Annotated in this window: 56 protein-coding genes and 1 riboswitch (1 of these 57 cut by a window edge); of the genes, 19 read left to right on the plus strand and 37 right to left on the minus strand. The window is 55.4% G+C overall.

The features are described 5' to 3' along the window. On the plus strand, positions 1–186 hold a 186-nt coding region (locus RB620_RS23100; RefSeq protein WP_308098496.1), incomplete at its 5' end, for a hypothetical protein. 472 nt (positions 187–658) lie between these two features. Here the strand turns inward: RB620_RS23100 and RB620_RS23105 are convergent. The 8 genes from RB620_RS23105 to citZ all read right to left on the minus strand — a co-directional run bounded on the left by RB620_RS23105 (position 659) and on the right by citZ (position 9211). Next, a complete protein-coding gene (locus tag RB620_RS23105; protein ID WP_308098498.1) occupies positions 659–832 on the minus strand; it encodes a hypothetical protein in 174 nt (57 codons plus the stop codon). Between the two features lie 209 nt (positions 833–1041). Then, positions 1042–1830, minus strand: coding sequence for a DeoR/GlpR family DNA-binding transcription regulator (locus RB620_RS23110; RefSeq protein ID WP_308098628.1), 789 nt, complete (start codon positions 1828–1830; stop codon positions 1042–1044). Continuing rightward, positions 1830–2786, minus strand: coding sequence for a sugar kinase (locus RB620_RS23115; RefSeq protein ID WP_308098500.1), 957 nt, complete (start codon positions 2784–2786; stop codon positions 1830–1832). The genes RB620_RS23110 and RB620_RS23115 overlap by 1 nt, the downstream gene beginning before the upstream one ends. Positions 2787–2814: 28 nt before the next feature. Then, a complete protein-coding gene (locus RB620_RS23120; protein WP_308098503.1) occupies positions 2815–3246 on the minus strand; it encodes a hypothetical protein in 432 nt (143 codons plus the stop codon). A 175-nt stretch (positions 3247–3421) separates the two neighbouring features. Continuing rightward, positions 3422–5578: a DNA helicase RecQ gene (gene recQ, locus RB620_RS23125; RefSeq protein WP_308098505.1), complete on the minus strand. Its 2157-nt coding sequence runs from the start codon at positions 5576–5578 to the stop codon at positions 3422–3424. Between the two features lie 112 nt (positions 5579–5690). Continuing rightward, positions 5691–6635 carry a malate dehydrogenase gene (gene mdh / locus RB620_RS23130; protein WP_308098506.1) on the minus strand — a complete coding sequence of 315 codons (945 nt, stop codon included), beginning with the start codon at positions 6633–6635 and terminating at the stop codon, positions 5691–5693. Between the two features lie 69 nt (positions 6636–6704). Next, a complete protein-coding gene (icd, locus tag RB620_RS23135) occupies positions 6705–8000 on the minus strand; it encodes an NADP-dependent isocitrate dehydrogenase (RefSeq protein WP_308098508.1) in 1296 nt (431 codons plus the stop codon). A gap of 98 nt (positions 8001–8098) precedes the next feature. Next, the gene (citZ, locus tag RB620_RS23140; protein WP_308098510.1) at positions 8099–9211 is read right to left on the minus strand and encodes a citrate synthase; all 1113 of its coding nucleotides are present in this window, start codon (positions 9209–9211) and stop codon (positions 8099–8101) included. Between the two features lie 410 nt (positions 9212–9621). Here citZ and RB620_RS23145 point away from each other — a divergent pair, with 410 nt between their 5' ends. Further along, complete coding sequence (locus RB620_RS23145) at positions 9622–11151, plus strand: Ppx/GppA phosphatase family protein (RefSeq protein WP_308098512.1); 1530 nt, start codon at positions 9622–9624, stop codon at positions 11149–11151. On the opposite strand, the gene ppk1 is transcribed toward RB620_RS23145, so the two are convergent. The 9 genes from ppk1 to RB620_RS23190 form a co-directional block, all read right to left on the minus strand. Next, positions 11148–13220, minus strand: a complete 2073-nt coding sequence (ppk1, locus tag RB620_RS23150) for a polyphosphate kinase 1 (protein ID WP_308098514.1) — start codon at positions 13218–13220, stop codon at positions 11148–11150. The genes RB620_RS23145 and ppk1 overlap by 4 nt on opposite strands. A 120-nt stretch (positions 13221–13340) precedes the next feature. Further along, positions 13341–13733: an FxsA family protein gene (locus RB620_RS23155; RefSeq protein ID WP_308098516.1), complete on the minus strand. Its 393-nt coding sequence runs from the start codon at positions 13731–13733 to the stop codon at positions 13341–13343. Positions 13734–13775: 42 nt separating this feature from the next. Beyond that, complete coding sequence (locus tag RB620_RS23160) at positions 13776–14246, minus strand: acyl-CoA thioesterase (RefSeq protein ID WP_308098517.1); 471 nt, start codon at positions 14244–14246, stop codon at positions 13776–13778. 99 nt (positions 14247–14345) lie between these two features. Then, positions 14346–16100 (minus strand): pyruvate kinase, encoded by a 1755-nt coding sequence (gene pyk, locus RB620_RS23165; RefSeq protein ID WP_308098518.1) that lies wholly within the window; start codon positions 16098–16100, stop codon positions 14346–14348. A 126-nt stretch (positions 16101–16226) separates the two neighbouring features. Beyond that, positions 16227–17288, minus strand: a complete 1062-nt coding sequence (locus RB620_RS23170; protein WP_308098520.1) for an acetyl-CoA carboxylase carboxyltransferase subunit alpha — start codon at positions 17286–17288, stop codon at positions 16227–16229. Next, positions 17278–18156, minus strand: coding sequence for an acetyl-CoA carboxylase, carboxyltransferase subunit beta (accD, locus tag RB620_RS23175; protein WP_308098522.1), 879 nt, complete (start codon positions 18154–18156; stop codon positions 17278–17280). Before accD ends, RB620_RS23170 begins: the two co-directional genes overlap by 11 nt. A 42-nt stretch (positions 18157–18198) precedes the next feature. Continuing rightward, positions 18199–18387, minus strand: coding sequence for a glutamate decarboxylase (locus RB620_RS23180; RefSeq protein WP_308098630.1), 189 nt, complete (start codon positions 18385–18387; stop codon positions 18199–18201). Between the two features lie 344 nt (positions 18388–18731). Continuing rightward, positions 18732–19223, minus strand: a complete 492-nt coding sequence (locus RB620_RS23185; protein WP_308098524.1) for a phosphatidylglycerophosphatase A family protein — start codon at positions 19221–19223, stop codon at positions 18732–18734. A gap of 98 nt (positions 19224–19321) precedes the next feature. Beyond that, positions 19322–23062 carry a DNA polymerase III subunit alpha gene (locus RB620_RS23190; RefSeq protein ID WP_308098526.1) on the minus strand — a complete coding sequence of 1247 codons (3741 nt, stop codon included), beginning with the start codon at positions 23060–23062 and terminating at the stop codon, positions 19322–19324. 120 nt (positions 23063–23182) lie between these two features. Here RB620_RS23190 and RB620_RS23195 point away from each other — a divergent pair, with 120 nt between their 5' ends. From RB620_RS23195 to RB620_RS23205, 3 genes are all read left to right on the plus strand, one after another. Next, entirely contained in the window at positions 23183–23509 is a 327-nt protein-coding gene (locus RB620_RS23195; RefSeq protein ID WP_308098528.1) for a YtrH family sporulation protein, read from the plus strand. 3 nt (positions 23510–23512) lie between these two features. Beyond that, on the plus strand, positions 23513–24028 hold the full coding sequence (locus RB620_RS23200; RefSeq protein WP_308098530.1) for a sporulation membrane protein YtrI: 516 nt from the start codon (positions 23513–23515) through the stop codon (positions 24026–24028). 90 nt (positions 24029–24118) lie between these two features. Further along, positions 24119–24424, plus strand: coding sequence for a YtpI family protein (locus tag RB620_RS23205; RefSeq protein WP_308098532.1), 306 nt, complete (start codon positions 24119–24121; stop codon positions 24422–24424). Between the two features lie 372 nt (positions 24425–24796). Here RB620_RS23205 and RB620_RS23210 read toward each other — a convergent pair whose 3' ends face one another. Beyond that, on the minus strand, positions 24797–26152 hold the full coding sequence (locus RB620_RS23210; RefSeq protein WP_308098534.1) for a DRTGG domain-containing protein: 1356 nt from the start codon (positions 26150–26152) through the stop codon (positions 24797–24799). 55 nt (positions 26153–26207) lie between these two features. Then, entirely contained in the window at positions 26208–26678 is a 471-nt protein-coding gene (locus RB620_RS23215; RefSeq protein ID WP_308098536.1) for a hypothetical protein, read from the minus strand. 180 nt (positions 26679–26858) lie between these two features. Between RB620_RS23215 and RB620_RS23220 the strand changes: the two genes are divergently transcribed. Then, the gene (locus tag RB620_RS23220; protein ID WP_308098538.1) at positions 26859–27209 is read left to right on the plus strand and encodes a helix-turn-helix domain-containing protein; all 351 of its coding nucleotides are present in this window, start codon (positions 26859–26861) and stop codon (positions 27207–27209) included. A 567-nt stretch (positions 27210–27776) separates the two neighbouring features. Here RB620_RS23220 and RB620_RS23225 read toward each other — a convergent pair. Then, a complete protein-coding gene (locus RB620_RS23225) occupies positions 27777–28088 on the minus strand; it encodes a hypothetical protein (RefSeq protein ID WP_308098540.1) in 312 nt (103 codons plus the stop codon). 630 nt (positions 28089–28718) lie between these two features. Between RB620_RS23225 and RB620_RS23230 the strand changes: the two genes are divergently transcribed. Genes RB620_RS23230 through RB620_RS23255 form a run of 6 tightly spaced genes read left to right on the plus strand, consistent with a single transcriptional unit; the run spans position 28719 to position 35549 of the window. Further along, positions 28719–30089, plus strand: a complete 1371-nt coding sequence (locus RB620_RS23230) for a YheC/YheD family endospore coat-associated protein (RefSeq protein WP_308098542.1) — start codon at positions 28719–28721, stop codon at positions 30087–30089. Between the two features lie 13 nt (positions 30090–30102). Then, positions 30103–31302 carry a YheC/YheD family endospore coat-associated protein gene (locus RB620_RS23235; RefSeq protein WP_308098544.1) on the plus strand — a complete coding sequence of 400 codons (1200 nt, stop codon included), beginning with the start codon at positions 30103–30105 and terminating at the stop codon, positions 31300–31302. Between the two features lie 34 nt (positions 31303–31336). Further along, positions 31337–32710: a YheC/YheD family endospore coat-associated protein gene (locus RB620_RS23240; RefSeq protein ID WP_308098546.1), complete on the plus strand. Its 1374-nt coding sequence runs from the start codon at positions 31337–31339 to the stop codon at positions 32708–32710. Next, positions 32710–33870 carry a YheC/YheD family endospore coat-associated protein gene (locus RB620_RS23245; RefSeq protein ID WP_374121451.1) on the plus strand — a complete coding sequence of 387 codons (1161 nt, stop codon included), beginning with the start codon at positions 32710–32712 and terminating at the stop codon, positions 33868–33870. Before RB620_RS23240 ends, RB620_RS23245 begins: the two co-directional genes overlap by 1 nt. A 1-nt stretch (position 33871) precedes the next feature. Then, positions 33872–34369 (plus strand): GNAT family N-acetyltransferase, encoded by a 498-nt coding sequence (locus RB620_RS23250; RefSeq protein ID WP_308098548.1) that lies wholly within the window; start codon positions 33872–33874, stop codon positions 34367–34369. Further along, positions 34326–35549, plus strand: a complete 1224-nt coding sequence (locus RB620_RS23255; protein ID WP_308098550.1) for a YheC/YheD family endospore coat-associated protein — start codon at positions 34326–34328, stop codon at positions 35547–35549. The genes RB620_RS23250 and RB620_RS23255 overlap by 44 nt, the downstream gene beginning before the upstream one ends. A gap of 83 nt (positions 35550–35632) precedes the next feature. Here RB620_RS23255 and RB620_RS23260 read toward each other — a convergent pair whose 3' ends face one another. Next, positions 35633–36313 carry an HAD family hydrolase gene (locus tag RB620_RS23260; RefSeq protein ID WP_308098633.1) on the minus strand — a complete coding sequence of 227 codons (681 nt, stop codon included), beginning with the start codon at positions 36311–36313 and terminating at the stop codon, positions 35633–35635. 193 nt (positions 36314–36506) lie between these two features. On the opposite strand from RB620_RS23260, the gene asd reads away from it, so the two are divergent. Then, entirely contained in the window at positions 36507–37289 is a 783-nt protein-coding gene (gene asd, locus RB620_RS23265) for an archaetidylserine decarboxylase (RefSeq protein ID WP_308098634.1), read from the plus strand. A gap of 1 nt (position 37290) precedes the next feature. On the opposite strand, the gene RB620_RS23270 is transcribed toward asd, so the two are convergent. The 5 genes from RB620_RS23270 to RB620_RS23290 form a co-directional block, all read right to left on the minus strand. Beyond that, on the minus strand, positions 37291–39096 hold the full coding sequence (locus tag RB620_RS23270) for an ABC transporter ATP-binding protein (RefSeq protein WP_308098552.1): 1806 nt from the start codon (positions 39094–39096) through the stop codon (positions 37291–37293). Further along, positions 39093–40037 (minus strand): phosphoenolpyruvate carboxykinase (ATP), encoded by a 945-nt coding sequence (locus RB620_RS23275; RefSeq protein ID WP_308098554.1) that lies wholly within the window; start codon positions 40035–40037, stop codon positions 39093–39095. The genes RB620_RS23270 and RB620_RS23275 overlap by 4 nt, the downstream gene beginning before the upstream one ends. A 109-nt stretch (positions 40038–40146) precedes the next feature. After that, positions 40147–40275 carry a paeninodin family lasso peptide gene (locus RB620_RS23280; protein WP_308098556.1) on the minus strand — a complete coding sequence of 43 codons (129 nt, stop codon included), beginning with the start codon at positions 40273–40275 and terminating at the stop codon, positions 40147–40149. A gap of 14 nt (positions 40276–40289) precedes the next feature. After that, complete coding sequence (locus tag RB620_RS23285) at positions 40290–42230, minus strand: asparagine synthase-related protein (protein ID WP_308098558.1); 1941 nt, start codon at positions 42228–42230, stop codon at positions 40290–40292. Positions 42231–42451: 221 nt separating this feature from the next. Next, positions 42452–43237, minus strand: coding sequence for a helix-turn-helix domain-containing protein (locus RB620_RS23290; protein ID WP_308098560.1), 786 nt, complete (start codon positions 43235–43237; stop codon positions 42452–42454). A 178-nt stretch (positions 43238–43415) separates the two neighbouring features. Between RB620_RS23290 and RB620_RS23295 the strand changes: the two genes are divergently transcribed. Then, the gene (locus tag RB620_RS23295) at positions 43416–44726 is read left to right on the plus strand and encodes an aminotransferase class I/II-fold pyridoxal phosphate-dependent enzyme (RefSeq protein WP_308098562.1); all 1311 of its coding nucleotides are present in this window, start codon (positions 43416–43418) and stop codon (positions 44724–44726) included. 49 nt (positions 44727–44775) lie between these two features. Here RB620_RS23295 and RB620_RS23300 read toward each other — a convergent pair whose 3' ends face one another. From RB620_RS23300 to RB620_RS23330, 7 genes are all read right to left on the minus strand, one after another. Then, on the minus strand, positions 44776–46032 hold the full coding sequence (locus RB620_RS23300; protein ID WP_308098564.1) for an ABC transporter permease: 1257 nt from the start codon (positions 46030–46032) through the stop codon (positions 44776–44778). Next, positions 46032–46787 carry an ABC transporter ATP-binding protein gene (locus tag RB620_RS23305; protein WP_308098566.1) on the minus strand — a complete coding sequence of 252 codons (756 nt, stop codon included), beginning with the start codon at positions 46785–46787 and terminating at the stop codon, positions 46032–46034. The genes RB620_RS23300 and RB620_RS23305 overlap by 1 nt, the downstream gene beginning before the upstream one ends. A 170-nt stretch (positions 46788–46957) precedes the next feature. After that, positions 46958–48277 carry an S-layer homology domain-containing protein gene (locus RB620_RS23310; RefSeq protein ID WP_308098568.1) on the minus strand — a complete coding sequence of 440 codons (1320 nt, stop codon included), beginning with the start codon at positions 48275–48277 and terminating at the stop codon, positions 46958–46960. A 111-nt stretch (positions 48278–48388) separates the two neighbouring features. Beyond that, positions 48389–49909 carry a DEAD/DEAH box helicase gene (locus RB620_RS23315; protein ID WP_308098570.1) on the minus strand — a complete coding sequence of 507 codons (1521 nt, stop codon included), beginning with the start codon at positions 49907–49909 and terminating at the stop codon, positions 48389–48391. Positions 49910–49934: 25 nt separating this feature from the next. Continuing rightward, positions 49935–50708 (minus strand): SDR family NAD(P)-dependent oxidoreductase, encoded by a 774-nt coding sequence (locus tag RB620_RS23320; RefSeq protein WP_308098572.1) that lies wholly within the window; start codon positions 50706–50708, stop codon positions 49935–49937. 92 nt (positions 50709–50800) lie between these two features. Next, positions 50801–51262 (minus strand): chemotaxis protein CheX, encoded by a 462-nt coding sequence (locus RB620_RS23325; protein ID WP_308098574.1) that lies wholly within the window; start codon positions 51260–51262, stop codon positions 50801–50803. A 131-nt stretch (positions 51263–51393) separates the two neighbouring features. After that, positions 51394–52392: an HRDC domain-containing protein gene (locus tag RB620_RS23330; protein ID WP_308098576.1), complete on the minus strand. Its 999-nt coding sequence runs from the start codon at positions 52390–52392 to the stop codon at positions 51394–51396. Positions 52393–52630: 238 nt separating this feature from the next. On the opposite strand from RB620_RS23330, the gene RB620_RS23335 reads away from it, so the two are divergent. Both RB620_RS23335 and RB620_RS23340 read left to right on the plus strand, forming a co-directional pair. Continuing rightward, complete coding sequence (locus tag RB620_RS23335) at positions 52631–52927, plus strand: DUF3055 domain-containing protein (RefSeq protein ID WP_308098578.1); 297 nt, start codon at positions 52631–52633, stop codon at positions 52925–52927. Positions 52928–52977: 50 nt separating this feature from the next. Then, the gene (locus RB620_RS23340; protein WP_308098580.1) at positions 52978–53256 is read left to right on the plus strand and encodes a hypothetical protein; all 279 of its coding nucleotides are present in this window, start codon (positions 52978–52980) and stop codon (positions 53254–53256) included. An 84-nt stretch (positions 53257–53340) separates the two neighbouring features. On the opposite strand, the gene RB620_RS23345 is transcribed toward RB620_RS23340, so the two are convergent. Together RB620_RS23345 and RB620_RS23350 are read right to left on the minus strand one after the other, a co-directional pair. Beyond that, the gene (locus tag RB620_RS23345) at positions 53341–54099 is read right to left on the minus strand and encodes a metallophosphoesterase (RefSeq protein WP_308098582.1); all 759 of its coding nucleotides are present in this window, start codon (positions 54097–54099) and stop codon (positions 53341–53343) included. 40 nt (positions 54100–54139) lie between these two features. After that, complete coding sequence (locus tag RB620_RS23350) at positions 54140–54517, minus strand: PqqD family peptide modification chaperone (RefSeq protein ID WP_308098584.1); 378 nt, start codon at positions 54515–54517, stop codon at positions 54140–54142. 265 nt (positions 54518–54782) lie between these two features. On the opposite strand from RB620_RS23350, the gene RB620_RS23355 reads away from it, so the two are divergent. From RB620_RS23355 to RB620_RS23365, 3 genes are all read left to right on the plus strand, one after another. Continuing rightward, positions 54783–55100, plus strand: a complete 318-nt coding sequence (locus RB620_RS23355; protein ID WP_308098586.1) for a lasso peptide biosynthesis PqqD family chaperone — start codon at positions 54783–54785, stop codon at positions 55098–55100. Then, positions 55063–55512, plus strand: coding sequence for a lasso peptide biosynthesis B2 protein (locus RB620_RS23360; RefSeq protein ID WP_308098588.1), 450 nt, complete (start codon positions 55063–55065; stop codon positions 55510–55512). Before RB620_RS23355 ends, RB620_RS23360 begins: the two co-directional genes overlap by 38 nt. 280 nt (positions 55513–55792) lie before the next feature. Beyond that, positions 55793–56122, plus strand: a complete 330-nt coding sequence (locus RB620_RS23365) for a helix-turn-helix domain-containing protein (protein ID WP_308098590.1) — start codon at positions 55793–55795, stop codon at positions 56120–56122. A gap of 10 nt (positions 56123–56132) precedes the next feature. Here the strand turns inward: RB620_RS23365 and RB620_RS23370 are convergent, their stop codons facing one another. Then, complete coding sequence (locus RB620_RS23370) at positions 56133–56294, minus strand: hypothetical protein (protein ID WP_308098592.1); 162 nt, start codon at positions 56292–56294, stop codon at positions 56133–56135. 13 nt (positions 56295–56307) lie between these two features. After that, positions 56308–56391: riboswitch (cyclic di-GMP riboswitch) on the minus strand. A 31-nt stretch (positions 56392–56422) separates the two neighbouring features. Next, positions 56423–56506: the 3' portion of a glycosyltransferase family 2 protein gene (locus RB620_RS23375; protein WP_308098594.1), read on the minus strand. The gene runs 1050 nt beyond the window's last position; 84 of the gene's 1134 nt are visible here — the last part of the coding sequence; its start codon lies off the right edge, out of view; it ends in the stop codon at positions 56423–56425.

Here is a 56506-nt window from a genome sequence, read left to right on the forward strand (position 1 = left end):
GCGCTCCTGCGCATTCGCCTTGTGAAAGCTTACGAAATCGTGGATTTTCAAGGGTTTGTTTCACCAAAATCACCTATTATCTCGAAAGATATACCCGTTAGAAAAGGTATTCTTCGCGATTATTGGGGTGATTTCCAAAAGTCAAGGGGTTTTCCGTTTTTTAGCTTACATTTCTATGACTATTAATCGGTTTCCATCACTTGGAATGAACTGCATAAGTCATGCTAGATAATAATGTACCTTCAAATAATCAACTTATCATTATAAAAATGTTGGGAATGGGTTAAATAGGGATGCCCACACCATAAACGCTTCCCTGGCAAGGATAAGCGTTTATGTTTTTTTGCGTAATCTTCAGTATACTTGTGATGCCGCGAATTTGGCGGCTCCAGACGAGGGCGGACCGGCTTCGGAGCAATAGCCGGAAGGGCAGGTCGCCCTCCCCCTAGCCATTGACGTAAACAATCCGACACGATTAATAGTGTTATTCAATACGTTTGCGCGTCAGCTGCGCTGGTATTTCTCCAATCATAGCGAAATTCCAAGCTCTCAAATTCAACATATTTATCCATCTACTTTGCCCCTGGTGACAGCGACGCTGGTACTACCCCTTCCTCAAAGGCAGGGGCTGTTTGACGTTGCTTCCTTTCATGTTTGTTTAAGTGTGCTGGATTTGACGCTTACGTTTAATCAGCAGCCAGCGCGACTTTACGACGATAAAAGTCGGCACGCTCACGAAATCGGGATCCACGACGGCGACGTTCACGATTCCATGGAACACGGAGCTGAAGGCTTTCGGCCCCATATATAATGCCGAGCCGCTCACATTCAAAGCCGACGCTCCCATTCATGTATGGGGCATGCATGCAACCAGCACGAACCGGATCCAAACCGCGGATTTTGCGCCAGAATCGTTAAGCGGCCTGGAATGGGCGGTTTTGTTTTCCTTGCGGTTCGACGAGGAAGACAAGACAAAAAGCCGCTCCTCCCGGATCCGAGCGGATCGGGAAGGAACAGCTCCATTCGTTCATTAGTATTACATTAGTCCGTCACGTAGACTTTGACTTGATGGCGCTCCAGCTCCAGCGCTAGTTCGCCTTCGAGGGGCAGATCGGTAATGACCGCCTTCAGCTCACCTACGCTAGCCACTGTAAACAAGGAGTTCCGGTTGCTCTTCGTATGGTCAAAGACGGCATACGTCTCTTGCGAACGCTTGATCAGCGCTTTGGCGCTTTGCGCTTCCTGTTCGGAATAGCTGGAGATGCCGCCTGCGGCGGAGATGCCGTCGATGCCGATAAACATCTTGCCGATATGCAGCTGCGAGATCATGCCTTCGCCGAGCGGCCCACACAGCTCGAAGCTGTTATGCCGCATAATGCCGCCCGTGACGACCACCTGAATCTGGCTGCCTGCCAGCTCCATCGCGATGTTGACGGCATTCGTCACGACGGTAATGCCTTTGCGCAGCTTCAGCAGCTTGGCGAGCAGGAAATTGGTCGTCCCGCCGGACAATCCGATAACGTCGCCTTCGTGAATAAGCGTCGCGGCAAGCGCGGCGATCTTCTCTTTCTCGAGAATCGAAAGTCCTTCCTTCTCCGAGAAAGGCAGCTCGCGCATCGTGCCCATGCCGTCGTACATCGCTCCACCGATCGTCCGAATGACGGGATATACGCCTTCCATCTGCTCCAAATCCCTGCGTGCGGTCGCCTCCGAGCAGCCGAAACGTTCCACCATCTCCGTAATCGTAACGCGCCCTTGCTGCTTCAGCAGCTGCAGGATCGCTTCCCTACGACGCTGCCCTTTGGATCCCCCCGTAAGCTCCGTCGTCATTAGCGTTCCACCCACGCCTTCGCCGACATCCGTTGTTCCACGACGTCCCATTCCGGCAGCGCTTCCCAATCTCCGCGCATTTGGACGACCAGGGAGCCGTTAATGCTGGCCAGACGCACCGCTTCCACCGGCGACATGCCTTTCATCAGCCCTGCAAGGAAACCCGCGCAGAAGCCGTCTCCGGCGCCCACGGTATCGACGACCTGCTCTGCCGGATAGAACGGCACCGAAGTTTCTTCGCCCTTCTCGAGCACGATCGTCGCGTCGCCCATCCCTTTGACCACGCTGATCGCTTTGAGCTCCGAAAGCTTGGCTTTCACTTCTTTATAATCGTTACTTTCGTACAGCAGGCGAAGCTCGTCCCAGCCCGGAAGGAAATAATCCGCGTCCTCGGCCAGCGGCAGCAGCGTCTCGCGCGCATCTTCGATCGACCACAGCTTCAGCCGAAGATTCGGGTCGAAGCTGACGAGCACGCCCGCCTCCTTCGCGATGTCGACGGCGCGACGCACCGTCTTCCGGCAATCTTCGCTGAGCGCGCACGTAATGCCCGTCACGTGGAGCAGCTTCGCCCCCCGGATGTAATTCTCGTCGAGATCCTCCGGGCGCATCCGGCTTGCAGCCGAATGTTTGCGGAAGTAATGGACAGCCAGCCGTCCGGCGACATGCTCGCGGAACATCATGCCGGTCGGCGCTTCTCCGCTCAGCTTCGCGCGCGATATATCGACGCCCTCGCCGCGCAGCGTCTTCAAGATCAGCTTGCCGAACGGATCGTCGCCAAGCGCCCCGAACCAACCCACGGACGAGCCGAGCCTGGCGAGGCCGATCGCCACGTTGCTTTCGGCGCCGCCGAATCCTTGCTCCAGCTTGGAGGCGCGTTCGATAGACTTATGCTCCTCCGGCATGAACAAAGCCATGGATTCGCCGAACGTTACGATTTGAGGTGAAACATCAGACACAACAGACTCCCCCTTGTACCCCTACCGGTTAGGCGATCTCGTAAATCGGGTATTTCATGAAATAAATAACAACGATGTACAATACTAGAACGATAAGGCTCAGCGCTCTAGCTTTTTTGATATGAGCGTCCGTGCTTTGCCCGTTCTGGATCGCTTCCACGATTTTCTTAAGCGGTTTCGTCACGATGCCTCCAAGGGCTGCGATGCCAAGGAACAACAATGTAACAATGATCATCCAGATGACTGCGTAATCGTTTTGGGACATCAAGTAACCGCCCGTGAGCAGTTGCAGGACCAAAAAATATTGTGCGATCCGGTTCGCCGGCAGAAGCCCTTCCGCTAATCCGGATTGTCCCATTCCGGCAAGCTTGGACGCTCTTCCGAGCATGATGGGCAATACGATATAGAAGCCCATTCCGACCGCCCCGATGACATGTAGCAACAACATCACTTTCAGCATATATATTCCTCCTGATTCTGGGTAACTATCATCACTAGTTTATCAGAAACCAACGATTTTTCAAATTGCAAAGAAACGCCCGACCGCTCTGCCCGCCCATCGGTCGGTCAAGCGGAGCGGTCAAACCGTCCACTCGATTTAAGTCGCTTCAGCTCGGTTCGCAGCTCGCTCTGACTCAATAACCGTGCTTGCACAACACGCCATGAATCGCGAAATACGTAACCTCCGGCGGAGCGGCATCCTTGATCGGCCTCAGCTTCTCTGTGCCCGCCTCCCGCACGGCTGCTAGAATCGCTTCCTCCAGATGGGGCGGGATAATGCGATCCCAGTCCACTTCCTCCCCTTCCTGGGCGCAGCGGATAATGTGGCCTTCCACCGTGACCTGGCTCATGCCCCGCTCGCGCGCGATCTCGGCCGGCTCCAGCCCTTCACGGAACAGCTGGAGCGATTGAAGATGGCTTGGAGTCTCTTCGCCGCTGCCCGCCTGCGCGGAAACCGAGCGATGCGCGCGGCTTGCGGTTTGAAGTCTCGGCGTCGGCGGCGTATCGCCGGATTCCGCGGACATCGTTTGTACGATGTCCAGCAGCGCCGCGCCGTACTTGGCTCCTTTGGCTCCGCCGATTCCTTTGATCGACAACAGCTCGTCCATGTCCATCGGACGCGCATCCGCGATTTCCTTCAGAGTCGCGTCGAAAAAAATCATAAACGGCGGAACGCCCTCTAGCGACGCCGTTTCTCTCCGCCACTGCTTCAAGGCATCGAATAGCGGCGAGACATGTCCGCTTGCGTTCCCGGCGGCCTGGCGAACCGACGCGCGTACACGCTGCGTGATTGCCTCTTTGCCTTCGAGCACGGGCAGCGCGTTCGCCGTCAGCGAAACCGTCGGATATTGCCCTTCGCTCAGGCGCATGTAACCTTCGGCGACGAGCCAATAAAGCCAATCCGCGATCTCCTTCTCCGGAAGCCTGCTCATAAGCCCGTAGGTCGTCAGGCGATCCAAGCCGAACTCCAGCAGCCGTTTGTCGCGCGAGCCTTTGAGTACCTTGGCGGCCATCGTGACGCCGAACCTGCCTTTCATCCGCCCGACGCAGGATAACGCCATCTTCGCTTCCTCCGTCCGGTCGACAGGCTCGCTCTTATCCAGGCAGCTGCTGCATTTGCCGCATGCCTCGACATCCGTCTCGCCGAAATAATCGACGATGAATTGCTGCAGGCAGCGCTGCGTCCTGCTGTAGTTCATCATCTGATGCAGCTTGGCCAGCTGAATCGACTTCCGCTCCGTATCACCGGATCCTTGCTCGATTAAGAAACGCTGCACCTGCATATCGGCGGGCTCGAACAGGAGAATGCAGTCGCTCTCTTCCCCGTCGCGCCCGGCTCTTCCCGCTTCCTGATAATACGATTCCAGATCGCCGGGCATTTGCCAATGCAGAACGAACCGCACGTTCGGTTTGTCGATGCCCATGCCGAACGCGTTCGTGGCGACCATCACCCGGCTTCGGTCGAAGCGGAACGCTTCCTGCGCTTCCGCTCGTTCCGCATCGCCCATTCCGCCATGGTATTTGCCCGCCTCGATGCCGCTCGCTTGCAGCATGCCGCACACCTCTTCCGTTTCCTTGCGGGTGGCGGTATAAATAATGCCGGACTGCTCCGCGCGCTCCTTCAGGAATTGCGCCAAAAACCGTTTCTTGTCCACGCCCGTCACGACGGACAGCGCAAGGTTCGGCCTGGCGAAGCCGGTGACGTATCGGCGCGGCCGGTTCAACCGAAGCATCGCTTCGATGTCGTCCGCCACCTCGGGCGTCGCCGTCGCGGTGAACGCCGCGACGAGCGGCCGGTTCGGCATTCGTCCGATCCAGCCCGCGAGCTGCCTGTAGCTCGGACGGAAGTCATGTCCCCATTGCGAGACGCAATGCGCTTCGTCGATCGCGATAAGCGGAATCTGAAGCTGCTCCGAGAGCGATCCGAACATCGCGGAGTCCAGCCGCTCGGGCGCGATGTAGAGCAGCTTATATTCGCCTTGCATCGCGCTGCGCAGCACTTCCCTGTATTCCGCGGCGCCCAGCGAGCTGTTCAGGAAAGCGGCCGACACGCCGAGTCTGCGGAGACTGTCCACTTGATCCTTCATTAAGGAGATGAGCGGCGAGATGACAAGCGTCGTGCCGGGCAATAACAAAGCAGGCAGCTGATAACAGACGGACTTGCCACCCCCCGTCGGCAGAATGGCTAGCGTGTCGCTGCCTTCCACGATGCCGGATATGATCTCCTCCTGCCCCTTGCGGAAGCTGTCGAAGCCGTAGATTTGTTTCAATAACGTTTTGGCCTGTTCCATTCCCTTCCCTCCTACTCGATTGTTTCGAAAAGAAAGAAGACCCTGGCATCAGCTGTCAGGGTCCTCCCGTACCGGCCGTACAAGCGGCCGCTATATCAAACGCCGGGCATGATTAGCCGGCTTGTACGATTCCAATCACGTTGCGAACGGATTGCGCGGATTTGTCCAGCGCGGCTTGCTCTTCATCCGTCAGCTCAAGCTCGATGACCTTCTCGATGCCGTCGCCGCCGATAACGGCAGGCACGCCCATGAACAAGTTTTCGTATCCGTATTCGCCCTCCAGGTAAGCGATAACCGGGATGATCCGTTTCTTGTCCTTCAGCACCGCTTCCGTCATTTGGACGAGGGATGCCGCGGGAGCGTAATACGCGCTGCCGTTGCCGAGCAGGCCCACGATCTCACCGCCGCCCACTCGGGCGCGCTGCACGATCGCTTCGATCCGATCGGCGGGAATCAGCTTTTCGATCGGGATACCCGCAACGTTGGAGTATCGCACGAGCGGCACCATGTCGTCGCCGTGGCCGCCGAGCACGAAACCGCGAACGTCTTCAACCGATACGTTCAGCTCTTGCGCGATGAACGTGCAGTAACGTGCGGTATCGAGGACGCCGGATTGGCCGATCACGCGGTTCTTAGGGAAACCAAGCGTCTGGAACGCCACGTAAGTCATCGCGTCAACCGGGTTGCTGAGGATGATGACATAGGCGTCAGGGCTAGTCGCTTTCACGTTCTCGCACACGGACTTCACGATGCCCGCGTTCGTGCTTACGAGGTCGTCGCGGCTCATGCCGGGCTTGCGCGCGATGCCGGCCGTGATGATGACCACGTCGGAATCCTTGGAATCCTCGTAACTTGCCGTGCCGACGATGCCCGCGTCTACGCCCATAACCGGCGTAGCTTCCAGCATGTCGAGCGCTTTGCCTTTCGTCGGGTTCTCTAGCGGCGCGATATCAAGCAATACGATGTCGCCCAGTTCCTTCTGCGCCAGCATGAGTGCGGTTGTCGCTCCCGTGAAGCCTGCGCCTACTACCGTAATTTTTTTGCGCTTGATTGCCATTGAAATAACCCTCCCGAATACGTTTATGTTTCCCAGAGCCGAGCGATGGGGGTTCCGTTCGAATTCAGCTTACATGTTTGCGATGATTTGATCGGCGAACGCGGAGCACTTCACTTCAGTAGCGCCATCCATCAGACGCGCGAAGTCGTAAGTAACCGTTTTGTTGTTGATCGACGTTTCCATGCCTTTGTAGATCAGGTCGGCCGCTTCCTGCCATCCAAGGTGCTCCAGCATCATAACGCCGGACAGGATAACCGAGCCAGGGTTTACAACGTCTTTGTCCGCGTACTTCGGAGCCGTGCCGTGAGTCGCTTCGAAGATCGCGTGGCCGGTCAGGTAGTTGATGTTCGCGCCAGGGGCGATGCCGATGCCGCCTACTTGCGCAGCCAGTGCGTCGGACAGGTAGTCGCCGTTCAGGTTCAGCGTAGCGATAACGTCGAAGTCCGTAGGACGAGTAAGAACTTGTTGCAACGCGATGTCCGCGATTGCGTCTTTTACGATGATTTTGCCGGCTGCTTCCGCTTCGGATTGCGCTTTGTTAGCCGCGTCGACGCCTTCGGCTTCTTTGATGCGGTCATATTGGCCCCAAGTGAACGTTTGCTCCGCGAACTCTTGCTCGGCGACCTCGTAACCCCAGTTTTTGAACGCGCCTTCCGTGAACTTCATGATGTTGCCTTTGTGCACCAGCGTAACCGTCTTGCGGCCGTGCTTGATTGCGTATTCGATCGCGGCGCGCGCAAGACGTTTCGAACCTTCGGCCGATACGGGCTTGATGCCGATGCCGGAAGTTTCCGGGAAACGGATTTTCTTCACGCCCATTTCGTTTTGCAGGAATTCGATCACTTTTTTCACTTCCGCGGAACCTTCCGCGTACTCGATTCCAGCGTAGATGTCTTCTGTGTTCTCGCGGAAGATGACCATGTTCACGAGCTCCGGACGTTTAACCGGGGAAGGCACGCCGTCGAAGTAACGAACGGGACGCAGGCAAGTGTACAGGTCAAGCTCTTGGCGAAGCGCTACGTTCAGGGAACGGATGCCGCCGCCGATCGGCGTAGTCAATGGGCCTTTGATCGCAACGATGTATTCGCGGATCGCCGTCAAAGTATCGGCAGGCAGCCACTCGCCGTATTCGTTGAACGCTTTTTCGCCTGCGAATACTTCGTACCAAGCGATTTTTTTCTCGCCGCTATAGGCTTTCTCTACCGCCGCGTCAAGCACGCGTTTCGAAGCGCGCCAAATGTCGCGTCCCGTGCCGTCGCCCTCGATGAACGGGATGATAGGTTGGTTTGGAACTTGCAAAGCGCCGTTGTCAATCGTAATTTGTTCGCCTTCCGTTGGAAGTGCGTATTTTTCGAACTGTGCCATGAATGAATTCCTCCTAGAATGGGTGATTGATAAGAACAAACAGGGAAAAGGAGAACAAGCAGGCTGCTTGCTCTCGCTCTTCGAGTCGCAATGCGCTATTAGCGTTGCTCGATCGGAATGTACTTCGCATTCACGGGACCGACGTAATCGGCGCGCGGACGGATCAAGCGGTTGTCTTGATACTGCTCCAGGATATGGGCGCTCCAGCCCGACAAGCGGCTGATCGCGAAGATCGGCGTGAACAGGTCGCGCGGAATTTCAAGCGCCGTGTATACGGAAGCGGAATAGAAATCGACGTTCGGCTTGAGGCCTTTTTGGCCGGTGACAAGCTCTTCGATCTTCACGGACATTTCGTACAGCTCCATGTCGCCTTTCAGCTTGCCCAGCTCGTGGGACATCTTCTGCAGATGTTTCGCGCGAGGGTCGCCGTTCTTGTACACGCGGTGTCCGAAGCCCATAATTTTTTGTTTGTTCGCCAAGGCGTTGTTTATGTAGCCTTCGACGCCGGCAAACGAACCGATCTCTTCCAGCATGACCATAACGGCTTCGTTCGCGCCGCCGTGCAGCGGGCCCTTAAGCGCGCCGATCGCGGAAGTGATGCCGGAATAGATGTCGGAGAGGGTCGCAACGGTTACGCGAGCCGCGAACGTGGAGGCGTTCAGCTCGTGATCGGCATGCAGCACAAGCGCTTGGTCCAAAGCCTTAACAGCAACGTCAGCGGGCTCATTGCCCGTCAGCATGTACAGGAAGTTATAAGCGATCGATACGCCTTTCTTCGGCGCGACCGGCTCCTTGCCTTCGCGAATGCGGGCGAACGCGGCGATGACAGTAGGCAGCTGGGCCTGCAATTTAATCGCTTTCAGTTGATTCGCTTCAGGCGTCATGTCATTCGCCGCAGGGTCGTACAGCGCCAGGCTGGACACTGCCGTACGGAGAGCCGCCATCGAATTCGTATCCTTCGGATACAGCTTCATGCCTTCCAGAACCGCATTTGGTACTGCCGCATACTCATCCAGCTGTTTCTGCAGCGTGTCTAGCTCGGAACGGTTCGGCAGTTTGCCGTACCATAGCAGGTAAGCTACCTCTTCGAACGAAGCGTTCTCTGCAAGATCGTCGATATTAATGCCGCGATAGGTCAAGACTCCGTCAATGATTGAGCTGATGGACGAAGCTGCCGCGACGATGCCTTCCAGACCTTTGGTTGCTGTCATCGTTCTCTCTCCTTTATACTCGAAATAGTAAACTGACAAGGGTGAAACGGCTGTCGCCGTCCTTGGCGGTGGGGCGCGTTTCATTCCGTGAATTCTAAGCTCATAATAAGGTGAAAAACTTACAATTGCTTAAAATTCAAAATGGAATACTTTTCTGTTTCATCGCTATTAATCATAAATGATTTTGCCGGTGAAGCCAACAAAATGGGACATAAAATTGCTTTATCGGCATCATTCATAAAATGAATCGCCACCATCCCAAAGCCGCATCACGCTTGAAATTCCACATAACCTCGACAGCTAATTATTCCACTCTGCGGATGGGATTATACTTCGAAATGCGGCGAATTATATGTTAATATATCCAGAAGACTATCGGCACGCCAAGCTTGCCGGAACGGAGGTACGCCATGACAGGACAACGTATCGGAATCATCGACATCGGCTCCAATTCCGTGCGCCTCGTCGTGTACGAAAGAACCGACAACGGCGGACATCGCGTCGTCGACGGCAGCAAACGCTCGGCCAGGCTGAGCGGCGAGATCGACGAGACGGGCGCACTGAAGCAAGAGGCGTTGTCCGGCCTTGTCGATACGCTGCGCCACTTCACGCGCATCTGCTCGCATCACGGCATCGGCCATATCCGTGCGGTCGCTACGGCGGCCGTGCGCAACGCAACCAACCGCCGGGACATTATGGATCGCATCAAGCTGGATACGGGATTGACGATCGAATTGCTGTCCGGGGAGGACGAAGCTTCCTTCGGATTCCTCGGCATGATCAATTCCTTGAATATCGCGGAAGGTTTTCTCGTCGATATCGGGGGCGGAAGCACGGAGTTGACGTTATTCCGAGAGCGGAGCATCGTCGCTTCCGTCTCCTTCCCGTTTGGCTGCGTGAGCCTGAACAAAAAATACGATTCCAAGGAAGGGTTGTCCGACGATGCGTTAAAAGGAATCGAATCCGTCGTCGCGGAAGCGATCAAAGGACATGCCTGGATTCGCGAATCATCCGGGTTGCCGCTTGTGGGCGTCGGCGGTACCGTCCGCGCGCTCGGCAAGATCCATCAAGCCTCGACGGACTATCCGTTCCAGCAGACGCATAATTACGCGATCGGGAAGGAACAGGTCGACGGGCAATTCGACGCGATGCGCAAGCTTCCGCTCGACCGCAGGCGGAAGCTGCCCGGCTTGTCCAAGGATCGCGCAGACGTCATCGTGCCCGGCATCGCCATCCTGCGGGCGATCTTCCGCGCCGTCCGGGCGGATTATTATCTCATTTGCGGAGCCGGCTTGCGCGACGGCTTGTTCCATGCAACAAGGTTCCCGAACCGGCCGAAGCTCGACGATCCGCTGGGCTTCAGCTTGAAGAACGTCTGCGCCCTTCACACCGAAGCGCCCAGACAACATGTCATGCAGGTGAACAGACTCGCCATGGAGTTGATCGAATCGCTGCTTCCGCGTGAAGAGACGTCCGAGGCTTGGATGCTGCTCGACGCGGCAAGCCAGCTCTATCGAATCGGAGCGTCCATCGACTATTACGATTACGCGAGACACTCCTTCTATCTGATCATCCATTCCCATTTGAACGGGTTGTCGCATCGGCAAATCATTATGACCGCCGCCATTGCCTCCTTCAAGAGCAAGGGAAGGGCGAAAACGCAGATCGCCGAGTTCAAAACGCTGGTCAGCGAATCCGATCTCGAGTTGATCTGCAAGCTTGGCTTGCTGCTTCAGCTTGCTGCCGCACTGGACCGCACAGAGACGCAAAGCATCGGCCATCTCATTATCCGGGCTACGGATAGCCAGCTGCTCCTTCGTCCGTTGCAGCCACGCGGCTCCATGGCCGTCGAGCGTCGCGAAGTCGACGAGATCGCGGCCGATTTCAAAAAAAATTGGGGTCTGCTGCCCGTCCTCGATTTCTATCACAGAAAGAACTAAGCATGGCCTTTCCACAGCGGGATGAGCTTCGCCTCGAACTGACTGCGGAAAGGCTTTTGCGCTTTGCTCGTCAGCTCTATGGACTCGTACAGCCCGCTAGGCTTAAGCTCTCTCGACTTCACGTTATCCTCCAGGTTCAGCTTCAGCATTTTGATGAGCATCGTTCGCAGCTCGGGCTGGTATACCGGACACATAAGCTCGATCCGCTTGGTCAGGTTGCGGGTCATCCAATCCGCGCTGGACAAGTAGACTTCTTCCGCCCCGCCGTTCAAGAAATACATCACCCTGGAATGTTCGAGATAACGGTCGACGATGCTTATTACTTTAATATTTTCGCTGCGGCCCGCGACTCCTGGTCTTAGACAGCATACGCCGCGCACGATCAGTTCGATCTTTACTCCAGCCTGCGATGCCTCGTACAGCTTATCGATAACCTCTTGATTGGACAAGGAGTTCATCTTCGCGATGATATGCGCGCGTTTGCCGGCTAGCGCGTTTTGTTTCTCCCTGTCGATCAACCGGTACAGCTTTTCCTTCAAATCCGTCGGCGCTACCCCGAAAGCCTTCCATTCGTATGGCGACGAATAGCCGGTCACTTCGTTGAAAAGCGCGGACGCATCCCCTCCGATAATCGGATGCGAGGTGAACAGCCCGATGTCCGTGTAGAGCGTCGCCGTGCTGTCGTTGTAGTTGCCCGTGCCCACATGGACGTAACGGCGCAGCGTGCCCTGTTCCCTTCTTACGACAAGCAATATTTTGGCGTGGGTCTTAAGCCCGACAAGGCCATAGACGACATGGCATCCCGCTTTCTCGAGCTGCCTTGCCCAAGCGATATTGCGCTCCTCGTCGAATCTGGCCTTCAGCTCCACGACGACCGTCACTTGTTTGCCGGATTCCGCTGCCTTCGCAAGCGCCTGCACGAGCGCGGACTGCCCGCTCACCCGGTAAAGCGTCATTTTGATGGCAAGCACGTCTGGATCGTATGCCGCTTGCTCGACGAAATCGTTCACCGCTTCGAACGATTCGTAAGGATGATACATAAGCACGTCGCGTCCGCGAATGACCTCGAACATATCGTCGCTCGCGTCGAATTCCCGCGGATAGACGGGCTCCAGCCGTTCGTAGCGAAGATTGTCGTAGCCCGGCAAGCTGTTCACGAACTTCATGAGGAAGCTCAGATCGAGAGGTCCGTCGATTTCGAACAAGTTATCTTCGATCTCTAATTCTTCGCGCAGCGTATCGAGCGCGTAAGGATGCATGCCTTTCACGACCTCAAGCCGGACCGGAATTCCCCACCTGCGTCTGCGAAGCTCCTTCTCGATTTCCTCAAGCAGATCTTCCGCGCCTTCTTCGTTCAGCGTGAGATCCGCGTTGCGCGTAATCCGGAACGGGTTGACGGAAAAAGGCGTATAGCCGTTAAACAACGTATTAATAAACTGCTCGATCAGCTCTTCGAGCAGGACGAACTCCAGCTTCTTGCTGTTGATTCGACCCGGCACGGGTACGAACCTCGACAGAATCGACGGAACCTGGACGATGGCGAACAGCGGCTCCTCCTCCGGCGACGCGCCGTCTCTCTGCAGCAGAACGGCCAAATAAAGCTCTTTGGTATGGACGAGAGGGAACGGCCGGCTTTGGTCGACGGCCATTGGCGTCAGTACGGGGAATACGATCTCATGGAAATAATCCGACACCGCCTTCGTCTGCGCCACGTTCAGCTCGTCGAAGTTGCGAATGCAGATGCCTTCCTTGCCTAAGGCGCGGAAAATTTCGCGGTACGTCCGGTACTGCTCGACGACCATGCCGGTCGTCCGTTTGATCAAGCGTTTCCAAAGTCCCGAAGGGGTATAGCCCGTAAAATCCATCTTCGTCAATCCGGCTCTCATCTGGTCTTGAATACCTGCCACGCGTACGCTCATGAATTCGTCCAAATTGCTGGATACGATCGACAGAAACTTCGCGCGCTCCAATAGAGGGTTGCGGTTATCCTGCGCTTCCTCCAATACCCTGCGGTTAAATTCAATCCAGCTCAAGTCTCGGTTGACATAATGAGATACCTGCTTGGTCATCTTCTTCCTCCTACAGGGTTCATGCTATTCATGGTCGTACCCATTGTGACAGATGACTATTATTGGCATATTAACGAATTGTAAACTTTCCGTTAACGCGCTGATCTTGCACTTCAAAAACTAGAATCTGCGAATCGTAAAATTGCCGTTCCTCATCCGTTTCTCCAGCCACTGCAAGATCATTCTGCGGAAGAGGGGGCGCGTCGCCGGAACGAGCAGAAGGATGCCGAGAATGTCGGTAAAAAAACCGGGCGTTAGCAGCAGCAAGCCGCCGAGCAGCACGCAGATGCCGTCGACCAGAGAAAGTCCCGGCATCTGCCCGCTCTGCATCTGCCTCTGCGCATCCAACCAAACCTTGCGGCCTTCCGTCCTTGCAAAATAAGCGCCGGCAGCACTCATCGCCAAGATAATGAGAAACGTCGTCCATCCGCCGAGCCAGTCGCCAACCTGAAGAATGCCCCACAGCTCTACGATCGGAACGATAAGGAATACGGCAAGCAGCCATTTATACATCCTATTCCACCCCTTCGCCAAAAATTGAACGTCACTTGCCTATTATTTGCGCGCAAGCAACTCGTATAGCTCGGGCATTGCCTTGCTTACCCGGGTCGGCTGCCAATCCGGGCCGACCCATACGTGTTTGGTACCGCCTTCGGCCAGCAGCTCGCCCGGCAAGTCGTCTCCGAATGGAATTTCGGCAGCCTGCCACTGCTCGCTCGAGATAACTTTCCTCACTTGCGACTGGAACGTCACCCGAAGCGCGGAGCTTTCCTCTACCCTAGTGCAGATGAGCAGCATATCGTCGTAACGCCCGGGAGAGGCGTATCGGCAGTTCAAATCAACGACTGGGAGCAGCAGCCCTTTGCTTTCGATCGTTTTGTAATCGTAACCCGCGCTTCGTATCCATTCCGTACGTCCGATCTCGAACCAGGTTACATAGTTGCCGTGAAACACGACGCCCATCTGGTCCGTCTCCTGGTAGCGGACGCGAAGCGGATGAAGCTGCCATGATGCGACTGACAACATCTTCGTCTCTACCTCCACTTTTTTTGAGTACTTTGCGAAAAAAGCGACGGTGAATTCACCATCGCTTCTTCATTGTCGGTATAGGGTTAAATGTCTGAATTACAGTACTTTGGATTGGCCGGAATAAATAACGCCGGTCTCCGCATAAACCGTCACTTCCATGCCGTCCTTCAGGTTGTCTGTCGCGTTCGCAACGCCGAGGATGACCGGAATGCTAAGGTTCAGACCGCAAACGGCCGCATGGCTCGTGATGCCGCCCTGCTCTGTAATGACAGCGCCTGCTTTCTCGAATGCAGGCATATATTCCTTGTCCGTGGAGATCGCGACAAGGATATCTCCAGGCGTCGTTTTGGCGATCGCTTCTTGCGCCGTATGCGCCACAACGAGCTTGCCTGTCACCGTCTGGCTGCCGATGCCTTGACCTTGCGCCAGCAATTCGCCGATATGGTGAATTTTGATCAGGTTCGTCGTTCCGGCGCGGCCAACAGGCACGCCTGCCGTAATGACGATGGTGTCGCCCAGGCTAAGAAGACCCGTGCCCATTGCGCCCTTGACCGCGTTCTCGAACATTTCGTCCGTCGTGGCTGCATCAGAGCCCTTCACCGGAATAACGCCCCAGCCCAGAGCCAGGCGGCGCATGACGCGCTCGTCTGTCGTTACGGCGATGATTGGAGATTTCGGACGGTACTTCGACACCATGCGCGCCGTGAAGCCGCTTTGGGTCGAGGTTACGATCGCCTTGGCGTTCAGGTCCAGCGCGGAGTTCGCGACGGATTGGCTGACCGCTTCCGTTACCGATACTTGCTGCGCGTTCGCTTGTTTCGTGAAGATCTCGCGGTATTCCAGCGCGCTCTCGGCGCGTTCGGCGATACGGGACATCGTCTGAACGGATTCTACTGGGTACTTGCCCGCAGCCGTCTCGCCGGACAACATGATCGCGTCCGTTCCGTCGAAGATGGCATTCGCCACGTCGCTCGCTTCGGCGCGGGTCGGACGAGGGTTGCGCTGCATGGAATCCAACATCTGGGTTGCCGTAATAACCGGCTTGCCCACGCGGTTGCACTTCTTGATCATCATTTTCTGAACGAGCGGAACTTCCTCCGCCGGAATCTCTACGCCGAGGTCGCCGCGGGCAACCATCAGGCCGTCGGACACTTCCAGAATTTCGTCCAGGTTGTCCACGCCTTCTTGGTTCTCGATCTTGGAGATGATTTGGATATGGCTGGCGCCATGTTTCTCGAGCAGCTCGCGAATTTCAAGAACGTCGCTTGCTTTGCGCACGAACGACGCGGCGATAAAGTCGATGCCTTGCTCGATGCCGAACACGATATCTCCCGCATCCTTCTCGGTAATGCCAGGTAAGGAAATCTTCACGCCCGGCACGTTAACGCCTTTCTTGCTCTTGATCGGGCCGCTGTTGACGATGCGGCAATGGATTTCGTTTCCTTCGACGGATTCGACCGTGAGACCGATCAAGCCGTCGTCGATCAGAACGGTGGAACCAACCGAAATATCGTTAGGAAGATTGCCGTACGTAACCGGAATACGAGTGCGGTCACCCAAAATCTCCTCGGTCGTAAGCGTGATGGCATCCCCTTGGATCAGCTCGATCGGCTCTTCTTTCAGCTTGCCGAGGCGAATCTCCGGTCCTTTGGTGTCCAGCAGGATCGCAACCGAAGTGCCGAGTTCGGCATTCGCCTTGCGAATGTTCTTGATGCGGTTGCCATGCTCCTCGAAGTCTCCGTGGGAGAAGTTGAGACGGCCGACGTTCATGCCGGCCTGAATCAGTTTCTTGGTATTTTCCAGCGACTCGCTGGAAGGTCCGATTGTACAGACGATCTTTGTTTTGCGCATGTTAAGTTTCCTCCGTTTAATGCCAGAAATGTCTTTGATCAAGGTGAAACGACTATCTTTAGAATTCTAATATACATGCACGCCCTACCGAGGCTTGTCCTCAGTGCGGGCGGTTGTAACGCCTAGTTAGTTGATTGTCGGCGCCGCTTCGGCGTTCTCTTCGGAAGCCGCCGCGGACGGCGCCTCCGGCGCTCCGCCAGAAGCCGCTTCGGCGTTCTCGTCGCGCTGAAGCTGGGCCATTTGGAAATAGCCGATCTTGCGGAACTTCTGATATCGGTCCTCGATCAGCTCTTCCGCATTCATGCCGAGAAGCTCTTGAAGATGAGTCCAGAGCGCCTGCTTGATCGCGTCGGCTTGGAACTCCAGATCTCGATGGGCGCCGCCTTGCGGCTCCTCGATAATCCCTTCGATGATGCCGAATTCAAGCAAATCCTTCGCCGTAATTTTCATCGCTTCAGCGGCTTGGTCCGCCCTGGAAGCGTCCTTCCACAGAATCGACGCCGCGCCGTTCGGCGAAATGGCCGAATAAATCGCGTTCTCGAGCATCAGCACGCGGTTGCCCACGCCAAGCGCAAGAGCGCCGCCGCTTCCGCCCTCGCCGATAACCACGCAGACGATCGGAACGCCGAAACCGGCCATCTCCCTCAAATTGCGGGCAATCGCCTCGGATTGACCCCTCTCCTCGGCCGTGTTGCCGGGATAGGCGCCTTTGGTATCGATGAACGTCATGATCGGGCGGCCAAACTTATTCGCTTGCTGCATCAGGCGCAAAGCCTTGCGGAAGCCCTCCGGGTGGGGGCTGCCGAAGAATCGCGCGATATTGTCGCGAGTGTCCTTGCCTCTCTGATGGCCGATGACGGTCACCGGCATGCCGTTCAGCTTCGCAAGGCCGCCCACGATCGCCAGATCGTCGGCGAAGAGACGGTCGCCATGAAGCTCCATGAAGTCCGTGAAGATGGCGCCGATGAAGTCAAGCGAAGTCGGACGCCCGTGATGACGGGCCAGATGCATCTTCTGCGCAGGCGTCAGCTCGCTGTACAACTCCTCTTCGAGCTGCTTGCAGCGTTCCTCCAGCCGAAGAATCTCCTCGGTGAAGTCGATGCCTTTGTCCACGCTAAGGCTCTTCAGTTCCGTTATTTTCTGGCGCATCTCAACGATCGGCTTCTCGAAAGGCAGCTCATTCGCCATCGAACGACCCCTCCTTCGCGCAATGCATGTCCAGCAATTGCGTCAACGTTTGTTTCATATCCTTGCGGTGAACGACCTTGTCGAGCTGACCGTGCTGCAGGTTGAACTCCGCGGTTTGGAAGTTGTCCGGAAGCTTCTGGCGTATCGTCTGTTCGATGACGATACGGCCGGCGAATCCGATTAGAGCGCCGGGCTCGGCCAAATTGTAGTCGCCAAGGCTCGCGAAGCTGGCGGAAACGCCGCCCGTCGTCGGATCCGTGAAGACGGAAATGTACAAACCGCCGTCTCCCTGAAACTTCGATAACGCCGCGCTCGTCTTCGCCATCTGCATCAAGCTCAGGATGCTCTCTTGCATCCGCGCTCCGCTCGACGTGGAGAAGATGATAAGCGGAAGGCGCTTCTTATGCGCGGCTTCGATCGCTCTCGTAATCTTCTCTCCCGCGACGGATCCCATGCTGCCCGTGAAGAAGTCGAAGCTCATTACGGCGACGACGACGGGAAATCCACCGATGCGGCCTTCGCCCGTTACGACGGAATCGCGCAGGTTCGACTTCGCCTTCTGCTGCTCCAGTTTGTTCTTGTAGCCCGGGAAGCCGAGCGGATCAACCGACTCCATCTCGGCATCGTATTCAAACAAACGCCCGTCATCGAGCGTCATTCCGATCCGCTCCCACGCGCTAAGCCGGTAATGATGCCCACATGACGAGCATACCTTCAAGTTTTTCTCCAATTCCTTGCTGTAATGAATCGTGCCGCATTTGGAGCACTTGTTCATTAGGCCTTCCGGAATATCGCGTTTGGGACGCTCCGTAGTCGCCGATGGAATCGTTGCGTATTTTTTTTTCGAAAATAAGTCCTTAATTTGCACGTATGTGACACCTCTCAAGGCGCAATAATATCGAACCGATCGTCATGGGCGGATGATGGAGTTGAATACTTCCTGCACTTCCTCCAGCTCGCCGGACGGTACCAGAATCTCATATTGCTGTTTGGACAGATTGACGGGCCGGATTTTGACCAAAAAACCTTCTTCCGTAAGCCGTTTCCTGATGTTTTCTGCCATTTTTGCTGTTGGTGCAATGTAGATAACCGTCCACATCATGGTACCTCCTGAAGCATTGCGCTAGTATAGACGGCAGTCGCCGTCCACTCGCGTCAAAAGCTAACGTTTCACGGTGAATTCTAAGCCCGTATAAGAGGGAATAATGAATCCTTAGAATTTGAGTAAACTTCTTTCGAGGTCTTGGAACGTCGATCAATTGAATAGTTTACCATGCAAACTGCGCTTCGTAAGCGTAAGGAAGGATTTATCGCCATATAGAATGTACGATCCGACGTCCTCGGAAACACGCGAATTCTAGTGTGGTCAACATCGTTCGCTTTACGGGTGTAAACAGAACTTGACCCCGCCAAAGGCCATATGATGTCATAATGATAACATAATCATGGCGATTCGGGCAAATGATATTGGTTCGCTTTGGGGTCTCCATGGGCGATTCTCGCCGACGCCGCCGCCGCCAAGCCGGCTACGAGATCATCCAGAAACACGTGGATTTTCTCGCCTTTCAGGTTCAACTGGCGTATGATTCCCGGCTTCACTTTGTCCAAATAACCGAAGCTGGTGAGGCCGATCATGCCGTATACGTTCGTAATGCCGAGCGCGAGCGTCTCGTCCACGCCGTACAGCGATTCATCCTTCTCCATGATGGCCTGAAGCGGCTCCGGAAGCAGCCGCCGCTCAGCCAACTCGTCGAGGGCGATGCCCGTGTAAAGGACGTACTGAACCTCGCGTTTCTCCAGCACCGCACGCACGCTAACCTCGCATTCCTCGATCGTCAGATCCGCATTGTAGGGTCGCTGCAAGGTATACACGATCTCTGCCACGTCGTCCACGCTGACGCCGCGTTTCGCCAGCCACTTCTCTATTCCGTTCATCGGCTTCATCCTCTCGCTACTGCTTGTATCTCTATGCATATGCTCGTACAAGCCATAATGTGCATACAAAAACAAGATCGTTCCCGCGATCGGATGTCCTACTTGATGACGACGGTATCCGGCCCGAGCAGCCGCTCGATCAATCGTTTGAGCTCTGGCGACGGCGTTACGCGATGACTGTCGCTTAACGCAATCACTTTGCCGTCGCCTTCGTAGAACAGCGCGGTATCGAGCCGGCCGGGATGCGAAACAAGCGCCTGCTTCAGCTTGTTCAGCACATCGGAGCGTTCCTTCTCCGCCGTGATTTTGATATACATGCGCTGCTTCCGCATGTCCGGAGCGCCAGAGAAGCCGCCCGTGCCCGAAGCAGATTGGGCCGAGCCGGCATTCCGCGCGCGCGCATCGGCCGCAGGGCTTGGCGCGTTTTGCGGCCTCCCGCCGCCGGACGGGTATGCGCTCCTCGGCGCCCGATCCGCTTCGGCAATCGGGCCGGCACCGCCGGCTCGGCTTTGCGGCGCTCCTCCTCCGGCAGCCGGCGGCAGCGCCTGTCCGCCTGCCGCTCCGGCGCTGCGGCTCGCTCTATTCCTCGCCTGCTGGCGAAGCCGCTTCACCTGCGCGGCCAGGCTTGCCGCCTCGTGCTCGGGGCCGATCGGCACGACATCCTCTACCAGCAGCTTGTAATCGTCGTCCTGCTGCTGAACGGTCGCCTGCACGATGGCCAGCCCTTCCCGCTCCAGCTTGCCGCCGCACCGTTTCCAAACCGCGGGAAACACGACAGCCTCCACTCGCATGATACGATCCTCGAGCTCAAGGAAACCCATTGCGTTGCCTTTCTTATTCGTGAACGGCTTCAGTCCGGCGACCATGACGCCTACGGTAGCCACGTAGCCGTCAGGCGCGTCCGTCAGCTCCACGAGCCGGTCCAGCTCGAGCCCCTCGAGCTGCGCCGAAACATGATCGAGCGGATGGCCGGACAAATACATGCCGAGCAGCTCCCTCTCGAAGTCCAGCTTCTGCGCCGTCGTGAACTCCCGGATCTCCGGCAGCTCCACGTCCCAATTCTGCACTTCCTCGAAGCCGAACAGCTCGATCTGCAGCTCCTCCCGCTCCTTGCGCCATTTCTGAGCCGTCTCCACCGTCTCCTCCAGTGCGGCCAGCAGCTGCGCCCGATGACCCGGAAGCGAATCGCATGCCCCAGCTTGGATCAACGATTCCAGCACGCGTTTGTTCACGACGCGCAAGTCCACGCGCTTGCATAGATCGAGCAGGCTCGCGTAAGGTCCTGCCGCCCGTTCTTTCCGGATCGCTTCGATCGCCTGCGTGCCCACGTTCTTGACGGAAGCCAGCCCGAATCGCACGGAGCCGCCTACGGGCGTGAACGACGCACCGCTTTCGTTGACGTCGGGCGGCAACACGGTGATGCCCATCCGTCTGCATTCGTCCGCGTATTCCGCCGTCTTGCGCATATTCCCTGTGACCGAAGCCAGCATGGACGCCATGAACGGGACCGGGTAATGCGCCTTCAGCCACGCCGTCTGAAACGCCAGAACGCCATAGGCCGCGGCATGCGCGCGCGGGAAGCCGTAATCCGCGAAACGGACGATCATATCGTAGACGCGGTTGGCCTCGACTTCGCCGTATCCTTGCGACAGGCTTCCTTTGACAAAATGCCCCCGCTCCTCGTCCAGCACTTCGCGTTTCTTCTTCGAAACGGCTCTTCGCAGCAGATCGGCTTCTCCGAGCGAGAAGCCCGCCATCAGCGAAGCGATCTGCATGATCTGCTCCTGGTAGACGATAATGCCGTACGTATCGGCGAGTATCGGCTCCAGCGATTCATGCGGGTAGTCCACGGCTTCCTTGCCGTGTTTGCCTGCGATGTATTTAGGAATGAATTCCATCGGACCCGGACGATATAATGCAAGGACCGAAATGATATCCTCGAAAGCAGTAGGCTTCAGCTCCCGCAGTACGCGCCGAACGCCCGCCGACTCGAGCTGAAAGATACCCGTCGTGTCTCCTCGGCCGAGCATCGCGTATGTCTCCGGATCGGCGTCGCTCACGCTCCGGAAGTCGATCTCCTTGCCCGCGAGCTCCTTGATCCAGCCGAGCGTCCGCTCCAGGATCGACAGGGTCCGCAAGCCCAGGAAATCCATCTTCAGCAGCCCGATCGCCTCGAGATGCTCCATGGAATATTGCGTGAGCGGGATCGATTCGCCGCCTTGCTGCAGGGGTACGTACTGGGTGAGCGGCTCCTTGGCGATAACGACGCCGGCTGCGTGCGTGGAGGCATGCCTCGGCATCCCTTCCACCTTCATCGCCATCCGCAGCAGCGCATCCGTCTTCGGCTGGCGCTCGCAGGCGTCGCGAAGCTCGCCGCTCGTCCGGATCGCCTCCTCCAGCGTTATGCCGAGCTGGCCGGGGATCAGCTTGGCCGCCCTGTCCACCTCCTGGAACGGCACGTTCAGCGCGCGGCCGACGTCCCGAACGGCGGCTTTGGCCGCCATGGTGCCGAACGTGATGATTTGCGCGACATGTTCTTCCCCGTATTTCGCCGCGACGTACGAGATGACCTCGTCTCTCCGTTCGTCGTTGAAGTCGATATCGATATCCGGCATCGTTATGCGCTCGGGATTCAGGAATCGTTCGAATAGAAGCTTGTACTTCAGCGGGTCGACGTCCGTAATCCGAAGCGTATAGGCTACGAGGCTGCCCGCCGACGACCCCCTGCCCGGTCCGGTGCGGATGCCCCGCTCATGGGCGAAACGAATAAAATCCCACACGATCAGGAAATAGTCGCTGAATCCCATGTTGTCGATGACGGAAAGCTCGTAGTCCAGTCGCTCCTCCGCCTTCCTGCAGAAGCTCTCGTCCGTCGTCCAGGCCGGCACTCCCGCGTAACGCGACATGAGTCCGTCCTTGCACAGATCCGCCAAATACCGGGAAGAGCTGCTTCCTTCGGGCACCGGACGGAAGGTCGGCAGCGCCGCGCGGCCAAGCGTCAGCTGCAGCTCGCATTTGTCCGCGATTTCCACCGTGTGTGCGATCGCTTCCGGCACGTGGCGAAACAACGCCTCCATCTCGCCCGCGCTCTTCATATACAACTGGTTCGTTCCGATGCGCAGCCTGTCGCCGTCCTCCACGGTCTTCCCCGTGCCGATACAGATCAGCACATCCTGCACTTCGGCATCCTCCGGACGCAAATAATGGACGTCGTTGGTCGCGACGAGCTTGATTCCGAGCTCGCGCGCCAATCCGATCATCTCGCCCGCTACCTTCTTCTGCTCCAGCATGCCGTGATCTTGTAATTCCAAATAGAAGTCGTCCCCGAAAATTTCCTTGTAGCGCAGCGCCGCCGCCTTCGCATCCTCCCGCCGGTCGAAAAGCAAATGCTGCGAGACTTCGCCCTTCAGGCATGAACTTAAGCATATCAGCCCTTCCGAATGGCTTGCCAGCGATTCCATATCGATGCGAGGCTTATAGTGGAACCCTTCCAAGTGGCCGATCGAGCAGAGCTTCATTACATTTCTGTATCCCGCTTCGTTCTTCGCGAGCAAGATCAAATGATAGGTTGGATTATCCTTGCGAGCGCCTTTCTCGTGCCGCGAGCCTGCCGTCAAATAGAACTCGCATCCGATGATCGGCTTAATGCCGTTAGCCATGCAGGCCCTGTAAAACGGGATCGCTCCGTACATCACGCCATGGTCCGTCAGCGCAAGCGCCTTCATCCCGAGCTCCGCCGCCCTCGCGGTAAGCTCGCGAATGCGCGCCGCGCCGTCCAGCAAGCTATATTCGCTATGCGCGTGCAAATGCACGAATGACGCTTCTCCTATCGCTGCCATCCCAACCGCCCCCTTTTTGTTCCGAACATGGATTCGTATTTCTTCTATTTTATCATAATTGAATCGGACGCGCCCATAGAATGGGATAAGGGACTGGCTATACGAAAAGGAGGAGGATCGATGTCCTACTTTCTGTCAAAAGCGGGGTTGGATTTTTTTATCGCGTTCGGCATCGTGCTCGGGGGGTCCATGTTAGCGGGAATCGGCTCCGTCTTCTTGGTGCTGCCCCCGGCTACCGTCATGGTGGATACGGCGCTCCGACTTAAAATATGGGCGATCGTAGCCGCGATCGGAGGCTCCATAGACCCCGTCAGGGTGATCGAAAGCAATATTTCTGCAGGGCAGCTGTCGCCCGTGGCGCAGCAGATCGCCTTTATTATTTTCGCGTTTCTGGGGGCCCATGTGGCTACGGAGCTGGTAAAGCTGGTGTGCAAAGGAGCGGCGTGAGCGATGAGATTGCCGGCTTTCGACAAATACGTGAACGCGTTGCGTCTTCTGGGGGTATTCCTGGCCGGATCGGTCGTCGGGGCGGCCGTGCTTCATTCGTTGTTCGTGGCGAAGTTCGAGTCGATGTACAACACGGTTTACGGGCTGGAGTCCAAGCTGGAGCAATACGAAGGGGATATACGGGAATTAACCCAATTCAAGAACCAGCATACGGTGATCAAAAGAATTCAGCTCCGCGTCATGGAGGGAAATACGCGTGATTCCCGCACGCCGCTCAACCGTTTGACGGAAACGGAGCTGATAAAGCGCGTTAAGGAGGATTTGTCCATCTTCCTGGGGCGCAGCATCTTCGACATCGATGCCGACGCCGCCCTCGCCCGAAAGCTGCTGGAGAGCAAAACCTATTCGGACGTGAACGGGAAGGACTATACCATCGAAATCAAGACGGTGCTTCTCGCCGACAACGTGCTTCAAATCTGGATGACCGCGCATCTGGCCGCCAAAGCTCCGTCGACCTGATCGGCTCGGCAGAAGGCAAATCGCGGCGGAACATGGTACAATAGACGACGAAACGATGCCATCCAGCCAATAAAAGGAGTATTACAACTAATGGAACAACTACAATTGCTGCAGTGGGTGCTATTCCCCGTCATTCTCGTCTCGCTTGTCTTGTCCGTCGTTTACAGCTTTAGGGCAAGACGATCCACCGACGCCAGAAAACGCGGGCTGAACGCTGCCCGAATGAACATTAGCATGGGCGTCATGCTGCTCTTCATCTCGATCATTCAGCTGTTCATGTCGGATGAATCGACGCTTAAGATCGTGATCGGCGCCGTGTTCATGGTCATCGGTCTATTCAACCTATTCGCCGGACTGCGCACTCTCGGCGCGATACGGGCAACGGATCGGGGATAACCCCGTTCCTCTTAAAGTCCAAGTTCAAAAAGTTCGGTTTTCAGCACCGTAGCCTCTGCTTCCGATGCTGCGTTTTTTTTCAAAAACGCTGTAGAAGGTTGAATAAAGCTAGGAAATGAGGAGCGGTCAACGTTTTCGAAGAAAACGACATCGAAAGCATACGCTTAGTGGAGGCTACGTGAGCACCTGCAATGTTTCCGAAGGAAACATACTTCGAAAGCATATGCTTGTTCCGGCAACCTCGGGCCCCACGAAAGTAATCGGAATAGACTTCAAAGCTACACTTCACTTTCGTGGGTTTCAGAAAAGATTCGATGTCGATTAAGCTACCTGAATTGCTTCGTGATCAAAATCGGACTTTTTGAACATCCTCTAATAGGGATCGATCATTTGCGCCGTTAGCATGGCTTTGGCGGCCAGCCCCTTCCCGTCCAGCACCTCGATCTCCAGCTTGGAGAACTTCCTCGACAGTTCCATCGCCTTCGGCTTGATCGTCACCTCGCTATCGATCTGCACCGGCCTTACGTAATACGAGGTCATGCTCTCCAGAAGGAAATCCCTCTTGCCGGTCTCAAGGATCATCCGTCTCGCCGCCTGCGTCATGAGCGTCGAGATCAGTCCCTCCGAGGCCATGCCGAGCGCGCCGGACATCTGAGGCGTTATCGTCCCTTTGTAGCTAATGCTCGCTTCCTCCGCTCCATTCGTTTCCGACTGGATAAAGCCTGACCACATCAAATCTTCGAACGTCTCTCCCGATTCCGGCTGCTTGCCCGCGAAGCGCATCGCATCGAGGACCTCCCTGCGGGTAACGACGCCGAGCAGCTTGCGATGCCGATCCACGATCGGGAGAAGATCGATGCCTTCGGCTGCCATCGTATGGGCGGCGGACGTTACGGTAATGTTCGGCGCGGCGGTAATCGGATGCCTTGTCATGACGCGGTCAACCTGCGCATGATCCGCCGAGCCGAGCGCGTCCATTGCCGTGATCATGCCGATGACCCGGCCCCGTTCGTCCACGACCGGGAAACGGAAATTGCCCGTCTCGCGCGACAGGCGGTGGAAGTCGGACAACTCCGAACCGGACTTGATGACGTCCGCCGGCTTGCTGAATGTCACGATGTCCTCGATCAACATGATTTTGCGTTTGATCAGCCGGTCGAACATCGCCCTGTTAATCATGGAAGCGACGGTGAACGTATCGTGCCTGGACGATAGGATAGGCAACCCCTGCTCGTCCGCCAAACGCACGACCTCCGCGCTCGGCTCGAAGCCGCCCGTAATGAGGACGCCGGCCCCCTGTTCCAGCGCGCAGCGATGGGCGCTGACGCGGTTGCCGACGATCAGCAGACTGCCAATGTCGATATAGCGCAACATCGCGTCAAGCTCCATCGCGCCGATGACGAACTTATGAAGCGACTTGTCGAGACCGTCCGCGCCGCCGAATATTCGCGCTTCGACGATCTCCGCGACTTCGCCGAAGGTCAGCTGGTCGAGGGCGTCGCGCCGCTTCCGATCGATCCGCACCGTTCCGATCCGTTCCTTCGTGCTTACCAGTCCGGAAGCTTCAGCCTCCTTAAACGCCTTATAAACGGTGCCTTCGCTGACGCCTAGTTTCTTCGCGATCGCGCGCACCGAAATTTTCGTCCCAATCTTAAGCCCTTGAATATGCTGCAAAATTTGTTCATGCTTGGTGCTCGTTTCACTGCCCGAATCATGGATGGAAGCCATTCCTGGATCACTCCTCGTCTGCTTCCATTATAGGAGATCCGATTGGAAATTTCGACTACCAGTCGAATTGCAGCTTCGTCACCTTGAGCTTCGCGTCGACGAAGTCCTCGCCCTTGCCGCGGAGCTTCCACTTGCCCAGCAGCGCTTGCATCGTATGTACGTTGATCCCCGACCGCGCCCCGCTCCTCACAAATTCATGCCAATCGTAGGTGATCGGAACACGATATCGCTGCTTATGAATCGGATAATTCTCGTATTCGATGACTTGCTGCGGAATCTCTTCATAGACGCTGGGAAATAAAAACGTTCCGCTCTCGCTGTATGGCCGCCCAATCGGTTCCGACTTTAGTTGGATCGTATATTCCAGCGTCTGCGTATGCGCGTTCACGCCGCAACTGAAAGCGCCTCTGGCTGTGGCGGTTTTGCTGTGCCGATGCGACAGCCGATACGTGAACCACATCATGAACGACACATTGCAATAATTAGCCCTTACCTTGCGATAAAACTCAAATTCTTCCACCATCATAGCAGACTCACCCGGCTTCACCCATAATCGCCACCAGTCTATCACATTTGGTATTTTTATGTTAATTATAATAAATCATCCACATAATAGTCAATGACTATAGACGCTGTTTTTTATACATACTATAGAGCGTTGCCCGCGCGGCTGCCAAAACCCTATCGTTAGGCTGAGGTGACACGGATGAGCGACATTGGGCGCAAGATCGGCGAGAACATTCGGCTGGTGCGCAAATCCAAGGGATTAAGCCAGGAACAGCTGGCATTGCGCGCCGAAATCAATGCTTCTTACATGGGACAAGTGGAACGGGGAGAAAAAAATCCGACAATCGACGTGCTCGGCAAAATCGCTTCCGCGCTGCAGACCCCGCTGGAGCAGCTCGTTCACGTCGGCGGCACTACGCGTTTCGAGGGGGGCGAGTCCGGCAGCTACTCGGACAAAATCGTCAGCCAAATGACGGGACTAAACCTAAAGGAACAGGAAGCCGTCTACCGATTCGTCAAGCAGCTCGTCCAGTTCCGGGAGATGGAATAACCAAGGTGAAACGGCTGTCGCTGCCCTTTGGTGGCGCAGCGAGTTTCATTCCGAGAAATATAAGCACAGTACGGAGAAAAATTACACTGTCTTATATTTGGAAAAAACAAAGACGCTCCGCCGCGGCCAGTCGCCTGCGGCGGAGCGTCTTTGTCCATATGGGGCCTGCCCGCGGACCGTTTGGGGCGACTTTGTCGGCAGGACCGACAAACCCGGCTTTCTCCGGACCGTTTGGGGCGACTTTGTCGGCAGGAGCGGCAAACTAGGCTTTCTTCGGCCCGTTTGGGGCGACTTTGTCGGCGGGTCCGACAAACCCGGCTTTCTCCGGACCGTTTGGGGCTACTTTGTCGGCAGGAGCGGCAAACTAGGCTTTCTTCGGCCTGTCTGGGGCGACTTTGTCGGCAGGACCGACAAACTAGGCTTTCTTCGGCCCGTTTGGGGCTACTTTGTCGGCAGGACCGACAAACTACGCTTTCTTCGCCCACGTAATGTGACTCTTTCAATCGGCTCGATCGTATAATGTTTCCGAGCATTCCTCCTCGGAGATCTGCTCTTAGACTAGGCCCATCAACGACCGCGCACGCGGCGAACCTCGCTTTTGGCACGGCGGTCCACAAAGTTCATGATCGTCTTCTCGCGCTGAGCGATCTTAGCACGCTTCACCCTGGCCAGATCCTCGCGCTTCTCCTCCGACATAAGCAAAATGTTCGCGTTAGCGGCTATGATAACGCCTGCGAATACTAGCCATAGAAACCAAAACAAGCCGCCGGCGCCATCCAAATCCGCCAAGTCCACGCCCGCGAACGCATAGAACAACATCCCAGCCGCCGCCAAAATATAAACCGCATGCTTCAGCTTCCCCGCTTGTTTTTTCCCCACTCCGCTCAGCTCCTTCTAAATTCGTTTACCCAACGACCTATCATTAAGCTCACCTACGACGCCAACAGTGACTATGCAAGCTATCTACGGCGTTATTAACGTCAAAGCACAAATGCTGCGCTCTCGGAGCTTCTAAGACGTTATGAACGTCTTAGCCCGCTTTTGCTGCGCTGCCGGAGCTTCTAAGACGTTACGAACGTCTTAGCCCGCTTTTGCTGCGCTTTCGGAGCTGCTAAGACGTTACGAACGTCTTAGCCCGCTTTTGCTGCGCTCTCGGAGCTGCTAAGACGTTACGAACGTCTTAGCCCGCTTTTGCTGCGCTGCCGGAGCTTCTAAGACGTTACGAACGTCTTAGCCCGCTTTTGCTGCGCTCTCGGAGCTGCTAAGACGTTACGAACGTACGTCTTCAAAGCGCCTGGGACGCGCCTCGCCCGCTTCTTCCTTCTCGCGCCAACCTCCGGCTTGTCCGCCATCCTTCGCAGTATGCAGTATATGCTCGCTTCCGGCTCCGTATGACAGGGCGTTTATCACAATCGGGGCGCCCGGCTCATATGATGAATTAGTTCGCGCAAACACCCATAGGCCCATGTCTCTATTCGCAATTGCTCCTGGTTTGGAAGGAGAATCGAAATGCTCAAAACGAAAGTTGCCATACAGGTGACGAGCTCCGGCACGCTGCCGGAGGATACGGTCATGTTAGGCGATGCCTATGTGAAGCTATGGAAAATCCCGGTCGGGCAGCATGTGCAGTTAAAATTCGGCGCATTCCGCCAATCGCTCAAGATTATCCCCTCGTCCAAGCTGGACGGACTGCGCATCAGCCCTACACTGGCAGAGAAGATGGGGCTTCCGCCCTCTAACCGCACGCAGCTTCGGTTCTCTTACCGCTCGGGCATCATCTCCGTCGGGCCGCTGATCGGCGTACTCGTCAGCCGGGATTATCCCGGAACGCCGGATAAACCGTTCGGCGCCATCACCATGTTCTGCAAAGAGCTGGTCGAAGCGTGCAAGGCGCAAGGGGCGTTCGTTTATTTTTTCACGCCGGATCAGCTGACCGGCAGCGCAAGCTCGATCGAAGGCTGGATTTACGCCGGCGGCTGGCGACAGCAGCCGATGCCGGCTCCGGATGTTGTGAACAATCGGCTGACCTCGAGGAAGCAGGAAAACAGCCCGGACGTCCAACAATTTTTTGGCGAGTTGAAGCGACTCCACGCGACCGCCGTGTTCAACGAGAAATTTCTCGATAAAACAGAAGTGTTCGACGCGCTTCAGAAGGATGCCGAGCTTCACCGCTACTTGCCCGAATCGTATCTGCTTCGCAATTACGCCACGTTCAAGAAGATGTGCGAGCGGTACGGCCACGTGTTCCTGAAGCCCGCCCGCGGCAGCCTGGGAAAAGGCATCATCCGCGTATCCCATCTGGAAGGCGAGAGCTACCAGGCTCTACACGCGACCAGCACGGGCTCCAAGAAAGTGGTTTACCCTACCTTGCCTAAACTATATGCGTCCATCTCCGCCAAAATGAAAACGGCCCGTTACCAAATCCAGCAAGGCTTGCACTTGATCGAAATCCAGAAGCGCCCCGTCGACTTCCGCGCCCTCGTCCAGAAGAACGCCGCCGGCAAGTGGATGATTACGTCCATCGTGGCCCGTACGGCGGGCAGCCAGCAATTCGTGTCCAATCTGGCGCGGGGAGGCTCTCTCAGCACCGTCAGCGCGGCGGTAGCCAAATGCAACATGAACAACAGCGTCAGCAGGCTCGATTCCGCAAAGCGGCTAAGGCTCGCCGCGCTGCAGGTCGCGCAGGGCATCGACACCCATATCCCCGCGCACTTCGGCGAGCTAGGCATCGACCTGGCGCTCGATACCGGCGGGAAGGTATGGCTGCTCGAAGTGAACTCGAAGCCGTCCAAGAACGATAACACCCCTTTGACCGAAGGGAAGATAAGACCTTCCGTAAAGATGATGATCCAATACGCCCGGCATTTGTCGGGATTTTAAGGAGGCAGCAGCCATGCCGCAACGAACGATCGCATTTGGCATTATGGCAGCGGCATTGAAGGGAGCGAGCCAATTCGCGCCTGGCGCCGTACTGCCGCCGGAGCCCCGCTTGAGCCGCAATCTTAGCGCGGCCGCGGCTTCGCTTGGCATTGACGTGTACGTGTTCTCGCCCGACGGCTTCGACCCCGATACAGGCAAGCTTGCCGGCTGCAAATTCGAGCAAGGGGGATGGAAGCTCGCTCTTGTTCCGCTCCCGGACGTCGTGTACGATCGAAGTTTCCCCAAGTCGGCGGACAGCCAGAGACGATGCGCCGCCGCGCTCAGCGGGATGAGCGAGTGGAAACACCATGAACGCATCAATGGCAGGCTCCCTTCCAAGCTTCAGGTATACGATTGTTTGCGCGGGCGTTCCGCGATCGCCCCCTATTTGCCCCAGACTGCCCATTACCGCACGGTCGCCCAGCTCGAAGAGATTTTGCCGGAGCTTCCGCAAGGTGCCGTCCTGAAGCCGGCGGCGGGCATGCAAGGCAGAGGGTTTCTTCATATCGAGGCGTCCCCGTGGACGCCGGGCGAGCTGACCGTGTTCGGCAGAACGCGGAACAACGTCCCGTTCAAGGAAACCTTCCGGAGCTTCGCGGCGCTCGGCGCGTGGCTGCAATCGTTTATGGGCAGCTCGCCGTTTTTAGTTCAGCCGTATCTGCCGCTGCGCAGCGCCGACGACCGCCCCTACGATATCCGCGTGCTGCTCCAGAAGGACGAACGAGGGACATGGCAGGTGTCCGGATCGGCCGCCCGCCTAGGAAGCCCGGATTCCCTGACCTCCAACCTGCACGGCGGAGGCGTCGCGGAGCCTGCGGCAGATACGCTCGCCGCCAACTTCATGCCAACCAAAGCCGAACATCTGCTTAAGAAAATCCATGCGATAAGCGGGCAAACCGCTTTGCTCCTGGAGGAGAGCTTCGGCCGATTCGGCGAGCTCGCCTTCGACTTCGGCCTCGAGCCCAGCGGCAAGCTTTGGCTTCTGGAAGTTAACGCCAAGCCGGGACGCGAGTCCTTTCATCTGACCGGCGACCAGAAAGCGGCAAAGCTTTCCATTATCCGGCTCTTGCAATACGCCCGTTATTTGACGAATCGCAACGCCCCGACCTTTCCGAAAGCCGGCGAATCCGCATCCGACCGCCTCTCCCGCCCAGAATCGAAACATCGGCCATGATGCAATGGTCTTGAAAAGTTCAGGAGGTTCATCGATGAGTTTGACAACTTGCAACGTCCACTTCTCCCAGCATTCCGATAAAGTCGTTTACGTCTCCAGGCCGCTCATAGGGCAGCTCAAGCTATCCGGCAAAAAGTCGATCCTTCTCAAGCTGGGCAATGAGGTCATCGCCGCCGCGATCAAACCGCTGAAGCGGGCCGGCAACCACTTGTATCTGTCCGCGGGCGTCCGCCAATCGATCCGCATCCCCAAGTCGGGCAACGTCTTCGTGCAAGCGAACGGCGAGAACGAAATCCAGCTCGGCCCGCTTGTCGGCGTCTTGACGGACTTCATCCACAGTTCGGATAGCAGTCCTTTCGGCTCGCGCTCAAGCTTTATTAAGCAGGTCATCCGCTCGGGCGACCGCAAGGCGTTTATGTTCGGCTTCACGCCAAGCGACATCAACTGGCAGCAGGAGACGGTCAACGGCTATTTCTTAAACGCCCAGGGCGGCTGGTTCCGGAGAATCGTACCGCTGCCCGACGTCATCTATAACCGTCTGCCGAACCGCCAGGCGGAAACCTCGGCTTATATCAGCGCCGTGAGGGAGCGCTTCGTGAAGCGGCAAATTCCGATCTTCAACTGGAGCTTCTTGAACAAGGCCGACGTCTACAAGTTGCTGGACAACGATCCCGAAGCGCTCGCCCATCTGCCGGAATCCGTACCAAACCCCTCTTCGGCCAAAATAAAGGAGCTGCTTGAGAAACATAAGTTTCTGTACTACAAACCGACAGGCGGCAGCCTCGGCATCGGCATTTACAGGCTGACGTACCATCCCCGCCGAGGTTATTTCGTCCGGTACCGGCGAGGCGCCGAGAATGTGCTCGTCCGCTACAGCAGCTTCCAAACCATGATGCGGATGCTGCAGGCCAGGCTCGGAAGCCGCATGAGCCACTACGTCGCCCAGCAAGGCATTCGGCTCATCGAGCTCGAACGATGTCCGATCGACTTCCGCTTCCACATGCACAAGAACGGAAACAATCGCTGGATCGCGGCCGGCATCGGCGCCAAGAAAGCGGGTCGGGGAAGCGTCACGACCCATGTGAAGAGCGGAGGATCCCTCCTGACGCCGGATCAGGCGCTTAGCCGTACCTTCGGGGACGATTCAAGCTTCATTCTTGAGAAGGCCAGGCGGGTCGCCGTCAAGCTGTCCGAAGCGATCGAGCGCAACTATCCTCACCGTCTCGGCGAGCTGGGACTCGACATCGGCATCGACAAATCGGGCGAGGTTTGGATGTTCGAAGCCAACGCCAAGCCGGGCCGCTCCATCTTCAAGCTTCCGGCGCTCCGTTCCGAAGGCAAAGCTTCCGTCTCCTACATCGTCGACCATTGCTTGTATTTGAGCCGCTTCCAGGGGGGAAAAGGCTAATGAACATGCATACGCAAGAAGAAAGAGAAACGCAAGTCGCCGCGCGAGGCATGCCGATGCCGGTCCTAGCGATCTTGACGATTGACGAGCCGAACGGGAATTTCCGAGGCAACCGCAGCAATTTCGCGGATCTAATCCGCACCGGCCAATCGATGGGCTTCGTCGTTTATGTTTTGACCGCCAAACAACTGTTGCTCCACCGCAAGAAATTGAAAGGATTTATATTCCACAAGGAGAGCGGCCAGTGGCAGAAGGCGCTCCTCCCGTTCCCTGACATTATCTATAACCGCATTCCACAGCGCGAGGACGAGATGCAGCCGGCCGTCAGGCAAAAAATTATCGCATGCCGCAATCACGCCAGGCTTACGCTGTTCAACCCATCCTTCTTCAACAAATGGCAATTGTTCGAATGGCTGCGCAAATCCAGCCGTACGAGGCCATTCATCCCGACGACCAGACGGCTGGTGAACGTCAGCGGGCTTGGCCGGCTGATGCGCAAGCATGCGTACCTCTACCTGAAGCCGGAAAGCGGCAAAGCGGGCAAGGGCATTATGACCGTCCGCGTCCATCAAGAGAAAACATTGCCGTACCGGCTCAAAATACAGGAAGACAAAAAAAGCTCCACGTACAACTGTTCTTCGCTGCAGAAGCTATGGATCCGCATTCAGAAGCAAAGCGGCGGAGCGGCCTATATTGCCCAGCAGGGCATTCCTCTCGCCTCCTTCAAGGAGCGGCGCTTCGACCTTCGGGCGCTCGTCCAGAAGAACCGCCGCGGCATTTGGGAACTTACGGGACTCGGAGCCCGGCTTGCCGGGGCATCCAGCATTACGACGCATGTTCCCAGGGGAGGGCGGATCGAGGATCCGGAGAAGCTCCTGATCCATTCATTCGACGTGGAGCAGGCTCATATGCTGTTACAGAAAGTGAAATCGACGTCCGTCCTCATCGCAAGGCAGATCGAGAGAGCGTCGGGACAGCGGCTCGGCGAGATGTCCATGGACCTCGGCATCGACAGCGAAGGAAACCTATGGTTCTTCGAAGCCAATTCCAAGCCGATGAAATTCGACGAGCCCCATATCCGGCAGAAGTCGCTAGAACGAATCTTTCATTACAGCGCGTATCTAGCGCGCAAAAAATCCAAGCAAGCGGGAGGCGCTTAACATGGAGCTGCTGCTTCTGACACCGGAAACATGGCGCTCGGAACGGAGGAAGCTGCTCGGTTTCGTCATTCGCAATGGCGAGAAGCGGATCACGACCGCTTCTCTTCAGGCGTTCCGGGATTTGGAAGCCGCATGGCTGGAATCGGACGGCAGCGGGCACAGCAGAGCGGTCATCGCCGTGACCAAGCAGGGCGGCCGCATGACCGGTCTCGGCTTCGCGGCCGACGGCGGGGACGGAGGCTGCCTGCTCGTGGTCCATCCCGGAGCGCGAAGGCTAGGTGCGGGAACGGTCATGATGAAGGCCATGATCAACCGTCTCGGGCGGCTCGCTTGCCACGTCGCGGCCGATAACATCCCCAGCATGGCGCTGTGCTTCCGGCTTGGAATGAAGGCAGTCTCGATCCATAAAGGGCCAACCGGCAAATCGACGCTCAGGTTCGAAAGGGGAATCCTGCATGACGCAGCCCGTACTGGGCATATTGACACTCTACCTCAATGATGCCGGAACTTTGGAAGAGAGAAGCTATTATCAGAGAATGACCGTCGAAGGGCGCAAACTCGGCTTGCACGTGTTCGTGTTTACTCCTCAAGACGTGAACGTCGGCAAAAATCGGATTCATGCGCTGTTCTACCATCCGGAAACGGGCCGATGGGTTCGGCGATGGACGTCCTTCCCCCATCTCATCTTCGATCGTTGCCGGATTCAGCATTCGCACCGTTACGACGAGCTGCTCAAATTCCGTTCCCGTTATAACCATCTTACGTTCCTCAATAGGCCGCTTCGCAACAAGTGGCAGATCCATACGCTGCTCTCGAAGGATGTCCGCTTCAGCACGTACTTGCCGAAAACGCGTTACATCGGCTCGGTGGACGATATCCGCGAGATGCTGCGCAGCTTTCCCCTGCTGTATTTGAAGCCGATTAACGGCACCGGAGGGCGAGGCATCCTTCGGATCGAGAGGCTGCAGGGCGGCATGCTGCACGTACAGGGCCGGGATCAAGACCGCCGGATCGTGCCGCCGCAGCGCATGAGCAGCGATAAGCTAAGCGGGTATTTGGCCCATTGGAACCTGAAGGATGTCCGCTATATCGTGCAGCAAGGCATCCAGCTCAAGCTGAAGAACGGCTGCGTCCACGATTACCGGATGCTCGTTCAGAAGAACGGAGAAGGCAGGTGGCAGGTCACGGGATGCGCGGGCCGCGTCGGGGCTCCGGGAAGCATTACGGCGAATCTCCACGGAGGCGGCCGGGCGGCGAAGATGGATCAGCTGCTCGAGCAGTGGATCGGCGACGCCGCGAAGAGGGAAGCGATCAAAGAGGAAGTAGCGGAGTTCGGCGCTTCGCTGGCCGCTTACCTCGAGCTTTGCTGCGGCGCGCTATGCGAGCTGGCCATCGATCTGGCCATCGACAAGAACGGACGCATCTGGCTCATCGAGGTCAATCCGAAACCTGCCAGAGAAGTGTTCATCCGCGCGGGAGAAACGGAAGTGTACCGGCAGGCCATCGTCAAGCCCTTGGAATATGCGTTGTGGCGATACAAGCAGAAGCAGCACAAAATGTCGGCGGCGGCGAGTGCCAGAACCGATTCGCCGAGACAGGACGACGAACAAACGGCAACGAAAAGAAAAGTTACCCGCCGGAGCGCAGCCAACCCCAGTCCCAATCCTCAAGCGCCATAGAATTCAAAAAAAATCACTTTGTCCCTCCGGTGGCCGCTGCGGCCGGAAGGCAAAGTGATTTTTAATAAGAAGGCGAGCCTAAATTAAACTCGTACCGCCAATAAATCCGGAAAACCGGAAATTCTAATGTCGGCTTCGGCAAGCTCCGCTTCCTTGCCGTAAACGGCATAGGCGCAGCCGACCGTCGTCAAGCCGTTCCGGCTGCCCGCTTCCACGTCCGAGGATCGATCGCCGACCATCCAAATGTCCTTGGACGGTTCCAGACCATGATCCTTCAGCAGACGAGCTACAAGATCCACCTTGCTTTGCGTGCCGTATTCTCCCGCGCTATAAAGCCCGTCGAACAGATGCGTAATCCCTTTGTGCCTTGCAATCTCCTTCACGTACGCTTCAAGGCCGTTGCTGGCGACGAACAGCTTGCTTCCCCCGGCCTTCAACGCCTCCAGCGTCTCCTTCACTTGCGGATAAAGCTCGCCTTCGCCTGCCTCCAGCCCTTCCAGCTCGTACTGCAGCAGCAGGACATCCGCGCGGGCACGAGCTTCCTCGCTGCTGTCCGGCATCACTTTCCGCCAAATATCCTCGAGCAGCATGCCGAGGCATGACAGCAGCAGCTCGACCGGCGGCGTCTTTCCCATATAAAGCCCTTCCTCCCGCAGCGTGCGGAAGACGCGTTGATGAACGCTGACGAGAAGCGTATCCGTCTCGAACAGCGTTCCGTCCATATCGAAGATGACGGCAATCGGTTTGCCCGGTTTACTCTCCATCACGTATGCAACACTCCTTTTCTCTTATCAGCCTATCATACTGGATAGGAAGAAGAAGCCGCAAGTCGGCAAAAATCCCGATCAAAGCCAGCGAGCGGAACTATTGATAAAATGTAAGGATTATGTCACACTGTTTGGTGGACGGGAGGCGCTTGCCTTTCGCGATAGACGGAAAGGACGTGACGTGACTGCTATGACCAAGTGGCTGCTAAGGGCCATGACCGAACTCAGCTCGCGCAAGTGGATATCCCGCATAACGGGCACGTTCGCGCAATCGGCTGCCAGCCGAACCTTCATCCCCCGGTTCGCCAAGCTGTACGGAATCGCCGTGCACGAAGCGGAGAAGGAGCCCCACGAATACCGGACGCTCAACGAGTTCTTCACCCGCCGGCTCAAGCAAGGCGCCCGCGTCGTACATAACGGCGAACGGAGCCTCGTCAGTCCGGTCGACGCGTTGATTACGGGAGCCGGCGGCATTCGGGCCGGCACGATTGTCAATGTGAAAGGTCAAGACTACACCATCGAAGAATTGCTGGGCCGATCTCCTCGCGCGGCTAGTTATATGAACGGTTATTATCTCGTCTTATATTTGAGCCCGACCGATTACCACCGCATCCACTCGCCCATCGCCGGCGACGTCATGGAACGCGATCATCTGCCGGGCAAAGTGTATCCCGTCAATGACTTCGGACTCACCCATATGACGAGGGTCTTGAGCCGCAACGAACGGCTTGTCACCTACATCAAGCATCTCCGCGGAGAAGTTGCCGTCGTGAAAGTCGGCGCCATGAACGTCAGCAGCATCAAGTACGTCGAACCGCTCAGCAACCATCTGGAGAAGGGCGACGAGCTAGCTTACTTCGAGTTCGGCTCGACCGTCGTGCTCGTCATGGAAGACGGCACCTTCACCCCGGACGCCGAAATTCGGATCGGCGCCAAAGTCCGTATGGGCGAGCGGCTCGGAGACCTGAACTAGATCATCCATGCGAGAAATGAACGGCTTGTTGAGTCAACAAATGGCTCAGCAAGCTTTTTTTTTCGTTCGCCAGCTGGCTGAAAACCCCTTTCTGAACGATGTTGCCTTGATCGATCACGACGACCTGGTCGGCATTGCGAATCGTGGAAAGCCGGTGGGCAATGACGATAATCGTCATCCTGCCGTTTAAATTTTCGAGCGCTTCCTGGATGTTCTTTTCGTTTTCTGTATCCAGCGCGCTTGTTGCTTCATCCAAGATAAGAATGGAAGGATTGCGCAGGATCGCCCTCGCCAGCACCAGCCGTTGGCGTTCCCCGCCCGACAGACGGGCTCCCCGGTCTCCGATGACGGTCTCGAGACCCTCCGGAAGCTTTCTAACGAAATCCGCGGCGGCAGCGAATTCGAGCGCTTCCCACATCTCCCTCTCGCTTGCATCCGCGTTTATCAACAACAGGTTTTCTTTGATGCTGGCGTTAAAAAGAAATGGATCTTGCGGGACGTAGCTGATGGATTGCCTAAACGCAAACAGGTTGTCCTTCGACAGCGGCACTCCGTCGATCAGAACCTCCCCTTCTTCCGGCAAGATCAGACCCATAATTAAATCGACCAGCGTGCTTTTGCCCGCTCCCGAACGCCCAATGAATGCCGTCATCTGTTTCGCCGGGATTTGCAAATGGATATTTTTTAAGGCGAAGCTCGGCTCCTGCCGGTTATATCGGAAAGAAACGCCTCGGCATTCCAGCATGTGATTGATTCCCAAAGGCGCAACGCCTTTTAAGGGATCGCCGGTATGGAATTCCGCGGCTTCTTTGCATTCGGTTTGCGTTTGTCTTAAGGAATGAAAGGCGGGAATCGCGGAAGACAAGCTCTCGAGATTGGATTGAATGCCGTTAAACCTCGGCCATAACCGCGAGAATATGACGATGATCAGAAGCAACTGTTCCACCTTGGCTTGAAGAAGTTCAATGGAGAAAAAAATAAAGGCCGCTATAAATACTCCCGCCGCTACCTGATAGACGAACTGGGAAGCGGACTTCAGCTTGATTTGCCGAAGCTGCTCCTGCTGCATCTTCCGCTCCAGCGATACCATCCACGATAACCGGGACTGCTCGAGCGTGTTGCTTTTAATGTCTTTAATGCCGTTCAGTTGATCCATCAATCCCGAGTAATAGGTTTTGGTCAGCGTCGTCGTTTGCTGCCCCAGCTCTTTCGATTTATGGACGAACCTGCGGGATACCAATGCCACGGCCAGCCCGCATACAAGAACGAATAAGGCCAGCTCGGCGGAAAGCCAGAACGCGATGCCGATTTGAATCATCGTGAAGATGATCGTCGACGCCATCTGCAATAAAGTGCTCATCGCGGCGCTTACTCGCGTTATTTCGGCCGTCAGCGTGTTGACGAAATCAGACTTCCTTCGCTTAACGTGAAAATCCCAATTCGCCTTCAGCAATGCCCCGAAAGTCTCGATTCTTAAGTTGTGCATGAAAGACTGATGGATTTTGGCGTTACCGATTGCTATGCTTCGTTTCAGATAGCTTTGTCCGAAAACAAGGCATACGTAAATGCCTAGAACCAGTAACAAAATCGCGGGCCGAGGAAGCCCGAACGAAATATTCAGTTGGCCTATGAACGGTATTGCCGTCGCGTTCATTTCAAGGATCCCGCTCATGCTAAGCATCGGAATGAGCAGCAATATCCCTATTCCTTCCAGCAAGCTAACCAGGATCATCCCTGCTAAGTTAACGTATAAGATCATTCCAGCATTGGAATAAAGCCGTTTGGCAAAATACCAGATCACATTCAAGAATACACCTTCTCCCTCATAACCGTCGTTACGATCAACGAGGCAAGCTCCGCTGCAGTAAACGACGAATCCGGCCTCTCGAGCCGAAAAACATTCAATTGGTTCGCGAGCATGGCTGTCGTATCCAAATGCCAGCCCGTCAGCCCCAGACGACGGACAAGCATGTTCCGAAAGGTGTGACGGTACAGCAGCGGCAAACTTTCCAGCCTGGATATTTTTTTCAGTTCAATCTCCGGCTTGCCGGATTTGACGAGCTCGAAAATGCCTGCAAGCGGAAGCGGCCCTGCGCAAAAGCTCGATTTAACCGGGACTGAAAATTTCGTTTCTCTTTGGCCTAACGGCCGATACCCGCTGGAATCCCGGCCGAATTGCTCCAGACTTTCCTGCCAAAGCTTTTGTTGGGGATACGATGGCGTTACGATGGGAGTCTGCCCGCCGGGCTGAATCGTCACCGCGATCACATCATCGGTAAGCAGCTGATAACCTTCGTTAAGCAGCGCGGTTGAAGTCGTGGATTTGCCCGCACCCGATTCGCCGACAACGGCATAAGCTTTGCCATCAATGGCGATCGCACTCCCGTGCAGCGGCAAGACCCTTCTTTGCAGCAAAATACCGCCCATGCAGGTCCCAAGTATATACAAACGGATCTCATCCATATCAGAACCGTCCGCAGGAGAGACCACGATTTTTTTTCCGTCCTGGATGAAGAATGTTGCGATATCCGGTATTTGGAATAATATCCCATCCGATATCAAATTAAACTTTCCGTATCGGGCATTATTTTGAAGCCACATCCCGGTTAAATTCGACAATTCGATCTCGATATCGGGTACCGGCCGCTTTTCGTTCCCGCTTGGCGGGAGCAACTCGGGCATTGGAATTTCGCTTGCGATCTGGAAGCCGAACGCTTGATATCTCGTATTTTGTAAGGTTCTTGCCATTATGCCACCTCGGTTCTTCTCATCTAATTTTCAAAAATGCCCTTATACTTTGAAAGTATAAGGGCATTTTCGAAATCTAATAACGTAAGTATTTGTAATTCCTAAGCCCCTAGCTCGGTCCAGTAAGTGCTTCCGTTTCATTTTCGTCTAAGAAGTCTTGAATTTGATCCGGATGGCCCTGCATCGTCATTTTAACGTCAAGGATTTCCAGTACAGGTTTCTCCCAAGTCTTTTTCATGGTTTCACCTCCCTTCAAGCATATTTTTTGGTGAATCTGTATAAGATCAAGCTTCGCATCAAGATACAGAAATCCGCGTCGAACGGCGTTTCGGGTCTTGATTGTTCTTGAAATCTTTCGATTGCTTTACGCACGACCGGGACGTTAACGTACTCTGCCATTACCGGATCGTGAATGACTTGGCGAAGCTCGTCGATGAAAGCTCCCCATACGGGCAACATGCGATGAATGCCGTCTGCTCCTTGGATTCCCCGCTTGCGTTGATTCAATCTGACTTCATCCGGAAGGAGCTTCTCCGTCGATCTTCGAATGAGCGCCCGATCCATTCCGTTCTGCACGCATTGCTCCTCCGGGACGGACAAACAGAATTGGATGACCCGAAGATCGTTGGTTGGATCCCGGTCCCACAGCGAATAACGGAGCGAAGCTTTAGTGCCAAAAATGCCGTTTACATTCCAGGAATAAGGCTGCTCGAAATGTTTTCTCCTTGCGGCATAAACATCCGTGGTTGTAGCAAAACCCGTCGGATTAATGCCAAGCTTCTGCAGTCTCCGATTGACGTCGGTTCTTTCCGCCAGCGCGGGATTGATGAGGTTCGGATAATCGTAATGATTCCTTTTTCTCCGTTTGCTTCGCATGGTCGAATAAGCCTTGTGAGCGACAGCCCTCCAGACATTCTGTTCCGTGACGCCCACCCTATCGCTATGTTGTTGAATTTCTCTATAGAGATTGATCCATTTCATTCGTTTCAACAAATTCGCGTAATGCGATAACGCGGCTCCCCAAGAGATCGTCGAATTGCCTCTGCCTCCGCTTAAAAGCACGCCTACGCCTTGCTCGCGGGCCATTTCGTGAATACCCGCGATCCAATAGGAATTTCCAAACACTTTATAGGGCATTTCAAGCAGGTCCAGCCAATCGTCAACCTCGGTCAAAGCGTTCCTGCCCCGAAAATCCAGGTAATGATCCTCGATGTTCCCTACATGGTTCACCGTGGATTGAATGTACGATCGTTCGTCCGGCAGCTTGTTATGGGGAGTCCAGTCGACGAAGTCTTCCAACGGGATATAACTGTAGGTAAACAATCGTTTATTGGATTGGTTCAAACCTCTGGCAGCCAAGCTAACAACGGAACCGGAATCGAGACCGCCGCTCAGCAGCGCCCCGACGTTCCGATGCGTCCGAAGCCTTGCCGACACGGCTTTCTGATAAACGTCAAGAAACGCCTCTACGTATTCGTCGTTCGACTTTAGCTTGAGCCGATCCCCCTGAACGATTCTGCAGTACCTGTTGATGTTGACTTTGTTGTCATGGACCGCAATGGAATGCCCCGGTGGCACCTGTTCAATATCCTTATACACCGTGTACGTGCTTTCGAGCGCCTCGGCCACCCCTGGATTCGCGAGATATTCGGCAATCCAATTCTCATTAAGATCATGGTGTACGAAAGGCAAAGTTAACAGCGGCCGAATAAGCGTACAGATGGCGAAGCTCTTCCTATTCCTGTAAAAATACAACGTACGGCTCCCCGAGAAATCCCTTGCGCCGAACAGCTTTTGTTTCCGCTCATCCCATATCAGAAAGGCAAAATCGCCGACTAAATATTTTGGGCTTTCTTCTTCCCACTTCTCGTAAGCCAATAACATCAGCTCGCAATCCGACATGCCGTTCCTCTGGTCGTGCCGGACCTGCAGCCTCTCGAACAACTCGTCGCGGTTGTCGATAATGGCGTCGGCGGCAATCGTCAGACGTCTGTCGGAATCATGGTACGGATTCGCTTCGCCGACGGATTCCGGCGTGATCCACTTTCCGTGGCAGCCAAGAAAAACATGATTCCGGTGCCAAACCCGAACATCGTCGGCCGGAAATTTCTCCATCGCTTTCATAACGCCAAGTCCATGTTCCAGAGCTGCCGGTTCATGATTCATATGAAATATTCCCGTTATTGCGCTCATCGGCTTCCCCCGTCATGATTTCTATATAACGAACAAATGTATGAAGAGAGCTCTATTTTCTGCCGTTATGTTACCTCTTTTTCGTTCTTTATTAAGAACATTCATAGAATATCATCACGTTTGAATACTGTCAACAGGCAAAATAAAAAGGCAAAATAAAAAGACGAGTCCGCGCATTCGCGCATTCCCGCCCTGTTTTCCCGTTTCGGCCTTCTCGTTATTCATCTAATTTCCGAAGGACTCCGTCCCGTATATTGCTTGAACTGTCTGCTGAAGAAAAAGATGTCGCGATAGCCGAGCGCGTCTGCCACCTCGGTGACGTTCATGCCGGCATGCATGAGCAAATGCTGGGCGCGCTCGATGCGCGTCCGGATCATATAGGTCTGCACCGACATGCCGATGAGCTCCTTGAATTTCATGGAGAAATACCTTGGAGACAGCTGGGCTCTGGTCGACAAATCCTCGACGCGATGCGCGATACCGGGATTCTGCCGGATGTAATTGGCCACCTCGTGAATCGCTTCCGTGAGCTGGTTGCTCGCCTTCTTCTCGACCGGCGCTTGGTTATCCGCGCGGAGCAGCTGAATGAGCAGCGACTTCAGCACGAGGCGCGCTTCTTCTTCGGCCGCGTACGTGCTGACGAGAAACAACCGGACGTAACGGGATAACATATATTCGAAATCTACCGTATCATAAAGCATCCGGTACCGTTCCGGCACGGCCTTGATTTCGCCTTCGACGGCAAAATGGATATACGTCAGCACCAGCGGGCGCTGCGGATGATGCGTGGCGCTCGTGTAGTCTCCCGGGCGGAACAGGAAGCAGCTCCCTTTCCCTACCTTGTAATGGACCCCGTTCACTTCCACTTCGCCTTCTCCGCTCCACACGTAGAACAGATCGAAGTTCGCCATCGGCTTCTCCCGCCTCGCCCATCTCCACCCCGGCTCGCAAACGATCTTGGCGAACGCGGGCAGCAGCCGGAGCGATTCCGGCGATATTCCAAGCATAATTCTTTCCTCCCTTGACGCAGGACAGCATTATTTTTATTATAATTCAACTTAGCCGGCAAGCAACGAAAAAAATTGCGCTCGAGAATGGTCTGGCAAGCGTAAAGATGGTATAATATCACGAACATTAAAATGCAATTTACTATGAATCATTTTTCGGAAGGATGGAATTCACGCCATGAACCCACTGGCCCAGCAGTTAAATGAGACGTTGCAGAGAGAAAACCCGAACATTTACGCGATGTTGTCGACGTTAGGCAAAGCGATCTATTTCCCGAAGGAAGGCATTCTCAGCCAATCCGCCGAAGCCAAGGCGAAAGCGAAGAAGTTCAACGCCACGATCGGAATCGCGACCGAAGGCGGCGGGCCGATGCATCTGAAGCTCATTCAAGACACGCTCAGCGCCTATAATCCGAAAGATATATATGAATATGCTCCTCCGGCGGGCAAGCCGGAATTGCGGAGCGCTTGGCGCTCTAAGATGATCAAGGACAATCCCTCGCTCGAAGCGAAGAGCTTCGGCAATCCGATCGTCACGAACGCCCTCACGCACGGCCTGAGCATCGTCGCCGACCTGTTCGCGGACGCGGGCGACGCCGTTGTCATTCCGAACAAAAACTGGGAAAACTACGAACTTACGTTCGGCGTTCGACGCGGCGCGGAAATCGTGGAATACCCCTTGTATAACGAGCAAATGAAATTCAACAGCGCCGGCTTGCGCGAGTCGCTTCTCGCCCAGAAGGACAAAGGCAAAGCGATCGTGCTGCTTAACTTCCCGAACAATCCGACCGGTTATACGCCAGGACCTCAGGAAGGCGACGAAATCGTCGCCGCAATCCGGGATGCCGCCGAAGCGGGAATCAACGTGGTTGCCGTTACCGATGATGCTTATTTCGGTTTATTCTTCGAGGATTCCCTGCAGGAATCGCTTTTCCCTAAGCTCGCCGGACTTCATGAGCGCGTGCTGGCCGTCAAGGTCGACGGAGCGACGAAGGAAGAATACGTATGGGGGTTCCGGGTCGGCTTCATTACGTATGCTTCGTCCTCCGGTGCGACGCTTGCCGCCCTTGAGCAGAAGACGCTGGGCATCATTCGCGCCACGATCTCGAGCGGTCCCCATCCTTCCCAGACGTTCGTGCTACATGCGCTGCAATCGCCGGAGTTCGAAGCTCAGAAGGCGGAGAAATTCGAAATCATGAGACGCCGCGCCAATTGCGTCAAGTCGCTGCTCAACAGCGGACGTTTCGGCGACGTATGGGACTACTATCCGTTCAACTCCGGATATTTCATGTGCCTCAAGCTTAGCGGCGTTACCGCTGAAGCCGTGCGTACGCATTTGCTCGACGAATACGGCATCGGAACGATCGCGCTAGGCGAGACCGATCTGCGCGTCGCCTTCTCCTGCATTGAAGAAGAGAACCTCGAAGAGCTGTTCGACACGATTTACAAGGCGGTTACGGAAGTGGCCGGGGCGTTACGAAATCAATGATTGCAACGAAGGCCGGACAACGCGATTCATCGCGTCGTCCGGCCTTCAATCATTCTTCCTCATCCGCCTCAAGCCGGAGCTTCCTCCGCATGCGCGCCGGACGAATCGCGAAGGCATACAGCAGCAGCGCAGCTGCCATCGCGATCGGCGAAGCGTAATAGCCATCCCAGAGCAGCGGCAGGGACGCGGGCAGCCACAGGATCGCGAGTCCCGCAAGCAGCGCCGCCCGATCCAGTCTCGCATATTGCTCCCATTGTCCATTCTTCGGGAGCGGATAAATGTTTTTCCAAACCGTATAACGGTTTACATGCCGGAGTCCGCCGAGCTGAAGGGCGAATACCGAGGCGAAGATCGCGTAAGGGATCAGCACTCCCCAGCCCGCCAAGGACGCGGCATCCGCCGACCAATACGAAACAAGCCCGCCTAGAAGAAGGAGACGAATCAGAATGCCCCCGATCTCCGTTCGCAAGAGCGATGCCGCGAACAAATACACATAGGCGTTATGCTGACCGTACCGGATGCGCGGCATGATCCACGACAAGTACGGCCTGCGGGCGATGCTGGACGAGACGACCGGCACGTCGATGAACATGCCGAATGCCGTATAATACCGTTTGCGGGTCGTTTCTTCCTCCCGGATCAGCTGCTCCCAAGGGAATCTCTGATTTCGCGGGAGGCGGTATGCGGCCGCTCCGAATACGAAACAGAGCAGCATGAACGCGGCAGCTTGCAAGACTGGATAGGTTAACCATGCGCCAATTACGGCAGCCGTCAGCAGCCATCTTCCCAATCGGAATGCGATCCGGATCATGCCCCACGACATGCGCCTCTCCCGCCATGCTCCGTAATGGCCTCCGCCTTTCAGCGCAAGGAACGCCGCGGCCAGCAGCCATGGGCTTGCCTCGCCTGATCCGCCCTGATAGATTGGCATGTAAAGCAGAAACACGGCCACCGCTGGCAGCGCGCTCCATCTGATCGAATAACGAAACGACCTCTCCAAATAAGGCCCCATGCCATGCTCCCGAGGCATCAAATAGACAACGTCGGCGGCCGCCAGCCAGGTCCGAAGCGGACTCCAGCAAAGCACCGGCGTCAAGGCGGCGATGCCGACTTCCGTCACGGGAAAACCCGGAGGCAAGTCTCTGATCAATTGCACGTATCCGATTACCGACACGATAAGAATCAATGATAGAAAAGAAGGAAACCCGCTCTGCGCCATATATCGCAAATACGGAAAGATCTCCTTGCGGAACGCCTTCGCACGCGCGCCCCATAGCTCCGCCAATCGGTTTCGGGACGCGTCCATCAGCTTTCCCCTCCGGCTACGAGACGGTAGAACGCATCCTCCAGCGATCCATTCCGGCCTTCGAATCCCGCGGCAGATCGGATCGCGTCCAGATTGCCTTGCGCCGCGATGCGGCCTTGATGCATGACGATGAACCGGTCGCAATACGCCTCAACCGTCGATAAAATATGCGAGCTCATCAGTATGGCGGCGCCTCCGCGTTTGACCTCGACAAGCCTGTCGAGCAGCGAACGGATGCCGAGCGGGTCGAGGCCAAGAAACGGTTCGTCGATAATATAGAGCGGCGGAGAGGCGAGCAGCGCGCTCATGATCATGACCTTCTGGCGCATCCCCTTCGACAGATGCGCGGCGAAAGCACCTCTCTTCTTCCTCATTTGGAATTCGTTCAGCAGCTCTTCCGCTCTTGATTCGTAATCTTCTTCACGTACGCCATAGGCCATGCCGCTTAACCGCAGATGCTCTTCTACCGTCAGCTCATCGAACAAGACGGGCGATTCCGGCACATAAGCGAAGGCCGAACGGTACTGCTCCGGCGATTGCGCGAGACGTACACCTGCCACCTCCACTTCCCCTTGCTGGGGAGTCAGCAGCCCCAAAATATGTTTGATCGTCGTGCTTTTGCCCGCTCCGTTCAGACCGATCAAGCCGACCATCTCGCCCGGCCGAATATCGAAGCCGATATCGTGCAGCACCGGCCGCTTCGGGCTGTAGCCCCCGGTCAATCCTTGCACTTGCAGCACTTTCTCCGCGTTCATGTTTTCGTCACCACAGCTTTCCATTATTCCCCTGATTGCACTCTTAACAGCATACCGAAGTTGAACGAAAATTTCAAAACAAAGAAGAGGCTGCCGCCTCCGCATTCAAGCTGCGGGGGGACAACCTCTTCCTATCGGGCTTGGAAATGTCCAAGCGATAATAGCGCCAATTATTTGATCGTGATCGTTTTGACGATGTTGTTCTCGCCTTTCACTTCGACGAGCTGGCCAACCTTCAGCAAGGAAACGTCGCCGACAACCGTTACGTTCGCGTCTACGTTGTAGATCAGCGTCGTCGTCGTGTTGTTGGATTCCGCGCGCGTTACCGTAATGGTAGCGAGCTTCGCTTGGGCGTTGAAGTTCAGCGTGTTCACGATGCCGAGCTCCGTGAACGCCGTCGTTACCGGGGCTTTCTCCGTTACTTCGATGAACACGACTTTGTTCTGGTACGTACGGATGAACAGCTTGTCGCCGGCTTTCAAGTCGGCAATCGTCGCTTTTTTGTCGTCTCTGAAGATAAAGACGCTTGGATCGACGGCAAGCGCCAATTCCGTGTTATCCGATTGAACTACAGTAAGCGAACCGTTCGCGGAAGCCTTCAGCGTGCCTTGGATGGCGCGAGCGTCGTGGTCCGGCATTTCGCCGTCCGTTCGGTCGAGAAGCGCTGCCAGCTCTGCGCGTGTAACCGGTTGATTCGGACGGAACGTCATGTTGCCGTGTTTGTCCTTGTAGCCCGTAATGATGCCCTTATCCAGCGCAAGCTTCACGTAGCCCACGGAGCCGGCCGGAATTTGGTTCGCGTCCTTGAAGTCCAGCTTCGTGTTGTTCAACGCTTTTGCTTCATCTTCCAGCTTAAGCGCTTTGATTAACAGGATCGTCGACCAGAGACGCGTCGCTTTTTCGCCAGGCTTGATTTCCGTTTCGGTTTCGGCGAACAGGTCGTTCTCTAGCGCTACCGATACGTAGCCGACTGCCCATGGGTATTTTTTCTCCAGCTTGTCCGCGTCCTTGAAGTTCAGCTCCGTGTTCATCTCCGCGGAGGATTCCGCTTGCTCGCGCAGACCCATCAGCCTGACAGCAGCCGTCAATGTTTCGATGCGGTTAATGTGCTGATCTGGTTTGAACGTGCCGTCTTCATAGCCGGTGAACACGCCTTTGGCCGCGAGACGCATAATGTATTCAAGCGCCCATTGCAGCTGCTCTTCGTCTTTGAAATTCCATTTTACTTTATATTTGTCGTCGTCGTCGCCCCAGCCTTTGTCCTTGTCCCACTTGTCGTCATTGTCGTCTTCGTCGTCATTGTCGTCATCGTCGTCGTCGTTGTCGTCATCATCGTTGTCCCACTTATCGTGGTCGCTCCAGCCTTTGTCGCTGTCTCTTCCTTTATCGTAATCGTTCGATTGCGCGAATGCCGATGTCGCGCCGCTTGCCAGCATCAGAACCGCCGTTGCGGTAATCGCCGTTTTTTTCCATAATGTGTTCTTCGTCATAATAGCCACTCTCCTTTGAACGTTAGCGGGATGCCGCTTTTATCCTTCGCCCATAAGTTTCGCAAGGGGAAGTTCGTTTTAAGGGGTGGCTATTAAAAAAATTCGATAAATCTATTCTTTTTTCGCGGAATCGCGTTTCTCTTTCAACCATTTCGGAGCGCCTTTGTTCTTGCCGTCGCGTTTCTTCTGCTCCTTCGCCTGGGCTTTCGACACGGGTTTTGCCGTTGGTTTTGCGGCCTTGCCGTCAGCTCCGGCTGCAGCGCGTCCCGCTTGCTTGGAGACGGACTTCGCCCCCACTCTGCCAACCCTTGGCCCGCCCGGCTCGGCCGCGCTTACGCTCGCCGGTTTACTTGCTGCTCCGGCAGTGCCGGCCGGCCGCCGCTCGGCGGACTCGGCTCGTGCTGACGTTCTCGCCTCCGCCCGCGCTCGGCCAGCCGCTCCTTCCGTGCCGCCGCTTCTGCCGGCACCCGGGCGCGTCGCCTCGCGAAGCTGCTCATCCGACAGCAGCTTGCCGCGGAACATCGTCCGCTCGCTTAGGTCGATGCCAAGCGTCTTGCGGAATTTATTCACGATAAACAGCTCTTGCGGCGTAACGATCGTAATGACGGTTCCGGGCTTGCCCATCCGTCCCGTTCTTCCCGCGCGATGAACGTAATGATCCGCGTCCACCGCGGGATCGAGCTGAAGCACGAGCGGCAGCCCCTCGATATCCAGTCCCCTGGCCGCGACGTCCGTGGCAAGCAGAAGCTGGCAGGTGCCTTCGCGGAACCGCGCCAACGTCGCCGCGCGCCGCTGTTTGTCGGAATCGCCGTACAAGGTTTCGACGGCGAAGCCCTCGTACTTCAGCTTCGCCTCCCAGTTCGCGATCTCGTTCGTATCGTTCAGGAACAGTAGGGCAGAAGCCGGGTTAAGCAAACGGATCAACCGTCTGGCCGTATCCGTCTTGTCCCTGCGGTCGCTGACGACGTAGAGGTTGTCGATTGTTTGCGAAACGCGATGCTCCATTGCGAGCTGGAAGCGGACCGGATCCTTCATCCAACGTCCTTCGTATCTGGTCATCTGCTCCGGGTACGTCGCGGAGAAAAAAGCCGTCTGGCGATCCTTGCCCATCGCGAATAGAACCGCCTCGAGTTCCTTCTCCGAGCCGAGCTGGAACGTCTGATCCGCTTCGTCGATGACGACGAAGCGCACCTCATGCAGCTTCAGCTTCTTATTCTTCAGCAGCTCGTGAATGCGGCCCGGCGTGCCGATAACAAGTTGCGGCCGCAGCTTCAGCTTCTCGACCTGGCGCTTCATCGCCGCTCCTCCGATCAGCTGCTGCACGCGGATGCCCAGCGGCTCCGCGTAACGCTCCGCGACCCGGACGATCTGCATCGCAAGCTCCTGAGTCGGCGAGACGACGACCGCTTGAATCGAACCCGATTCGGTATTGATCCGCTGCAGCAGAGGCAGCAGGAACGCCAGCGTCTTCCCCGTTCCCGTCTGCGATCGCGCCGATACGTCCTTGCCCGCAAGCAAGGCCGGTATCGTATCCGCTTGCACGTCGGTAGGCTCCATGAGCCCGTGTCCGATTAAAACCTCCGCTAGCTGCCCATTAAGGCCTATTTCTGTCCATGCATTGCCGTTTCCCATAGATAACCCCTCTTAATCGCTACGTTTATTTTCGATTAAACAATCCGCCGAACAGCCGGTCCGCCACGCGCGGGAACAACCCGTACAGCTTAATGCCAAGCGATGCCGCATGCGGCAAGTCAAGCTCGGATTTCTTCCGTTCCATGACGCGGACGATCGCATTCGCCACGTATTCCGGCTTCATCATAAACCAACCGACGTTTTTTGCGTACGAGCCCGTCGGATCCGCGATGGCAAAAAACTCGGTGTCGATCGGTCCCGGATTAATTGCGGATACGCGGATGCCTTGGCCTCTAAGCTCCATCCGAAGCGAGTTCGTGAAGCCGAGGACGGCATGTTTGGTCGCGGTGTAACTCGTCGACTTTGCCGAACCGATCTTGCCCGCCATCGAAGCCACGTTCACGATATGCCCGCCGCCTTGCTTCAGCATGTACGGAAGGACGGCTTTCGTGCAACGCACGATCCCCATATAGTTCGTGTCCATCATCGCTTCGAATTGCTCTACCGGCATGTCCGCGAACGTCTCGAACTGTCCGTAACCGGCATTATTTAATAAGATGTCGATTCGGCCGTATTGCTGGATAACTTTGCGAACGACCGCCTCTACCTGCCTCATGTCGGTTACGTCCATAACATAATAAGAACAATTGCGGCCGATCGCCGCAGCTTGTTTCGCAAGCCGGGCTTCATTCCTCCCCGTCAGCACCGGCACGGCTCCGCGCTTGGCCAGCAGCGCCGCCGTCAGCGCGCCTATGCCGCTTGAGGCACCGGAAATCAGCACCACTTTCCCGTTCAACATGTCTCATCACCTTTTCGAACACGCGTTATCTGTAAGTTTACTGCACTCTTCCCGGGGAAGCAAAAAAAGCTCCCGCAGGAGCTTTCTTCCGCTTACGAAGCAATTAGGACTTGAATGTCGAGCTCGCCGATGCCATCCATAATAAGCGGAATCGTCAACGCTTGCTTCGCGCTGAACCCCGCGGATTGCGCGGAATGAATGACCTTCGGCGGAGTGATGTCGACCTTCACTCCTTGATTGTATAACATGGTGCTGGCATTGCCGCTGATCATGTTGCCTAGTTCGGAAATGGCGCTTCGGGAAATTTCGTCAATCTCGGAGATGACGAATCCTCCCATCATCGCGGATACCATCCGAAGTGCTACCTGTTCGCTTAGTCCGAATACAATATCACCGTTCATCTGTCCGTTGAGGCCGATCTGAATCCATATGTAATTCTCAACAAACTTAATGTCCTTGAGCCCTAGCTGTCCTGTCGCAGGCCGTATTTGAACGACTTGCTCAATTACGATTTTTGCAGATTCAAGAAACGGGTTTATATACTCTGCCTTCATAACGAGGAAGCGCTCCTTTTTTCTCGACAAAATTCGCAATTTGTCTATTTGACAACTATTATACTCGAATCACTAGGACAAGTATACTAGGAATGACGCATATCCTCCTTTGGTCCTAGTTCAATGTTCGGTCATACGGCTTTGCTGCCGCTCTTCCGACGGTAGCGGATTCGCATGAGGCGAAGCCGCTCATACCATTGCTCGACCTGACGGCCGGACTTTCCATCTTCCCCTTGGCCGTAAACCTGTTCAAGTACCGGCTTCAAATAACGGTCGCCCATCGCGGCCATCGCATCCCATATGAGCTGCTGCTCCGATTGCGGCACCTCGCTAAGCTCCCGGTCGACGAACGGCTCCACGTCGTAGCCTTCCGCCTCCAAATCCTCGATCCGGATCAGAAGCTCGCGACGGGACAAGGACAGATCTTCCTCCAGCTGCTTCAGCTGACCGCCTTGCTGGAGAACGGTCAGAATTCTTTTCTTCTCTTGCTGGCGATCCATCAGCAGTTTGTACTTGTTCTCCTTTTGTTTATACTGCCAAGCCGCATAGACATCGGGATCCAATCGGTCCTCTACCCAGTCCAGCGGGAAGGGTGTGCTTCGAGAGGCTTCTGCCGTAACGGCGAGCACGTCCGCTCCGTAAGAGGCATGTTTCATCTTGCCCCAGCCAGGAATTTGGTTCAATTCCTCTTCCGTTTGCGGGACGAATGCGCTGATCATCCATAACATCCGGTTCGTCGCGACGAGATAGGCGGACTTCTTCTCTGCGGCCGCCGCTTTCCTGCGCCACTCGCGAAGCGCCTGGAACAGCTCTTGGTCCGCGTTCAGCTCACCATAGCAGTGCAGCATGGTCATATAGCCGCCGCCTGCGGTACGCGGCCCTTCCAGCATGCCATCGATGACGGGAGCGTAACCGGCACCCATTACTTTGGCGACGCCGTGCCTGAAGGAAGTAATCATCTCTTCCCAAGAGGTTCCTTCGAACCAAACGGTCGAGCTTTGCCCGCTTTCTTCCTCTTCCTGCCACTCAACGGACCACTGCCCCTGGTCTTCTCCGATAAACAGCCGGGCGCTTCCGTTCCCCGCTCCTTCCGCGTGTTTCTCGAACGTGTTCATAAATACGATTTGCATCCTGTCACTCACCTTTCGCATTTTGTAATGGTCGCGAATACCGCAAACGACTTCTCTTGTGCAACAAAAAAAGCACCTCTTCCGCCATTCGGCAAAAGAGGTGCTTCCTCGTCGTTCAAGTATTCGATTGGTTACATGCTATCATATCGTTATAACGTTGACAAGCTGAATTTCATGACTCTTCGCGCGAAAGTCATGTATAATAACAACAATCAAGCTTGAACAGGAGGTGCTCCACATGCAATTGCCTAATTACGATTTCCTCTCGGATTCTACAGAAGATACATCAACCCGATTCGTCACCTTCATTACGCCAAGCCTGAAGCGGTTCGACCTTGCCGTCTTGACGACGAACCGGTTCTACGGCAAGAAGCTGGTAACGGACTTGCAATTCGGCAAAACGGCCATCATCGGCCCCGACGATCTCGAGGAAGAAGGTTATTTGGAATACGCGTTCAAGCTGTCGGAAGAAGAGGCGGAGGAGCTGCGGCAGTTTCTTTATTTTGTCGTTGGCACGGTGAATTTTACGGATTAATCGGGGCATTCTAAAGCGGTAACGACCACCATCCGGGGAGGAACTTGCCAGTGTATCTAGGCGATCATGATGACCGTGACTTTAACCCAGACGTATCGACAGCCGAATCGCATCGGAATGACTTATTCGCCGAAGAGTTCCCGGAAGGGCCATACGGCTCGGATCTGATCAGCGAATCGCTCGGGAAAAGCTCGCCATGGCGCATGAACCAGCACGCGCAAAGCGCGTACGGTTACGAGAACAAGGCTTTGCACGCGGGTCTGGAACGCGATTATCCCGGCGAAGACGATTATCGCACGGGGGTTCCAGAGGTACAAGACGAACCGTAATCGCAAGCTAGCCGAACTCCCATAAGCGCAAGCAACGCCCAAGGCGTTAAGCGTGAAAACCGCTTATGCCTTGGGCGTTGCTGTTTATAAATCGTGAATCGTCACTTCGCTTCGCACCATGAATCTTGCGTTTACGCCGGCTTGCCCGATGCCTTTCGAAATATAATAAGGACCGCGCTTGCCGTTGTGAAGGCCTTTGTATATGCCTTGCGTCGAGAGTGGGCCTTTCGGTTTGAATGCAAAGAAAAAAGGAATATTCATCTGTTTGCCGTGAAGATGTCCGGCCATCAAATAGTCGAAGGGACGATCGATCTCCAACACCACGTTCGGGTCGTGCGTAATAACGACTACCGGCTCCGGCCCGTTAATCCCTTGGAACGACGCCTTGATGCGGCTATGGCCCGTACTGTAATTGTCGATGCCGACAAGCCTGAAGCCCGGCAGCTCGACATGGCTGTTCCGCAGAAGCGGAATTCCTCTGGCGCGAAAACGTTCGGTCAGATCGCGAAGGCGGGGAAGCTCGTAATCATGATTGCCGAGCACGGCGTAAGCCGGCACGCCGGCTGCCTCTATCACCCGCAGATAACGATCCAGCGAAGGCAAATAACTCCTTTTATACGTAAAGTCCCCGGTCAAAAACACATAATCCGGTTTCTCCGAGCGAATAACGGCTTCGAGCCTTTGCGGCGTAACACGCAGCCGATCCACGTGAAGATCGCTAACTTGCAAGACCCGTATGCCGATGCCGAGCGGCATTCGAACGCGTTCGATCTTCAACCATTGCGTCGGCCAAATAAATGCCAAATAAAACAGCAAGGCCGCGCACAAAACGATGGACAACATGATTATCGTTTCTTTCAGAAGCCCCGCACCTCCAATCCCCTTAACAGGATAAGCTGAACTGGATGAGACGCTCCTTGGACAGCTTCGCGAGAAAACCGAATACCTCGGTCTCGCATGTCATACGATCAATATCATACTCAAACAACAGCTTGTTGACAACTTCGCCAACGGAGAGCGGTTCCCGGATCAAATCCCATATTCGGCTTCCGATCTCATTGAATCGATACGATTTCCCTATATCCAGCCGAAGAACGGATAGCGGCTCTCCGAATAAGCCTTCCTCGACGATCTGTTCCTTCTTCAACCGAATGACATGCAAGTAAGAAGAAAGCGAATAAGGAACTTCACCCGGCATCATGACTTCCGCATGCGTATCCAAATCGAACACCTCGTATCCGAACGAATCTATTGTTCTCAATAAAGAACAACATCATGATCTTAACATTCGTTTTCCGCGATTGTCAATGCGAGCCAGGTTCACCCCGACTTTCGCCCATCCTCGAATCTGCTGTTGACAACCCATTGCGTTGATGATAACCTACAATTAAGTTCTTAATAAAGAACAACTTTCCTTTTCTGATAGCCATCATAGAACGCAAGATTCAGCTTATCCCCTTATATTAAGGGGGATTTTCAGCTGTTTCATCCGTTCTATAACAAGAACACTTTAAGGAGGCGTCAACATGTACGATCAACAACCACTCGCTTTAACGGACCTCGTATCATCATGCAAACAGAACATAGTCAGCGACATGGGCGGCGAGAAGGTAATGCTCAGCGTCCGCAATGGCAACTACTACAATCTAGGCGCGATCGGCGGCCGGATTTGGGACGGTATGAACGAGGCGGTTACCGTTCAGGCGCTCATCGAAGAATTAACAACCGAATTCGCCATCGAGAACGAACAATGCGAAGAACAGGTTATCGCTTTCCTAGAACAGCTTCGAAAGGAAGGTCTGATCCTTGTTAACGAAGAGAATACGAACGTTTCTCTCGCTTGATCGGCATACCGTCCTCTTATTCATAGAGGCTTTTCTTTTTTTGGGGCTGGCCAAACTTCAGCTGCTCCGCACCTTCGCAAAAGTTGCTCCCAAGTTAGGTTCCAAGACGGAGGAGACTTCTCTTCAATGCGACGATAAGCATATCCAAACGCTAAAGCGCGTCAGGTCCGCCATAAGCGTCATGAGCCGGCATACGTTCTGGGACAGCAAATGTTTGGTTCAGGCCATGGCTGGGATGAAAATGCTCGAGCGGCGCGACATTCCCAGTACTTTATACCTTGGCACCGCCAGAGACGAAAACGGGAAGCTTATCGCGCACGCGTGGCTTCGCAGCGGGTCGCTATACGTTAGCGGGTCGGAAGTCATGAACAAGTTCGTCGTCGTCGAGAAATTCGCTAAGCATGCCAATTAGTCTATCAGAAGTCTCGGCCGCCTTGCAAAAATCCAGCATACCGATAAACCATTTCAGCTGCAGCAAGCGTTCCCGCGCATGCTGCAGCTGAATGTTTGCCTGGTTCCGATCATGGGCGACGTTGTCTATTAATGCACATTAATTTACTTATAATTCCAATTAGTCCTATTCCATTGCATCATGAGAACCAATCTCCGTTAATTTGCTTTCGTAATTGCAATTAATTCGTTATAATAGAGATCAAATTGTTGTAATTGCGCTTGCAAAGGAGGCGTCTGCTATGATTGGAGAAAGGATTCAGATGTTTCGCAAACGGAAAGGCTTTTCGTTAACCGAGCTCTCTCAACGGGCAGGAGTTGCGAAATCGTATTTGAGTTCCATCGAGAGAGGACTCCAGCAGAACCCTTCCATCCAATTTCTCGAGAAGATAGGCGAGGTATTAAACGTGCCAGTCGAGGAGTTCGTAGGCCAAGAACAAGCGGAAGGCGATGCCGTCCACTTGGATCGGGAATGGGAGAATCTTGTCCGGGAAGCGATGGCTTCCGGCGTAAGCAAAGAACAGTTCAAAGAATTCCTCGAATTTAATAAATGGAAATTCAACCGCGAATAACGCTGTATGCCTATACAGCGTTTTCTTTTATGATCAATTGCCCCTGCTCTTGAAGGATACGCAGTACCTTGCTCACTTCTTCCGTCGTGAGGCCCTTCGAACGCGCGCTCAACATCAGCTCTACCCACTCCGCATCCAATTCCTGCTGGTTGTCCGATATAAATCGTGTCATCCTAAAATCCCCCATCCGATTGGGGCGGTTGCACCACTGACTCCATGCGTTTAAGGTGCCCAGATACTAAACGCACTTCTTCGTCTCCCATATAATATGTATTGATGTCCCACAACAAAAATAATAGCTCATCTGGAACGAAGATGCTGTCGCTTTGTGTCTCCAGAATTTGAGAGATTGCTTCTCAATTTGTCGAATTTCTTGGAATCGAA

Source organism: Paenibacillus sp. LHD-117, from assembly GCF_030929555.1.
Classification (GTDB): Bacteria; Bacillota; Bacilli; order Paenibacillales; family Paenibacillaceae; genus Pristimantibacillus.

What these genes read in the sequence shown, in the direction of transcription:
- RB620_RS23300 (WP_308098564.1), bottom strand. Translation starts at nt 46,032, where the DNA reads ATGGACGCGTCCCGAAACCGATTGGCGGAGCTATGGGGCGCGCGTGCG.
- RB620_RS23370 (WP_308098592.1), bottom strand. Translation starts at nt 56,294, where the DNA reads ATGACACGATTTATATCGGACAACCAGCAGGAATTGGATGCGGAGTGG.
- RB620_RS23235 (WP_308098544.1), top strand. Translation starts at nt 30,103, where the DNA reads ATGCCGCAACGAACGATCGCATTTGGCATTATGGCAGCGGCATTGAAG.
- RB620_RS23220 (WP_308098538.1), top strand. Translation starts at nt 26,859, where the DNA reads ATGAGCGACATTGGGCGCAAGATCGGCGAGAACATTCGGCTGGTGCGC.
- RB620_RS23120 (WP_308098503.1), bottom strand. Translation starts at nt 3,246, where the DNA reads ATGCTGAAAGTGATGTTGTTGCTACATGTCATCGGGGCGGTCGGAATG.
- RB620_RS23210 (WP_308098534.1), bottom strand. Translation starts at nt 26,152, where the DNA reads ATGGCTTCCATCCATGATTCGGGCAGTGAAACGAGCACCAAGCATGAA.
- RB620_RS23290 (WP_308098560.1), bottom strand. Translation starts at nt 43,237, where the DNA reads ATGCTTGGAATATCGCCGGAATCGCTCCGGCTGCTGCCCGCGTTCGCC.
- RB620_RS23295 (WP_308098562.1), top strand. Translation starts at nt 43,416, where the DNA reads ATGAACCCACTGGCCCAGCAGTTAAATGAGACGTTGCAGAGAGAAAAC.
- RB620_RS23240 (WP_308098546.1), top strand. Translation starts at nt 31,337, where the DNA reads ATGAGTTTGACAACTTGCAACGTCCACTTCTCCCAGCATTCCGATAAA.
- RB620_RS23190 (WP_308098526.1), bottom strand. Translation starts at nt 23,062, where the DNA reads ATGGCAGCGATAGGAGAAGCGTCATTCGTGCATTTGCACGCGCATAGC.
- ppk1 (WP_308098514.1), bottom strand. Translation starts at nt 13,220, where the DNA reads ATGACCAAGCAGGTATCTCATTATGTCAACCGAGACTTGAGCTGGATT.
- RB620_RS23305 (WP_308098566.1), bottom strand. Translation starts at nt 46,787, where the DNA reads ATGAACGCGGAGAAAGTGCTGCAAGTGCAAGGATTGACCGGGGGCTAC.
- RB620_RS23365 (WP_308098590.1), top strand. Translation starts at nt 55,793, where the DNA reads ATGATTGGAGAAAGGATTCAGATGTTTCGCAAACGGAAAGGCTTTTCG.
- RB620_RS23345 (WP_308098582.1), bottom strand. Translation starts at nt 54,099, where the DNA reads ATGTTGTCCATCGTTTTGTGCGCGGCCTTGCTGTTTTATTTGGCATTT.
- RB620_RS23160 (WP_308098517.1), bottom strand. Translation starts at nt 14,246, where the DNA reads ATGTTGTCAGTCGCATCATGGCAGCTTCATCCGCTTCGCGTCCGCTAC.
- RB620_RS23195 (WP_308098528.1), top strand. Translation starts at nt 23,183, where the DNA reads ATGTCCTACTTTCTGTCAAAAGCGGGGTTGGATTTTTTTATCGCGTTC.
- RB620_RS23285 (WP_308098558.1), bottom strand. Translation starts at nt 42,230, where the DNA reads ATGAGCGCAATAACGGGAATATTTCATATGAATCATGAACCGGCAGCT.
- citZ (WP_308098510.1), bottom strand. Translation starts at nt 9,211, where the DNA reads ATGACAGCAACCAAAGGTCTGGAAGGCATCGTCGCGGCAGCTTCGTCC.
- RB620_RS23325 (WP_308098574.1), bottom strand. Translation starts at nt 51,262, where the DNA reads ATGAAGGCAGAGTATATAAACCCGTTTCTTGAATCTGCAAAAATCGTA.
- RB620_RS23315 (WP_308098570.1), bottom strand. Translation starts at nt 49,909, where the DNA reads ATGGGAAACGGCAATGCATGGACAGAAATAGGCCTTAATGGGCAGCTA.
- RB620_RS23185 (WP_308098524.1), bottom strand. Translation starts at nt 19,223, where the DNA reads ATGAACGGAATAGAGAAGTGGCTGGCGAAACGCGGCGTCAGCGTGGAC.
- RB620_RS23260 (WP_308098633.1), bottom strand. Translation starts at nt 36,313, where the DNA reads ATGGAGAGTAAACCGGGCAAACCGATTGCCGTCATCTTCGATATGGAC.
- pyk (WP_308098518.1), bottom strand. Translation starts at nt 16,100, where the DNA reads ATGCGCAAAACAAAGATCGTCTGTACAATCGGACCTTCCAGCGAGTCG.
- RB620_RS23215 (WP_308098536.1), bottom strand. Translation starts at nt 26,678, where the DNA reads ATGATGGTGGAAGAATTTGAGTTTTATCGCAAGGTAAGGGCTAATTAT.
- RB620_RS23255 (WP_308098550.1), top strand. Translation starts at nt 34,326, where the DNA reads ATGACGCAGCCCGTACTGGGCATATTGACACTCTACCTCAATGATGCC.
- RB620_RS23110 (WP_308098628.1), bottom strand. Translation starts at nt 1,830, where the DNA reads ATGACGACGGAGCTTACGGGGGGATCCAAAGGGCAGCGTCGTAGGGAA.
- RB620_RS23355 (WP_308098586.1), top strand. Translation starts at nt 54,783, where the DNA reads ATGTACGATCAACAACCACTCGCTTTAACGGACCTCGTATCATCATGC.
- RB620_RS23320 (WP_308098572.1), bottom strand. Translation starts at nt 50,708, where the DNA reads ATGTTGAACGGGAAAGTGGTGCTGATTTCCGGTGCCTCAAGCGGCATA.
- RB620_RS23335 (WP_308098578.1), top strand. Translation starts at nt 52,631, where the DNA reads ATGCAATTGCCTAATTACGATTTCCTCTCGGATTCTACAGAAGATACA.
- RB620_RS23250 (WP_308098548.1), top strand. Translation starts at nt 33,872, where the DNA reads ATGGAGCTGCTGCTTCTGACACCGGAAACATGGCGCTCGGAACGGAGG.
- RB620_RS23155 (WP_308098516.1), bottom strand. Translation starts at nt 13,733, where the DNA reads ATGTATAAATGGCTGCTTGCCGTATTCCTTATCGTTCCGATCGTAGAG.
- icd (WP_308098508.1), bottom strand. Translation starts at nt 8,000, where the DNA reads ATGGCACAGTTCGAAAAATACGCACTTCCAACGGAAGGCGAACAAATT.
- RB620_RS23275 (WP_308098554.1), bottom strand. Translation starts at nt 40,037, where the DNA reads ATGGCAAGAACCTTACAAAATACGAGATATCAAGCGTTCGGCTTCCAG.
- RB620_RS23245 (WP_374121451.1), top strand. Translation starts at nt 32,710, where the DNA reads ATGAACATGCATACGCAAGAAGAAAGAGAAACGCAAGTCGCCGCGCGA.
- RB620_RS23230 (WP_308098542.1), top strand. Translation starts at nt 28,719, where the DNA reads ATGCTCAAAACGAAAGTTGCCATACAGGTGACGAGCTCCGGCACGCTG.
- recQ (WP_308098505.1), bottom strand. Translation starts at nt 5,578, where the DNA reads ATGGAACAGGCCAAAACGTTATTGAAACAAATCTACGGCTTCGACAGC.
- RB620_RS23280 (WP_308098556.1), bottom strand. Translation starts at nt 40,275, where the DNA reads ATGAAAAAGACTTGGGAGAAACCTGTACTGGAAATCCTTGACGTTAAA.
- RB620_RS23200 (WP_308098530.1), top strand. Translation starts at nt 23,513, where the DNA reads ATGAGATTGCCGGCTTTCGACAAATACGTGAACGCGTTGCGTCTTCTG.
- RB620_RS23310 (WP_308098568.1), bottom strand. Translation starts at nt 48,277, where the DNA reads ATGACGAAGAACACATTATGGAAAAAAACGGCGATTACCGCAACGGCG.
- RB620_RS23330 (WP_308098576.1), bottom strand. Translation starts at nt 52,392, where the DNA reads ATGCAAATCGTATTTATGAACACGTTCGAGAAACACGCGGAAGGAGCG.
- asd (WP_308098634.1), top strand. Translation starts at nt 36,507, where the DNA reads ATGACCAAGTGGCTGCTAAGGGCCATGACCGAACTCAGCTCGCGCAAG.
- mdh (WP_308098506.1), bottom strand. Translation starts at nt 6,635, where the DNA reads ATGGCAATCAAGCGCAAAAAAATTACGGTAGTAGGCGCAGGCTTCACG.
- RB620_RS23170 (WP_308098520.1), bottom strand. Translation starts at nt 17,288, where the DNA reads ATGGCGAATGAGCTGCCTTTCGAGAAGCCGATCGTTGAGATGCGCCAG.
- RB620_RS23205 (WP_308098532.1), top strand. Translation starts at nt 24,119, where the DNA reads ATGGAACAACTACAATTGCTGCAGTGGGTGCTATTCCCCGTCATTCTC.
- RB620_RS23180 (WP_308098630.1), bottom strand. Translation starts at nt 18,387, where the DNA reads ATGTGGACGGTTATCTACATTGCACCAACAGCAAAAATGGCAGAAAAC.
- RB620_RS23145 (WP_308098512.1), top strand. Translation starts at nt 9,622, where the DNA reads ATGACAGGACAACGTATCGGAATCATCGACATCGGCTCCAATTCCGTG.